The sequence below is a fragment of the Nocardioides sp. genome, from assembly GCA_037045645.1.
GTDB lineage: Bacteria > Actinomycetota > Actinomycetes > Propionibacteriales > Nocardioidaceae > Nocardioides.
On record JBAOIH010000011.1, the window covers coordinates 57,672 to 115,117 of the forward strand.

General features: G+C 66.2%; 55 protein-coding genes and 1 pseudogene (1 of these 56 only partly in view). 25 read left to right on the top strand and 31 right to left on the bottom strand.

Annotated features, from left to right (window positions below):
• On the bottom strand, window positions 1-865 hold the 5' portion of the coding sequence (gene gabT, locus V9G04_18280; GenBank protein MEI2715179.1) for a 4-aminobutyrate--2-oxoglutarate transaminase. The gene continues 470 nt to the left of window position 1, outside the view; the window shows 865 of its 1,335 coding nt (coding positions 1-865); its start codon is at window positions 863-865; the stop codon falls past the left edge of the window.
• A gap of 176 nt (window positions 866-1,041) precedes the next feature.
• Here gabT and V9G04_18285 point away from each other — a divergent pair, with 176 nt between their 5' ends.
• Window positions 1,042-2,454, top strand: coding sequence for a PucR family transcriptional regulator (locus V9G04_18285; GenBank protein MEI2715180.1), 1,413 nt, complete (start codon window positions 1,042-1,044; stop codon window positions 2,452-2,454).
• Between the two features lie 11 nt (window positions 2,455-2,465).
• Here V9G04_18285 and V9G04_18290 read toward each other — a convergent pair whose 3' ends face one another.
• Genes V9G04_18290 through V9G04_18310 form a run of 5 tightly spaced genes read right to left on the bottom strand, consistent with a single transcriptional unit; the run spans window position 2,466 to window position 7,100 of the window.
• Entirely contained in the window at window positions 2,466-3,161 is a 696-nt protein-coding gene (locus V9G04_18290) for a cache domain-containing protein (protein ID MEI2715181.1), read from the bottom strand.
• Window positions 3,161-3,943 carry a GntR family transcriptional regulator gene (locus V9G04_18295; GenBank protein ID MEI2715182.1) on the bottom strand — a complete coding sequence of 261 codons (783 nt, stop codon included), beginning with the start codon at window positions 3,941-3,943 and terminating at the stop codon, window positions 3,161-3,163. The genes V9G04_18290 and V9G04_18295 overlap by 1 nt, the downstream gene beginning before the upstream one ends.
• A gap of 15 nt (window positions 3,944-3,958) precedes the next feature.
• Complete coding sequence (locus V9G04_18300; GenBank protein MEI2715183.1) at window positions 3,959-4,294, bottom strand: hypothetical protein; 336 nt, start codon at window positions 4,292-4,294, stop codon at window positions 3,959-3,961.
• Between the two features lie 11 nt (window positions 4,295-4,305).
• Window positions 4,306-5,823 carry an FAD-binding oxidoreductase gene (locus tag V9G04_18305; protein MEI2715184.1) on the bottom strand — a complete coding sequence of 506 codons (1,518 nt, stop codon included), beginning with the start codon at window positions 5,821-5,823 and terminating at the stop codon, window positions 4,306-4,308.
• Complete coding sequence (locus V9G04_18310; GenBank protein ID MEI2715185.1) at window positions 5,820-7,100, bottom strand: (Fe-S)-binding protein; 1,281 nt, start codon at window positions 7,098-7,100, stop codon at window positions 5,820-5,822. The genes V9G04_18305 and V9G04_18310 overlap by 4 nt, the downstream gene beginning before the upstream one ends.
• A gap of 208 nt (window positions 7,101-7,308) precedes the next feature.
• Here V9G04_18310 and V9G04_18315 point away from each other — a divergent pair, with 208 nt between their 5' ends.
• The 4 genes from V9G04_18315 to V9G04_18330 all read left to right on the top strand — a co-directional run bounded on the left by V9G04_18315 (window position 7,309) and on the right by V9G04_18330 (window position 11,685).
• Window positions 7,309-7,836: a hypothetical protein gene (locus V9G04_18315; GenBank protein ID MEI2715186.1), complete on the top strand. Its 528-nt coding sequence runs from the start codon at window positions 7,309-7,311 to the stop codon at window positions 7,834-7,836.
• 189 nt (window positions 7,837-8,025) lie between these two features.
• The gene (locus tag V9G04_18320) at window positions 8,026-10,308 is read left to right on the top strand and encodes a cbb3-type cytochrome c oxidase subunit I (protein ID MEI2715187.1); all 2,283 of its coding nucleotides are present in this window, start codon (window positions 8,026-8,028) and stop codon (window positions 10,306-10,308) included.
• Entirely contained in the window at window positions 10,305-10,910 is a 606-nt protein-coding gene (locus tag V9G04_18325; GenBank protein MEI2715188.1) for a hypothetical protein, read from the top strand. Before V9G04_18320 ends, V9G04_18325 begins: the two co-directional genes overlap by 4 nt.
• 1 nt (window position 10,911) lies before the next feature.
• Window positions 10,912-11,685 carry a slipin family protein gene (locus V9G04_18330; GenBank protein ID MEI2715189.1) on the top strand — a complete coding sequence of 258 codons (774 nt, stop codon included), beginning with the start codon at window positions 10,912-10,914 and terminating at the stop codon, window positions 11,683-11,685.
• 83 nt (window positions 11,686-11,768) lie between these two features.
• On the opposite strand, the gene V9G04_18335 is transcribed toward V9G04_18330, so the two are convergent.
• Window positions 11,769-12,620 (bottom strand): SGNH/GDSL hydrolase family protein, encoded by an 852-nt coding sequence (locus tag V9G04_18335; protein MEI2715190.1) that lies wholly within the window; start codon window positions 12,618-12,620, stop codon window positions 11,769-11,771.
• A gap of 132 nt (window positions 12,621-12,752) precedes the next feature.
• Between V9G04_18335 and V9G04_18340 the strand changes: the two genes are divergently transcribed.
• The gene (locus tag V9G04_18340; protein ID MEI2715191.1) at window positions 12,753-14,471 is read left to right on the top strand and encodes an NAD-dependent malic enzyme; all 1,719 of its coding nucleotides are present in this window, start codon (window positions 12,753-12,755) and stop codon (window positions 14,469-14,471) included.
• Window positions 14,472-14,599: 128 nt separating this feature from the next.
• Here V9G04_18340 and treS read toward each other — a convergent pair whose 3' ends face one another.
• The 3 genes from treS to V9G04_18355 form a co-directional block, all read right to left on the bottom strand.
• Window positions 14,600-16,816, bottom strand: a complete 2,217-nt coding sequence (gene treS / locus V9G04_18345) for a maltose alpha-D-glucosyltransferase (GenBank protein MEI2715192.1) — start codon at window positions 16,814-16,816, stop codon at window positions 14,600-14,602.
• A 131-nt stretch (window positions 16,817-16,947) separates the two neighbouring features.
• On the bottom strand, window positions 16,948-18,336 hold the full coding sequence (locus V9G04_18350) for a phosphoenolpyruvate carboxykinase (GTP) (protein ID MEI2715193.1): 1,389 nt from the start codon (window positions 18,334-18,336) through the stop codon (window positions 16,948-16,950).
• Window positions 18,227-18,796 carry a hypothetical protein gene (locus V9G04_18355; GenBank protein ID MEI2715194.1) on the bottom strand — a complete coding sequence of 190 codons (570 nt, stop codon included), beginning with the start codon at window positions 18,794-18,796 and terminating at the stop codon, window positions 18,227-18,229. Before V9G04_18355 ends, V9G04_18350 begins: the two co-directional genes overlap by 110 nt.
• A gap of 369 nt (window positions 18,797-19,165) precedes the next feature.
• Here V9G04_18355 and V9G04_18360 point away from each other — a divergent pair, with 369 nt between their 5' ends.
• The 6 genes and pseudogenes from V9G04_18360 (at window position 19,166) to V9G04_18385 (ending at window position 26,942) form a co-directional block, all read left to right on the top strand.
• Window positions 19,166-20,383, top strand: coding sequence for a hypothetical protein (locus V9G04_18360; protein ID MEI2715195.1), 1,218 nt, complete (start codon window positions 19,166-19,168; stop codon window positions 20,381-20,383).
• A 32-nt stretch (window positions 20,384-20,415) separates the two neighbouring features.
• Entirely contained in the window at window positions 20,416-21,546 is a 1,131-nt protein-coding gene (locus V9G04_18365) for a hypothetical protein (protein MEI2715196.1), read from the top strand.
• 1 nt (window position 21,547) lies between these two features.
• Complete coding sequence (locus V9G04_18370; GenBank protein ID MEI2715197.1) at window positions 21,548-22,828, top strand: VWA-like domain-containing protein; 1,281 nt, start codon at window positions 21,548-21,550, stop codon at window positions 22,826-22,828.
• A gap of 109 nt (window positions 22,829-22,937) precedes the next feature.
• Window positions 22,938-24,623, top strand: a complete 1,686-nt coding sequence (locus V9G04_18375) for a formate--tetrahydrofolate ligase (GenBank protein MEI2715198.1) — start codon at window positions 22,938-22,940, stop codon at window positions 24,621-24,623.
• 70 nt (window positions 24,624-24,693) lie between these two features.
• On the top strand, window positions 24,694-25,299 hold the full coding sequence (locus tag V9G04_18380; protein ID MEI2715199.1) for an ACT domain-containing protein: 606 nt from the start codon (window positions 24,694-24,696) through the stop codon (window positions 25,297-25,299).
• A 166-nt stretch (window positions 25,300-25,465) separates the two neighbouring features.
• Window positions 25,466-26,942: pseudogene (locus V9G04_18385) on the top strand (cytosine permease).
• 82 nt (window positions 26,943-27,024) lie between these two features.
• Here the strand turns inward: V9G04_18385 and V9G04_18390 are convergent.
• Complete coding sequence (locus V9G04_18390) at window positions 27,025-28,326, bottom strand: MFS transporter (GenBank protein ID MEI2715200.1); 1,302 nt, start codon at window positions 28,324-28,326, stop codon at window positions 27,025-27,027.
• 543 nt (window positions 28,327-28,869) lie between these two features.
• Here V9G04_18390 and V9G04_18395 point away from each other — a divergent pair.
• Window positions 28,870-29,034 carry a hypothetical protein gene (locus V9G04_18395; protein MEI2715201.1) on the top strand — a complete coding sequence of 55 codons (165 nt, stop codon included), beginning with the start codon at window positions 28,870-28,872 and terminating at the stop codon, window positions 29,032-29,034.
• A 709-nt stretch (window positions 29,035-29,743) separates the two neighbouring features.
• On the opposite strand, the gene V9G04_18400 is transcribed toward V9G04_18395, so the two are convergent.
• The gene (locus V9G04_18400; GenBank protein MEI2715202.1) at window positions 29,744-30,184 is read right to left on the bottom strand and encodes a nitroreductase family deazaflavin-dependent oxidoreductase; all 441 of its coding nucleotides are present in this window, start codon (window positions 30,182-30,184) and stop codon (window positions 29,744-29,746) included.
• 378 nt (window positions 30,185-30,562) lie between these two features.
• Window positions 30,563-31,582 carry a 1-aminocyclopropane-1-carboxylate deaminase gene (locus V9G04_18405; GenBank protein MEI2715203.1) on the bottom strand — a complete coding sequence of 340 codons (1,020 nt, stop codon included), beginning with the start codon at window positions 31,580-31,582 and terminating at the stop codon, window positions 30,563-30,565.
• 68 nt (window positions 31,583-31,650) lie between these two features.
• Between V9G04_18405 and V9G04_18410 the strand changes: the two genes are divergently transcribed.
• Window positions 31,651-32,841 carry an acyl-CoA dehydrogenase family protein gene (locus V9G04_18410; GenBank protein MEI2715204.1) on the top strand — a complete coding sequence of 397 codons (1,191 nt, stop codon included), beginning with the start codon at window positions 31,651-31,653 and terminating at the stop codon, window positions 32,839-32,841.
• On the opposite strand, the gene V9G04_18415 is transcribed toward V9G04_18410, so the two are convergent.
• From V9G04_18415 to V9G04_18455, 9 genes are all read right to left on the bottom strand, one after another.
• Window positions 32,832-33,632 (bottom strand): gamma-glutamyl-gamma-aminobutyrate hydrolase family protein, encoded by an 801-nt coding sequence (locus V9G04_18415; protein MEI2715205.1) that lies wholly within the window; start codon window positions 33,630-33,632, stop codon window positions 32,832-32,834. The two genes, V9G04_18410 and V9G04_18415, sit on opposite strands and share 10 nt — an antisense overlap.
• Complete coding sequence (locus V9G04_18420; protein MEI2715206.1) at window positions 33,629-34,339, bottom strand: gamma-glutamyl-gamma-aminobutyrate hydrolase family protein; 711 nt, start codon at window positions 34,337-34,339, stop codon at window positions 33,629-33,631. The genes V9G04_18415 and V9G04_18420 overlap by 4 nt, the downstream gene beginning before the upstream one ends.
• A complete protein-coding gene (locus V9G04_18425) occupies window positions 34,339-35,058 on the bottom strand; it encodes a transporter substrate-binding domain-containing protein (GenBank protein MEI2715207.1) in 720 nt (239 codons plus the stop codon). Before V9G04_18425 ends, V9G04_18420 begins: the two co-directional genes overlap by 1 nt.
• Window positions 35,055-36,440: a glutamine synthetase family protein gene (locus V9G04_18430; protein MEI2715208.1), complete on the bottom strand. Its 1,386-nt coding sequence runs from the start codon at window positions 36,438-36,440 to the stop codon at window positions 35,055-35,057. The genes V9G04_18425 and V9G04_18430 overlap by 4 nt, the downstream gene beginning before the upstream one ends.
• Window positions 36,441-36,493: 53 nt before the next feature.
• The gene (locus V9G04_18435) at window positions 36,494-37,726 is read right to left on the bottom strand and encodes an FAD-dependent oxidoreductase (GenBank protein ID MEI2715209.1); all 1,233 of its coding nucleotides are present in this window, start codon (window positions 37,724-37,726) and stop codon (window positions 36,494-36,496) included.
• Window position 37,727: 1 nt separating this feature from the next.
• Window positions 37,728-37,916: a ferredoxin gene (locus V9G04_18440; protein MEI2715210.1), complete on the bottom strand. Its 189-nt coding sequence runs from the start codon at window positions 37,914-37,916 to the stop codon at window positions 37,728-37,730.
• 39 nt (window positions 37,917-37,955) lie between these two features.
• The gene (locus tag V9G04_18445; GenBank protein ID MEI2715211.1) at window positions 37,956-39,152 is read right to left on the bottom strand and encodes a cytochrome P450; all 1,197 of its coding nucleotides are present in this window, start codon (window positions 39,150-39,152) and stop codon (window positions 37,956-37,958) included.
• Between the two features lie 148 nt (window positions 39,153-39,300).
• Window positions 39,301-40,035 (bottom strand): cache domain-containing protein, encoded by a 735-nt coding sequence (locus V9G04_18450; protein ID MEI2715212.1) that lies wholly within the window; start codon window positions 40,033-40,035, stop codon window positions 39,301-39,303.
• A 3-nt stretch (window positions 40,036-40,038) separates the two neighbouring features.
• Window positions 40,039-40,770, bottom strand: coding sequence for an FCD domain-containing protein (locus tag V9G04_18455; protein ID MEI2715213.1), 732 nt, complete (start codon window positions 40,768-40,770; stop codon window positions 40,039-40,041).
• Between the two features lie 206 nt (window positions 40,771-40,976).
• Between V9G04_18455 and V9G04_18460 the strand changes: the two genes are divergently transcribed.
• Window positions 40,977-42,452, top strand: a complete 1,476-nt coding sequence (locus V9G04_18460) for an amino acid permease (protein ID MEI2715214.1) — start codon at window positions 40,977-40,979, stop codon at window positions 42,450-42,452.
• A gap of 121 nt (window positions 42,453-42,573) precedes the next feature.
• The gene (locus V9G04_18465) at window positions 42,574-43,827 is read left to right on the top strand and encodes a serine hydrolase (GenBank protein ID MEI2715215.1); all 1,254 of its coding nucleotides are present in this window, start codon (window positions 42,574-42,576) and stop codon (window positions 43,825-43,827) included.
• A 1-nt stretch (window position 43,828) separates the two neighbouring features.
• Here V9G04_18465 and V9G04_18470 read toward each other — a convergent pair whose 3' ends face one another.
• Both V9G04_18470 and V9G04_18475 read right to left on the bottom strand, forming a co-directional pair.
• Entirely contained in the window at window positions 43,829-45,373 is a 1,545-nt protein-coding gene (locus V9G04_18470; GenBank protein ID MEI2715216.1) for a biotin carboxylase, read from the bottom strand.
• A 41-nt stretch (window positions 45,374-45,414) separates the two neighbouring features.
• The gene (locus V9G04_18475) at window positions 45,415-46,491 is read right to left on the bottom strand and encodes a serine hydrolase (GenBank protein ID MEI2715217.1); all 1,077 of its coding nucleotides are present in this window, start codon (window positions 46,489-46,491) and stop codon (window positions 45,415-45,417) included.
• 161 nt (window positions 46,492-46,652) lie between these two features.
• On the opposite strand from V9G04_18475, the gene V9G04_18480 reads away from it, so the two are divergent.
• Complete coding sequence (locus tag V9G04_18480; GenBank protein MEI2715218.1) at window positions 46,653-48,461, top strand: putative nucleotidyltransferase substrate binding domain-containing protein; 1,809 nt, start codon at window positions 46,653-46,655, stop codon at window positions 48,459-48,461.
• Window positions 48,458-49,099, top strand: coding sequence for a 3'-5' exonuclease (locus tag V9G04_18485; GenBank protein ID MEI2715219.1), 642 nt, complete (start codon window positions 48,458-48,460; stop codon window positions 49,097-49,099). Before V9G04_18480 ends, V9G04_18485 begins: the two co-directional genes overlap by 4 nt.
• 24 nt (window positions 49,100-49,123) lie before the next feature.
• Here V9G04_18485 and V9G04_18490 read toward each other — a convergent pair whose 3' ends face one another.
• Window positions 49,124-49,516 carry a type II toxin-antitoxin system VapC family toxin gene (locus V9G04_18490; protein MEI2715220.1) on the bottom strand — a complete coding sequence of 131 codons (393 nt, stop codon included), beginning with the start codon at window positions 49,514-49,516 and terminating at the stop codon, window positions 49,124-49,126.
• The gene (locus V9G04_18495) at window positions 49,513-49,740 is read right to left on the bottom strand and encodes an antitoxin (GenBank protein MEI2715221.1); all 228 of its coding nucleotides are present in this window, start codon (window positions 49,738-49,740) and stop codon (window positions 49,513-49,515) included. Before V9G04_18495 ends, V9G04_18490 begins: the two co-directional genes overlap by 4 nt.
• A gap of 150 nt (window positions 49,741-49,890) precedes the next feature.
• Between V9G04_18495 and V9G04_18500 the strand changes: the two genes are divergently transcribed.
• The 5 genes from V9G04_18500 to V9G04_18520 all read left to right on the top strand — a co-directional run bounded on the left by V9G04_18500 (window position 49,891) and on the right by V9G04_18520 (window position 52,992).
• A complete protein-coding gene (locus tag V9G04_18500; protein MEI2715222.1) occupies window positions 49,891-50,409 on the top strand; it encodes a hypothetical protein in 519 nt (172 codons plus the stop codon).
• A gap of 175 nt (window positions 50,410-50,584) precedes the next feature.
• Window positions 50,585-50,806, top strand: coding sequence for a ribbon-helix-helix protein, CopG family (locus V9G04_18505; GenBank protein MEI2715223.1), 222 nt, complete (start codon window positions 50,585-50,587; stop codon window positions 50,804-50,806).
• Window positions 50,803-51,207 (top strand): PIN domain nuclease, encoded by a 405-nt coding sequence (locus V9G04_18510; GenBank protein MEI2715224.1) that lies wholly within the window; start codon window positions 50,803-50,805, stop codon window positions 51,205-51,207. The genes V9G04_18505 and V9G04_18510 overlap by 4 nt, the downstream gene beginning before the upstream one ends.
• A 1,126-nt stretch (window positions 51,208-52,333) precedes the next feature.
• Complete coding sequence (locus V9G04_18515; GenBank protein MEI2715225.1) at window positions 52,334-52,561, top strand: hypothetical protein; 228 nt, start codon at window positions 52,334-52,336, stop codon at window positions 52,559-52,561.
• A complete protein-coding gene (locus V9G04_18520) occupies window positions 52,558-52,992 on the top strand; it encodes a PIN domain-containing protein (GenBank protein MEI2715226.1) in 435 nt (144 codons plus the stop codon). Before V9G04_18515 ends, V9G04_18520 begins: the two co-directional genes overlap by 4 nt.
• Here V9G04_18520 and V9G04_18525 read toward each other — a convergent pair.
• From V9G04_18525 to V9G04_18540, 4 genes are all read right to left on the bottom strand, one after another.
• A complete protein-coding gene (locus tag V9G04_18525) occupies window positions 52,961-53,131 on the bottom strand; it encodes an addiction module protein (GenBank protein ID MEI2715227.1) in 171 nt (56 codons plus the stop codon). The genes V9G04_18520 and V9G04_18525 overlap by 32 nt on opposite strands.
• Window positions 53,132-53,334: 203 nt before the next feature.
• Window positions 53,335-53,769: a hypothetical protein gene (locus V9G04_18530; protein ID MEI2715228.1), complete on the bottom strand. Its 435-nt coding sequence runs from the start codon at window positions 53,767-53,769 to the stop codon at window positions 53,335-53,337.
• Between the two features lie 232 nt (window positions 53,770-54,001).
• Window positions 54,002-54,484: a hypothetical protein gene (locus V9G04_18535; GenBank protein MEI2715229.1), complete on the bottom strand. Its 483-nt coding sequence runs from the start codon at window positions 54,482-54,484 to the stop codon at window positions 54,002-54,004.
• A 34-nt stretch (window positions 54,485-54,518) separates the two neighbouring features.
• On the bottom strand, window positions 54,519-54,728 hold the full coding sequence (locus V9G04_18540; GenBank protein MEI2715230.1) for a hypothetical protein: 210 nt from the start codon (window positions 54,726-54,728) through the stop codon (window positions 54,519-54,521).
• 129 nt (window positions 54,729-54,857) lie between these two features.
• Here V9G04_18540 and V9G04_18545 point away from each other — a divergent pair, with 129 nt between their 5' ends.
• Window positions 54,858-55,340 (top strand): MFS transporter, encoded by a 483-nt coding sequence (locus V9G04_18545; GenBank protein ID MEI2715231.1) that lies wholly within the window; start codon window positions 54,858-54,860, stop codon window positions 55,338-55,340.
• A 265-nt stretch (window positions 55,341-55,605) separates the two neighbouring features.
• On the opposite strand, the gene V9G04_18550 is transcribed toward V9G04_18545, so the two are convergent.
• On the bottom strand, window positions 55,606-56,328 hold the full coding sequence (locus V9G04_18550; GenBank protein MEI2715232.1) for a hypothetical protein: 723 nt from the start codon (window positions 56,326-56,328) through the stop codon (window positions 55,606-55,608).
• Between the two features lie 195 nt (window positions 56,329-56,523).
• On the opposite strand from V9G04_18550, the gene V9G04_18555 reads away from it, so the two are divergent.
• Window positions 56,524-57,048, top strand: coding sequence for a TetR/AcrR family transcriptional regulator (locus V9G04_18555; GenBank protein ID MEI2715233.1), 525 nt, complete (start codon window positions 56,524-56,526; stop codon window positions 57,046-57,048).
• Window positions 57,049-57,446: the final 398 nt, after the last annotated feature.

A 57,446-nucleotide genomic window follows, 5' to 3' on the forward strand; every position in this document is an offset into this window, starting at 1 on the left:
CCTTCGCCGTCGTGATCAGGTCCGGAACGACGCCGTCGCGGTCGACCGCGAAAAGGTCACCGGTGCGACCAAAGCCGGTCTGGATCTCGTCGGCGATGAAGACGATGCCATGCTTGGTGGCGAGTTCGGCGACGCCTGCGAGGTAGCCCTCGGGGAGTTCGATGAAGCCGCCCTCACCCTGGATCGGCTCGGCGATGATCGCGGCCACGTTCCCGGCCCCGATCTGCGTGGTGATCAACTCCTCCAGCGCGGCCAGCGCCTCGGCGCCAGCGTTCTGCGGGCCGGTCGGCCAGCGCAACGGATAGGGAGAGGGAGCCCGGTAGACCTCAGGCGCGAACGGACCGAAGCCTTGCTTGTACGGGACGTTCTTGGCCGTCATCGTCATCGTCAGCAGCGTGCGGCCGTGGTAGGCGTGGCTGAGCGTGATCACGGCATCTCGCCCGGTGTGACTGCGCGCGATCTTGATCGCGTTCTCGACAGCCTCCGCACCGGTGGTGACCAGCAGCGACTTCTTGTGATGATCGCCGGGCGTGAGCCGGTTGAGAGCGGCACCGACCTCGACGTACCCGTCGTACTCGGTGACCATGAAGCAGGTGTGGGTGAAGCGCGCGAGTTGCTCGTTGACCCGGCGCGCGACATCGGGGTCGTTGGCGCCGACGCTGGTCACCGCGATGCCGCTGGCGAAGTCGATGAGGTGGTTGCCGTCGACGTCGACCAGGATGCCGCCGCCGGCGTGATCGATGAACACCGGGAGCGTGATGCCGAGCCCGTCGGTGAGTTCGTGTTGCCGGCGCTGGTGAAGTTTGCGCGATTGGGGGCCGGGGATCTCGGTGGCGAGAATCCGCTGCTGCTGAGGTTGGGTCATCAGGTCTCTTCCGTTCCGCGAGGGCCCACGACGGGTCTCTCACGAAGGCTAGAACCGGTCAATGCGCGCCAGTTCGCCGATTCGTCGGCTCGACCCTCAGTTTTCGCCGAAACGTCTGCGACGATGGTGCGGTGCGCACGCCGGGCCCCAGAACTCAGGGTGTGGGAGCTCCCACTTTGGGGGTCCTCGCATCGCATCTCGGCGACAACCTCATCCTCGCCGCCGGGTCGGGCTGGTCGGCACGCGACATCACGGCTGTCCATGTCAGCGAACTGCTCGATCCGACGGGATACCTCTCCGGCGGGGAACTGCTGATGACGACCGGGCTGCAACTCCCGACCAGTCAACTCGGCTGCGAGAGGTACGTCGCTCGCCTCGTCGAGGCCGACGTGAGTGCTCTCGCGCTCGGGCTCGGGCCGGTCCATGAGCATCTGCCCGCCCCTCTCGCGACGGCCTGCCGCAAGGCGGGTTTGCCGCTGTTCATCGTGCCGGCGCAGACTCCCTTCCTCGCGGTGAGCAAGGCCTATTGGGCGCAGGTCTCCCACTCGGCCACCCGAGATCTGCGCGATGTCGTCTCGGTGCAGCGCACGCTGGTCGATGCCGCGATCACCGGGGATCCGGTGCGTGCGGTGCTCCAGGTGTTAGTGCGCGCGCTGGGTGGCTGGGCGGCTGTCTTCTCGGCCAGCGGTGAGGTCAGCCGGATCGAGCCTCCCGCGGCTGCGGCCCAGGCCGTGGAGATCCGTGCCGACCTGCGTCGTCTCGCCGGTGTCCACACAGCGGCATCGCTGGCCACGCGCGATTCGACCGTCTTGGTCTATCCCCTGGCGGTCGAAGGTCGCGTCAACGGATATCTCGCGGTGGGATCAGCCACACCACCAGACAGCAGTGGCCGAGCCGTCGTCCTGACCGCGACGGGGATCCTCAGCATCGATGCCGCTCGGCGGGCCCGGATGCTCTCGGCCTCGGCAGAGGCGCAGCGCTGCGTCGGGGTGCTGTTGGACGAGGGTTTCGACGCCGCTGCCCGAGCCCTGGCCAGCAGCCTCGGCTCGCCCCTGCCCACGGTGCTGCGCCTTCTGGCCGTACGCTCGGCAAGCCTGCGTGCGGTCATCGACGCCGTCCGCCACGAGGCGCCGTCAGCTCTCGTCGTTCCCGAAGATCGTCGAGATGCCTGGGTCGTGCTCGCCGCCGCTGACGGGTGGCCGCGACGTGTGCTCGACGCCGTGCGGAGCGCGGATGCCTCGGCAACTCTGGCGCTCTCCGCACCCGTGACTCCCTCGGAGACTGCCCCCGCCCGCGCGAGACTGTTTGCCTTCCTGGCCGGCGCCGAGCCGGGGCAAGCACAGTTGCCCAGTGAGTCCGCGGTGGTCGACGCACCGGCGCTGCTCGACACTCTCTCCGTCGAGCAACGTCGGATCCTGTCGGCCTACCTGCGCCATCGCGGGCGGTGGGAGTTGGCCGCCAAGGAGGCCGCGCTGGCCCGCAACACCCTTCGTTATCGAGTCGATCAGATCGCCACCCATCTGGCTGTCGACCTCACCGACCCCGATGTGAGCGCCGAGTTGTGGCTGGCGCTGCGCAGTCGCGGATAGCTTGGTTCGTCTCAGCCCAGGCGTACGAGTTGCCAAGGCCAGCCTGGGACCGGCACGCGTTCGCGCACCGCATGCCCCCGCAGCACCGAGCCGGCCAACCAGCGAGCCGACTTGGAGCCCACCACCCGGTTGGCTTCGTTGACCAGCACCAGGTCACCATCCATTCCACGCAACGCCCGATAGAGCCGGCGCTCGACTTCGTCTACCCGCAGATCCGCGCCCGCGACCCCCACGAAACGACGCCCGACCAGCACCGGCGTGGTGAGCGTCAGGATGTAGTGGTTGACGCCCCAGAAGTCGACATAGGGCCCGACGATCGAGCGGTGGTCGGCCCGGTGTGGGATCAAGAACCAATCGGCGCGGGTGTAGTCGTAATAGTCCAGGCTTTCCGGATCGAGTTGGAACTCGGTCTGCTCGGGCCGATCGTGCTCCCAGCGCCACCATTCGATCCAGCGGGGTTGGTCGACGAACAGGCCCGGCACAGTGACGACGCCCATGCCTCGGACCAGCCCCAACTGTCCGGTGAGGCGTCGTTGGAGTCCCAGTCGAATCCCGCCGAGGTCGGCCGTACGCAGTGACTGCAGGGGGGCCTGCGCCACGAGCGAGGCCAACTCGTCACGCAAGGTGAGCACTTCGGCGAAGACTCCGTCAAGGTGCTCAGCGATGGCCTCGGCGACCTGCGTCGACGAGGGGACCTGCGCGGGCATCACAACTCGAGTGCCTGGATGTGCAACGCGAGCATCCGAGCCAGGTCCGCGTCGACGCGGGCCTCGGCGATGCTTTGCGCCTTGTTGTGTGCGTGTCGCCCGATCGCCTCCACGAGCGCACGGTGTGATGCCACGACCTCCCGGTGATACTCGGCCAAGGTGGCCACATCCTCACGGTGCGACTCGTCCAGTTCGGGAAGCCACCGCAGCGGGCCGGCCTCAGCCTGGAGTCGCATCTCCGCACGCGTCAGGCGTACGGACTGCGCTGTGGCCGCGACCTCGACCCGGAAGCGTCCATCGATGCGGCACTGCACGGGGGGCTCGGTGGCGGCCTCCAGCGCCGTGACGAGTTCACCAAGGCGGCTGACGAAATCCCACGAGTGGCGATCCGCCGCGAGGCGAGCGGCCTGCCCCGACACGGCGCGCTGCATGTCGAGCAGGTCCCCGATGTCATGGCTGCTCATCGCCTGCAACGCCGCCCTCCCCCGACTTGTCGAGGTCTGCTCGTCGACCTTGACGAAGCTTCCACCGCCGTGGCCGCGCCGGGTCTCGATCAACCCGCGTTCCTTCAGCAGCGCCAAGGCATCACGCAAGGTGATCAACGAAACGCCCAGGTGGCCTGCCAGATCCTGCTGGGCGGGCAACTGGTCGCCGTCGCGCAGCATGCCCAAGGAGATGGAGTCGCTGAGCCGGTTCGCGACGGCCTCCACCCGCCCGCCGCCGGGGTCGATCGGCGCGAACATGACGGAGCGGGCGAGTCCCGACAGCAGCAGCGACGGCACGCGGGCACGGCCTCCTTACCAGGGCAGGATCGGTTTGGGATGTCTGCCTGGATTCTCCGGGTAGTCCCATTCCTGCTGTTCACCGGGTCGGCCCGGACCCAGGTGAGTCTCGTCCTCCTCCCCGGCCACCAGCGTTTCGAACGAGAAGTGCTCGTGCATCCAGTCCAAGTGTTCTGTGCGCATGCTGACGATCCGCTCGACGTCCCACAGCGGCATGTTCTGCTGCCGGAAGTGGGTGCCCATCAGTTCGGGGTCCACCTCGTAGACGTGGTCGAGCCGCATGATCACGCCGTCACTGATCCGGCGCGCCTCGGGTCGTGCGTACTGCTCCTTGTAGACGAACTTGCGCATGACTTCTCCCTTCAGTCCTCGTAGGACTCGTCGAGCATCTGCTTTCCAGGATTCATGATGTTGTTGGGATCGAGGTTGCGCTTGAGCATCTTCATGACGTCCCAGCCGCCGCCCATCTCCTCGGGCACCAGCTCGGCGTCGCCGATGCGGGTGGTGCCGTGACAGTTGCTCATCGACCCGCCGTACTTCAGCGACACCTTCGCGATCTCGGTCTTGAACTGGATCCAGACATCCCACAAGGCGTCGTCCAGCTTCTCCTCCCAGATCCCGATGTCGATCTCGGCGAGGTAGTCACCCCATGGCTTGTAGGACGCGCTGGTGTAGCAATAGGTCCCCCAGTCGTCGAAGATGCCGTACTCCTTGATGTAGCGGTCGGCGATCTCGTGCCACTCCTTGCGGACCTGCGGCAGCACACTCCAGTTGAGCGCCGCGTCCTCGCAGTGCCACGACATCGGGGCAACCTTGCCGTCAGGCGTACGACCATGCAGCGGGTTGGCATAGCGGTCGTGACGCGAGGCCCAGTCGCCCAATGCCATCTCGTCGCCGGTGTAGCGACCGCCGTACGCACGCCCCTTCTCCATCACGATCTTCGACGCGGCCTCGACCTCGGCCCGGGTGCCGTAGAGCGCAGTGGCGAGCACCGAGTTGACCCATTCGGGCATCGGGATGAACGCCTCGTCGTCGCGGCGTAGGTATTCGACCTTCTTCTCGTCGAACAACACGTTGCCCGCCAACGTGGCCACGCCGGAGGTGACCATCCCGTAGAGCGTCTTGTGCGCCAACTCGTAGTCATCGAAGACGAAGAACGCCGCGAACTCGGCCTCGGGCTTGGGCACGATCTCCAGCGTCGCCTCGGTCACGATTCCCAACGTGCCCTGGTGACCCATGAAGAGGTGCTTGAGGTGGAACCCGGTGGAGGACTTGCGGATCTTCTTGCCGCCGCCGTCACCGACCTGGATGATCTCGCCGGTCGGCAGCACGATCTCCATCGACATGCACAGATCCCGGCTGTGACCGAAGCGGGTGCCCAGCAGCGAGAAGCCGCTGCACGCGATCCGACCGCCGACCAGCGAGCAGGGGTACGACGCCGGGGTGTCGGGGTGGAAGACACCGTACGGACGCAGTTCCTCGTTGAGCTTCATCATGCTGATGCCCGGACCCACGGTCACCGTCCTGTTCGCCAGGTCGATCTCGTGGATCTGGTTCATCCGCTTGACGTCGATGATGATGCCGCCGCGGTTGGGCACGGCACCATCGTTGAGGCCGGTACCGCCTGCTCGGGGCACCACCGGGATCTTGGTCCGGTTGGCCAGCTTGACGATCTCGGAGACCTGCTGCGCGGTGCGCGGAAGCACCACGGCGGCCGGAATGTGGTCAGACCAGCGGTGCACCGGGAAGGGTGCGGGGACCCGCGTCCGGTTGGCGCGACTGGAGATGTCGGTCAGCACCGCTCCGGGCTCGTTGCCCATGATTGCCTCAAGATCGGCGACGACGGCGGCGTCGATCTCGGTCACCTTTGTGATGGTCACAATTTCACCTCGTCCAGGTCTGAGGCACCGCGCTTGCCGCCCACATCGAGGCCGGCGCTTGCGGCGACGAGCTCGATGATGTCGGCGACCTCGATGCCGACCTTGTTGCCCGCCATGGCCAACGGCCGCTCCGACCAGACGCAGCCACTGACGAGCATCTCCACGTCGAGTTGATTGGCCCGAGCCAGCCGGTTCGCGGCGATCTGGCTGCTGATCTCGGGCTTTTCGATGGGCAGGCCACCTCCACCGCCGGAACAGTAGGACCACTGGGTCACGTGGTCGACGTCCTTGAAGGTCAGGCCCGGGATCGAGTTGAGGATGAACCTGGGCGCCTCGTGGATGTTCTTGCGCTTGTTGAGCCGACACGGGTCGTGATAGGTCACGGTCTTGTTGACCGGCACCTCCATCTTGAGCCGGCCCTCCTTGATCAGGTCGGCGACCAGTTCGATGATCTGAACGACCTCGAAGTCCATCTCCTCTCCGAAATAGGCCGGGTAGTCCTCGGTGAAGTGAACGTAGTCGTGCGGCTCGATCGCGATGATCTTCTTGACCCCCGAGGCCCGCCAGTCGTCGATGTTGTGCCGGGCGAACTCCATGGACTGCTTGACGTATCCCATCTCTCCGGCGGGACCGCCGCAGCACCACTGCTCGTTCATCAAACCGAACTCGACACCGGCCTTCTGGAGCACCATCGCGGTCGCGCGGGCGTTGGCGGTGCGATAGAACGCGGCCTCACAGTCGACGAACATGATCGTCTCGCCGCCGATGGGAATGTCGAGCCCTTCGGCCCAGTCGCGTACGTAGGGCTGGCCCTGGGGTTGGCCGGTGTCCCTGACTCCGAGCACCGGCTCGTTGGTGAGCTCGCGCGTACGCTCGTTCCACAGTTTCCAGCCGCCCCGGTCGAGGCCTTTGTCGACCATGAGTGCACGCGCCGCCTTGACGACCTTCACGGTCTCCGTGCGGGCTTGGTAGAAGTCACCCACGAACAAGGTGTTGGGGCAGCGCACCTCGCAGCCGCCGCACTGCACGCAGTGCACGTAGTCGTCGGCGACGTCCTCGATGTTCAACACACCCTTGTCCATCGCGATGATGTTGGCCATGAAGGCCGTGGGGGTGTGGTTTTCGTTGCGCGTCACCTGAGTGACCGGACACACCTCGCGGCAGAACTTGTGGCCCGAGGAATAGCAGTTGAAGCCGTTTTGGCGCCACCGGTCGACGAACTCGGCCTGCGCCCCATCCACCGCATCGCGGTGATCGCCATTCATCTCGTCCGTCATCTCAGCCCTCCAAAAGCTGTCCTGTGAAGTGCGCCACAGCGCCTTGTTCGACAACATATGGGCGGGTCAGGAGGCCGGTCAATCTTTCGGAACTGAAATTCTGAAAAGACTATTTCAGTGACCGAAAGGTGCCCTGAAATGGACCGCTGTTCGGGCCTACTCGGACTTCATAGGATGAGGCGAATCCGGCGAATGGAAGGCTTGCGTGATGGACCCCACGAGTTCGGTCGGTGCGCTTCTGGAGCGCGACCACGAGCGCATCGATCTCCTGCTCACCGACTTTGCAGGATCGCTCTCCAACGCAGCGCCTGACGTCGAGACCTTCACCGCCGCCGCGCACGCGTTGCGACACCACATCTACGTCGAGGAGGAATTCCACTTCCCGACAGTGCTGGAGCATGGGTTCGAGGTGCAGATGCTGATCTTGATCCGCGAGCACGGCCAGATCTGGGACGCGCTGGACAAGATCGAGACGATGCTCGCGGATCCCGCGGTGCCGCTTGAGCACACGATGTCCGCCTGGCGCGAACTTCGAGTTCATTCTCGCCGAACACAACCGCAAGGAGGAGTCGTTGGCCTACCCCGCCGGCGACGACCTGCTGCCCGGAGAATTGGCCGTACGCGCTGCCGAACGGCTGCTCAGCGGCGAAAGGCCCCCCGACTGGGCGTGTGCGATGAGTCAGGTCCGGACCCAGCGGACGGCGTCGACTTCGTCTCGGCATTTCTCCGACGATAAGTAGTAGAAACTGCCGTCAAACCCTGACTCTCAGCAACTTTTTAAGTTACGGTCAGTGCCGTTGATATTGCTGGCGGCTGGCGCCGCCTGAGTGATCGGGAGATCGCGATGAGCATCGTCGAGGACAGCCAAGCGCGGACGCAGACGTCCGGGGGCAACGGACCCTGGGACGACGGGCCCCGCAAACAGATGATGATCGGGAAGGGCTGGGTCCAAGGCGTCGCCCTGGTCATGCTCTTCAGCTTCTTCATCATGGGGATCTTGACCTACCGCACCTACACCGCCTCGATGCCCGAACCCGAGAAGGTCGTCGACGAGTCCGGTCAGGTGGTCTTCACCAAGGCCGACATCAAGGAGGGGCAGAAGCTCTTCCTCAAACGCGGACTGCAGCAGTACGGCTCGATCATGGGCCACGGCGCGTACCTCGGGCCCGACTGGACGGCCGACTATCTACGCCGTTCGACCGACCACACGCTCAAGGAGTTCCAGGACGAGGGTGTCGTCGACGCGACGGTGGCCGTACGCGACGAATACCGCACCAACCGCTATGACAAGTCGACCGAGACGTTGGTCTACACGCAGGCTCAACTCGCGGCCTTCGAGGATCTGCAGAAGCACTACGCGACGTACTTCGGCAAGGACGCTCCCAAGTACGGCCTGCTCGAGAACACCATCAAGACCCCCGAGGAGGCCCGCCAACTCACGGCGTTCTTCTCCTGGACCGCCTGGGCGTCTGCCGCCGAGCGACCGGGCCACAAATACAGCTACACCAACAACTGGCCCGCCGAGCCCGCGGTCGACAACGGCCCCACACCCGACCTGATCGTGTGGTCCGGCCTGTCGCTGGTCGTCCTGCTGGGCGGCACCGGCATCCTCTTCGCGATCTACGGCAAGTGGAGTCGCGAGATCGGCTGGCACTCGGAAGAAGCCCCGGCGCTGTCGTTCAAACAGCCTGGGGAGGTGTCACTCACGCCCGCGCAGCGCAGCACCGCGTGGTTCTTCTTCGTGATCGCGTTGCTCTTCTTGATGCAAGCGATGCTCGGCGCGCTGACCGAGCACTATCGAGCGGATACGTCGAGCTTCTTCGGACTCGACTTCATCGTCGAACTCCTGCCCTTCAACCTGGCGCGCACCTGGCACCTCCAACTCGCGCTCTTCTGGACCGCGGGCGCCTTCCTCGCCGCAGGCATCTTCTTGACCCCGTTGATCGCGCGGCGAGAACCGAAGGGCCAGGCGCTGCTGTCGTACGTCCTGCTCGGTGCGGTCGCCGTCGTGGTCTTCGGCTCGATGGCCGCCGAGGCGCTCAGCATCCATGGCGTCTCCTGGGCCAACGGCCCGCTCTTCGAGCAGCAATGGGAGTATCTCGACCTGCCACGGGTCTTCCAGATCCTGCTGACGACCGGTCTGTTCATCTGGATCTTCATCGTCTATCGCGGCATGCGCGCGCGGCTCAAGGGCGAATCCAAGGGCAACATGCCGTGGCTGTTCTTCTTCTCCGCCCTCGCGATCCCGGCGTTCTACGCAGTCGGCCTGCTTGCGCGTACGGAGACCCACATCTCGGTCGCGGAGTTCTGGCGCTTCTGGGTGGTCCACCTGTGGGTCGAGGACTTCCTGGAGCTCTTCACCACGGTGATGGTGGCCTACATCTTCGTGCTGCTCGGCGTCGTCCGAGAGCGGATCGCACTGGGCATCATCTTCCTCGACATCATCTTGTACTCGATGGGTGGCGTCATCGGCACGATGCACCACCTCTACTTCTCCGGTACGCCGGTGGAGCACATGGCTCTGGGTGCGATGTTCTCGGCCGCGGAGGTCATCCCGCTGACGTTCCTCACGGTCGAGGCGTGGACGTTCATGCAGCTCGGGGCGCGGCAGGAAGGCAAGAGCAGTACGCCGTTCCCGCACCGTTGGGCGGTGATGTTCCTGGTAGCGGTGGGTTTCTGGAACTTCCTGGGTGCCGGCGTCTTCGGCTTCCTGATCAACCTGCCGATCGTCAGCTACTACCAGATCGGCACCGCGCTGACCGCCAACCACGGTCACGCCGCGATGATGGGCGTGTACGGCATGCTCGCGGTCGGCCTGGCGATGTTCGCGCTGCGCTATCTGATCCCGGCCGAGAAGTGGCCGGACAAACTGGCCAAGATCAGTTTCTGGTCGCTCAATATCGGCCTGGCCTGGATGGTCTTCGCGACACTGCTGCCGCTGGGCGTACTCCAGCTCTACCACTCGGTCGGCGAGGGTTACTACGAGGCGCGGTCGCTGGGCTACATCACCTCGTCGAGCAACAAGCTGCTCGAGTGGGGACGACTGCCCGGTGACGTGCTGTTCATCGCCGGTGGTTGCCTGCCGTTCCTGTGGATCGCCTTCCAGGGGCTGCGCCACTTCCGCAGCGGCACGACCTCGCTCGAGCTCGGCTCCGATCCACTGTTCACCGAGCAGCAGCCGGTATCCACAGGGGCGACCGACAAGTGACCGCACCCTCGGTCGCGGTCGTCCTGGTCGCGGCGTACGCACTCTGCCTGCTCGCGGTGGCATGGGGTTTCGACCTCATGTCACGGCGGGTGGCCAAACGCTCCAACGAGTGGCGTACGGGCAACTTCGTCTATCACGAGGACCACGACGCCTGGCAGTGCCCGGAGGACCAGTGGCTGTGGCCGAAGTCCTTCGACCCGGAGAACCGCGTGATGCGCTATCGCGCGACTCCGTCGATCTGCAACGCCTGCCCGGTCAAGGACACGTGTACGACGTCCGGCCACGGTCGTGAGATCACCCGCGAGTACGACCCGTGGCCCTACTCGGAGGCGGGGCGATTCCACCGCGGCATCTCGGTGATGGTGGCGGTCGTGGCGCTCGTACTCCCTCTCGGGATGCTCTTCGGCGCCCACAGCATCACCGACCTGCTGGTGCTTTCGGCGACCGTGCTCGGCGTGGTCATCGCGTCGATCCCGCTCGCCAGACACTTGTGGCACACTCCGGCCGGATTCCCCGAGCACGTCTCGCAGGATCTGGTCTACCGCCCCGCTGCTCGTCCCGATCCTTATCGGACGACCTGGGGCACCAAGGGAAGGGTCTGACATGGTCTGGGCGGTCGTCGCCTTGGTGCTGCTCCTGCTGATCGGCGGGTTGTTGGCGTTGTCGCTGAAGGTGATCCCGGAGTACGAACGCGGCGTGATCTTCCGCTTCGGCCACCTGCGTCCAGTCGCGGGCGCGGGCCTGAAGCTGCTGCTGCCGGGTGCGGACAAGCTCGTACGCGTCGACATGCGCGTGGTCACGTTGACGATCCCGCCGCAAGAGATCATCACCCGCGACAACGTGCCGGCCCGGGTCAACGCGGTCGTGCTCTTCCAGGTGATCGACGCCGAGCGCGCGGTGATGTCGGTGGAGAACTATGCGGTCGCCACCAGTCAGATCGCCCAGACGACCCTGCGGTCGGTCCTCGGGCGCGCCGACCTCGACACCATCCTGGCGCACCGCGACGACCTCAACGAGGAACTCGCCAAGATCATCGACACCCAGACCGGCCCGTGGGGCGTCGAGGTGCGCGTGGTCGAGGTCAAGGACGTCGAGATCCCCGAACAGATGCAGCGCGCGATGGCGCGCGAGGCCGAGGCCGAGCGCGAACGCCGCGCGAAGGTGATCAGCGCGCGCGGTGAGTTGCAGGCCTCGACCGAGTTGCGCGACGCGGCGATCACGCTCAGCGAGAGCCCCGCGTCCTTGCAGTTGCGCTACCTCCAGACGCTGCTGGAGCTCGGCGCCGATCAGAACTCCACCGTCGTGTTCCCACTGCCGATGGATCTGATCGGGCCGCTGCTCCAGCGTTTCGGCACGGCTGACACCCCCACCAACTAGGCAAGAACTGCGGCCGCGGGGCCAGCCGCTTGCCTGGCTGACCCTCCCCCGGCCGCAGTTCTTCCGATCTCGGGGGCTGGGCCCTACAACCCCAGCTGAGCCTTGAACATCCGGGCGTACGCCTGACTGCCCGCCAGGTTGGGGTGCGCCGGTGCCGCTTCGAAACTGGTGATACTGGCGGTCCAGCGCTGACCCGCGGGCCGGCAGGCGTCGTGGGTCAGGGATTCGCTGACGTCGACGTAGGTGACCCCCGCGGCTGCAGCCGCCCGCTTCACCGTGGCGTTGATGTAGTTCTGGATGTCGAAGATGTACGGCACGTCGCCGCGTGCGATCCCGGAGTCCCAGCAGCCGGAGTTCCAGGTGGCCGGCAGGACGGTCAGGTAGCCCGCGATGCCGATCTTGGCGTTCGGAGCCTTCGCTTTCGTGGCCTGCAGGGCGCTCACCAGCGCCGGGTAGGTCTGGTTGGCGATCTTGTTCTTGAACGTGTTGCCGTAGATCGACTTGCACGGGCTGCCGAAGCCCCAGGTGAGGGCGCTCGCGGAGGCGCAGGCCATGATCATGCTGACGAAGACGTCGTTGTCGTTGCCGCCGATCGTCATCGTCACCACGTCGGTGTCGGCCGAGAGCGCATTGAGTTGCGGGGCGATGAAGCCGTACTGCTTGCCCGCGAAGTCCCCCGTCTTGGCGCCGCCGCAGGCCACGTCGGTGAGTTGGGCGCCGATCTGGGGCGCGAGGAGGTGGCCGATGTCGTTGGCCGAGCGCAGACACGCCGGGTTGGCCGACGAGTCGGACGGCCAGATGCCGGTGCCGGCCGAGAAACTGTCGCCCATCGCGACGTAGTTGACCGGGTCGGCCGATTGCGCAGGTGCGCCCACGAGCGCCGTGGCGGTGAGGGCGAGGGCAGCGGCGACTGCCAGATTTCGTACGACTCTCATGTGTTCCTCCGTCGGATGGCCGAGCTCGGTGTCGGCATTGGAGCAACTGTGCAAGGTCAGAGCCGTTTTGTAAACGACTGTCACAACATGGCCCGTTTGCCCTCGGGGGTAGTCGTTCGTCAAGGTGGTCCCATGGCCGAGCACGACTATGAGCAGGACACCAAGGTCGCCGACGCACCTCTTCGTGTCCGCGCGCGCGGACGCGCGGTGCTCTCCAACCCGATGACCAACCGCGGCACCGCGTTCACCCGCGAGGAGCGGGACGCGCTCGGTCTGCACGGCCTGGTGCCGCCCGGCTCGACCACCCTGGAGAACCAGACCCGGCGCACGTACGAACAGTTCCGCAGCACCTCCACGATGCTCGGCAAGTTCCTCACCCTCAACGCACTGCGTGATCGCAACGAGATCCTCTTCTACCACCTGCTGACCGCCAACCTGGAGGAGATGCTGCCGGTCATCTATACGCCGACGATCGGTGAGGCGATCGAGCGCTTCAGCCACACCTACAACCGCCCGCGTGGCGTCTTCCTCTCGATCGACCAGCCGGACCTGATCGAGGAGTCGCTGAGCAACTACGGCCTCGGTGCAGACGACGTCGACCTGGTCTGCGTCACCGACTCCGAAGGCATCCTCGGCATCGGCGACCAGGGCATCGGCGGCATCCAGATCGCGATCGGCAAACTCAGCGTCTACACCGCCGCAGCCGGGATCCACCCCCGTCGTACGATCCCCGTCGTCCTCGACGTCGGCACCGACAATCTTGGTCTGCTCAGCAACGACCTCTATCTCGGTGAGCGCCACAGCCGGGTGCGCGGTGAGCGGTACGACGAGTTCGTCGACCAGTTCGTCGAAGCGGTCAAGAAGCTCTTCCCGCGCGCGATGATCCACTGGGAGGACGTCGGCACCGGCAACGCGCACCGCATCCTGACGCGCTATCAGGACGAGGTCTGCACCTTCAACGACGACATCCAGGGCACCGCGGCCGTCGTACTCGCCGCCATCCTGGCTGCCGTCGACGTCACCGGCGTCGACCTGGACGACCACCGGATCGTGGTCTTCGGCGCGGGTTCGGCCGGCATCGGGATCGCGGACCTGATTCACGACACCATGCTGCGCACCGGTCGCGAGGAGACGCCCGAGGAGGCGTACGCCCGCTTCTGGCCCATCGGCATCCAGGGGCTCTATCTCGACGACGACACGACCCTGCTGGACTTCCAGAAGCCGTACGCTCGCACGCGCGCCGAGGTCGCCGACTGGGAGTTGGCGAAGCCCGGATACGTCGGCCTGCTCGATGTCATCAAGCATGTGAAGCCGACGATCCTGATCGGCACCTCGACCAAGGGCGGCGCCTTCAGCAAGGAGATCGTGGAGGAGATGGCACGGCACTGCTCGCGGCCCATCATCTTCCCGCTGTCCAACCCCACGAGCCGCGCGGAGGCGACGCCGTCGGACGTGTTGGAGTGGAGCGGCGGCAAGGCGCTGATCGCGACCGGATCACCGTTCGGTGCGGTGGACCACGGCGGCGTACGCCATGTCATCGCGCAGTCCAACAACGCCCTGATCTTCCCCGGGCTCGGCCTCGGCGTCGCGGTATGTCAGGCCACCCGCGTCACCAAGGGCATGATCGCGGCGGCGTCCGAGGCCTTGGCCGGTCTGGTGAACGCCTGGCGCCCGGGCGCGTCCCTGCTCCCGGGCATCTCCGACCTACGCCTGGTCTCGGCGACGGTGGCGATCGCAGTGGCCCAACAAGCCGAGCGCGAAGGCGTCGCCGAGGTGCCGCTGACCGACCCCATCCAGCAGGTGTACGAGCGGATGTGGCAGCCGGTCTATCCCGAGATCGAGGCGATCTAGCGGGGGGTCGGGTCAACCTTCCTTGCGCTGATCGTTGCGATGCAGCAGCCACATCATTCCGGCCAGCAGCACGATCATCAGCAGCGTGAAGACTCCCGCGAACAGCACCGGCAGCGAGGTCAAGGTGATCACGACTGGGGTGCCTCCAAGACGTACGCACGGCCCTCGTGCGCACCGAGCGTCAAGATGAAGGAGTTGAGGTCGTCGACCTCGCCCGCCTCCGCGCCGGACTCCAGATCGGTCAGAATCGCGCGCGGCTCGAACTCGTCGGAGCGGATGGAACCGGTGACTTCCTCCTGGCTGAAGTTCAACACCGTGACCTGCACCTGCTCTGACGGCAGCCGGTGCACCATCACCAACAAGCCGGGGTGCCCGACCGCGGGGACGTCCACCTGCTCGCCCGACGCGAGGCCGTACGCGTTGCGCAACTCGATGATCTTGCGCAGCCCGTGCGCGAAGGAGGACGGGTCGGCCAACTGCGCGGGCAGGTCGCCATAGAGCGCGCGCGCAGGCGGCATCCCCGCGAAGCCCGCGTGGTCGCCGTGACCCATCAGGTCGTACGCCCCGCGGTGAATCCAGCGGGTGTCCCCGTCTTTGATCAGAGCCTCGACCGCCGCGCGCGGCAGCGGCAACGCGCCGCACAGATCCCACCCAGACAAGGCGAAGACACCGGGTTGCCAGGCGTTGAACTTCGCCAGCAACAGGTGCGCCTGCTTGATCCGCTCGGCATCCTCGGCGGTGATCGAGTCGAGATCGGTGATCCCGAGCGAGGCCGCGATGATGCTGGCGGTGGTCGAGGCGATCCCGTTGGTCGTGAAGATCGCGTTGAAGGGACCGCCCTCGCCGGTGAGGTTGTCGATCAGGTCCGCGCGGACTGCCTCCGCCAGGTCACCACCCAGGATCGTCTCGCCGCGGAAGTCGTACTCCTCCTCCTTGTGGCGGGTGGCGAAGTGGACGAGCTCGTACGTCATCTCGTCGTGGTTCTGCAACGCATGCACGAGCGAGACCGGCAGGACCCCGACCTTGAGCGACTCGTTGAGCGTCAGCCGCAGGAACTCGGTGTCGCCCGTCGCCATGGCGTGCTGATAGGCGGGCCGGTTGACGAAGTCGTACGACAGGTCTGCCCCGCTCTGCGAGGTCTCGAAGATGTCGTCGATGGTGAGGTTGAGCTCCTGGAACGTGAAGCCGCCGACCTTGCGGACCATGCTGGCGATCACGTGGTTGGCAGCTTCGGAGAGGGGGTGTCCCTCCGACCACGCCGGGCCTTCGGCGCTCTTTTCCACGCCCAGGAAGCCGTTGGCGTCCAGGCGCAGCGCGCCCGAGCCGAGATCACCTAGGGAGTGCAGGGCATCACCGATGACCAACTTCATGCCCGCGAACGTCGGGTCGAGCCAGTTGATCGAGGGCTGGCCCTCCTTGAAGTAGTGCAGATACACCCAGCGCCTGGTCACCCCGTCGGCACCGAGCACGGGCGCGGTGGCCGACCAGTTGGTGTCCTTGATGCCGGGATCGTGGAAGATCACCCGCTGCAGCGCGCCGATGATGTAGCCGGCGTCGGCCAGCGCGGCCTCCTGCTCGGCGTCGAGGTTGCGCGAGTCGCGACCCGCAGCGACGTCGGGGAGCAGACCCCAGTCCTCCTCGTCGATCTCGACCATGTGATAGATCCCGGGGTATTCGCCGAACCCCATCTCCGCGAGCCTGAAGTCCGCGCCCTTGCCGGTGTGGCCGGGCACGATGTCGTCGATGATCGTGCCGCCGTGTTCACCGGCGACTTCGCACATCGTGCGGAACTCGTCCTCGGTGCCGAAGAGGCCGTCGATCTCGGTGCTGATCCGGTCGAAGTGCCCGTCGACCGACGGTGTCGGCTCCCAGCCGGTCAGGCCACCCGCGCGCTTGACCGGGCCGGTGTGCATCGCGTCGATTCCGATCGTCTCGAACGCGCGCCACAGCGCCTCGTCGGCCAGCGTGGCGAGGAACGACGAGCCGGGCTTGGTCACCAGCGAGAGGGGGTACGCCGTGAACCAGACCGCGGCCGTCTCGACTGCGTTCACCGGGTTGGGTTGGGCGTACGGGTTCTGCCACATGCTGCCCTTGCCGGAGAACTGCGCGGAGATCTTGACCGCGTCCTCCAGCATCGAGGCCTGCTTGAGCCACTCGATGTAGATCGGGTTCGAGCCGTCGGGCTCACCCGTACGCTCCTCGCCCATCGTCGGCGCGCCCTGGCGCAGCCGTGCCCGGGGTCGCAGCGCGCGGGGCCGAGCCGGATAGAACTGCTCGTCGTACGTGATGTCGCCCGCCTCGTGCTCTTCGGTGGGGGGCTCAACCGGCGTGTTGTCATCCGTCACAGCGGCCATTAAACCGGCCGCGACGGTCTGCGGTCAGCCGGGGATCCGCCGAGGGGTCACCAAAATCGCACGAGGGGTCATGAACGCATGTGAGTTCATGACCCCTCGCCGGGATTTTGTGACCCCTCGGCCTAGTTTTGTGACCCCTCGGCCTTGAGGTCGGCCTCGACCCGGCGGTGCGCCTCCCAGATCTCCTCGGGCAGCCGGTCGAACTGCTCCAGGTGCTCGGCGCGGAACTCGATCTCCTGCTGCCACCGCGCGTTGTCGATGGTGAGCAGCTTGTCGAGGTCGGCCTGGTCGATCTCGATGCCGTCGAGTTCGAGCTCCTCCTGGGTCGGGATCACGCCGACCGGAGTCTGGCGACCGGTGACCTCGCCGTCCTTGTAGCGCATCAGCCACAGCAGCGGGCGCAGGTTGTCGCGGTACCCGGGCCACAGGAAGTGGCCGTCCTCCGGGTCACGCTGGAACCAGTTGACGTGGGCGAAGATCGGCTGCTCCTTGGCGGCGCCGACGATCTTGAGCCAGTGCGCGGCGTAGTCGCCCTCGCCGTACGACATGAACGGCCGCATCGACATCGGGTCATAGCGCAACTGGCCCTCGACACCCTCGGCGGCAAACGTCGCCTCGGCGCCCAGGGTGAGGCCGTCGTACACGCCCTCGGCGAGGTCGGTGATCGCGCGGATCAGCGGTTCACGATCACGCGTACGCCCACCGAAGATGATGCCGTCGATCGGGACACCCTTGGGGTCCTCGAAGTCCGCCGCCACGTTGGGCACGTTGGCCAGCGTGGTGGTGAAGCGGCTGTTGGGGTGGGCCCACGGCGAGTCGTCGGTGGCCTCGCGATCGGAGATCCGCTCGCCCTTCCAGTCGATCCAGCCGGTGGTGTCGGCGGGCGGCGTCTTGGTCTTGCCCTCCCACCACACGTCGTGGGTGTCCTCGTTGTAGGCGATGTTGGTGAAGAGCACCTCGGTGCCCTCCTTGATGGAGTCCAGCGCCGTCGGGTTGGTGGTCTCGTTGGTGTCCTTGGCGACACCGAACGCGCCGTACTCCGGGTTCATCCCGTAGAGCTTGCCGTCCTCGGGGTTCACCCACAGCCAGGCGATGTCGTCGCCATAGAAGTCGACCTGATAGCGCTCGCCCATGCCCTCGGGCGGCAGCATCATCGCGAGGTTGGTCTTGCCCGACGCCGACGGGAAGCCGCCACAGATGTGGTAGCGCTTGCCCGTCTCCTTGTCGGTAATGCCGATCAGCATGAACTGCTCGGAGAGGAACTCCCCGCTGGCCCAGCCGTCGTACGCCGCCTGGCGCAGACCGTGGGCGATCTTGCCGAGCAGCGCGTTGCCGCCGTAGGACGACCCGAAGTGCAAGATCGTGCGCTCGTCGGCGACGGTCACGAAGTAGCGCTGGTCGTCAGGGGTGCCCTGGCCGAGGTTCTCCAGGTCGCCGGTGACGTGCACGGCGCGGACGAACATCTCGGGGTCGGCAAGGTTCTCGATCAGGTCGACGCCGACGCGTGCCATCCGGATCATGTGCATCACGACGGTGCGGTTGTCGGTGAGTTCGACACCGGCCGCGAAGCGCTCCAGCGGAGCTTCCGGGAGGCGACATCAGGTAGGGGATGACGTACATCGTCTTGCCCTTGTACGCCCCGCGCATCCGCTCGATCTGGATCTCTTTCATCTCAGACGCGGGACGCCAGTTGTTGTAGACACCGCGGTCCTTCTCGTCGTTCGTGGCGACGATGGTGCGCTCCTCGGAGCGCGCGGTGTCCTTGAAGTAGGAGCGGGAGTAGTAGCGTCCCTCGCCCGCGGGCAGGATCTCGCCGGCCTCCAGGCCTTCGGCGATCAGGCGCTGGTCGTCAGCCGCGCTGACGACCTCGACTCGCTCGGGCTGGAGGATCTCCGCCCACTCACGCACGTACGCGCGCACGGCCTGGTTGTTGAGGCCCGCCGCATCGAGTGCAGCATCCACGTCGACCATCTTGGTGTCCCTCAGTCCTCTCGATCGAGCAGGCATTTCCACCTGATATCGGCAAGTTATCGTGATCGCGCGAGGCCTGAGACTTCTGATCGGACTTGCACGTTCCAATCGGGCCGAGAGTGGCCAACCGCACACGCGGAAGCCCTCGCTGTCTCTGATGCTGAACAGTCTGACCGCTTCTTGGGATCGACGACATCCGGGCTCTGAGACGCACGGTAAAGAAGCTGACAGGCCGCACGCTGGAACGTTCCAGAACGCGCCGACCCCGCAGATTTCCTGAGGGAAATCAACCCTTGAGGGGGAGCAAAATCGAACGTACGTTTGGCCACTTGGCTCGGGTTGGCGGAACGGGTGTTCGAGGGGTGTGGGGTGTCGGCGGAGCAGACAGAAGAGTCCGAGTGTGCCCAGCCGTCGCTGCTGGAAATGGACCCGCAGGATCCCTGGTGGGAGCGTGACGAGTGGGGGTGGCCGCGCCATCCCCTGCGCCTGTCCGACGTTTCCTTCGCCGTGGATTGCCGTACGCAGCCGCGCCGCAGAGGCACGCCGCACATCGTCACCCTTACCGATGGCTGGGAACTGGAGACCGGTCACGACCTGGACGCCGAGCGCGTCGCCGTGGCGTTGGGCAGCTATTCGACCTGCGTGCAGTTGGCCGACCACCTCCTGCCGGCGGCTCGCGATCACTGGTTGCACGTGCACCGGCTGGTGCCGCCCGCGATCACGCGGCGCGGCAACGCCTGGGTCGTTGCGCAACCCGTCCCGGGCTGTAGTTGCCTGGTGGCATCGCCGACCAGTGCCGACCGCGCCGCCGATCACCTGCGTGGGATCTCGCACTGGGCCGCGGTACACGACGTCAAGCGCGTGGCGCTGAAGTCGGTCTGCGAGCAGATCGGCCGGGTCCTCGACGACGCCTTCTCGCCCGCCTCGTGGGCCGACCATCACTACGCGGGCCGCCGGCTCACCGACCCGGCCGGGGTCCGCACCCTGTGGGAGGCAGGCATCCCGCCGAAGGTGATCCTGGCGGTGACCGACATGATCGCCCCGCACGGCGAACCGATGGATGCCCGGCTCGTACGCGAGGTCGCACTGCACCGCATCGGCGCCCAGTGGCTGGCGCACTTCGAGGCCGGTGGCCCCGCGCTGCTCAACTGGGCACTGACCACCTATTGCCCGCGCGACGTCGAGGAACCTGCCTGCCGGTTCGACTGGCTCGCACTCGGTCTGCACCCCTTCGATGTCACCACGTTGATGAGCTCGACCTGGCGCCCCGAGGAGATCCACGAGATCGCGCATGACGCCGACGTACCGCCTCGCCGTGCAGGCGAAGCAGCAGCCGCATGGTGGCGCCTGGAGATCCAGCCCGAGGCGTACGACCTGATGCGACTGCTGCGCGCCGGGGTGCCGACGAAACCCAACTTCGGGCGCGAACACGTCATCCGGTTGCGCTCGGCCGTGTCCCATGTCCCAGATCCGCCCGAGTTCACCGCGACCGCGTTGATCCTGCAGGCGAGCGGCACGCTCACGACGGCCGAAACGCTGATCAACTTCGGCGTACGCACGGTCGACGCCGCCCTCGAACTGCTCTGAACCGCCCTGCAATCCGCACCATGAGGAGAGACATGTCCGCCATCCGTACCCGCGTCGACTACGAGAACACGTTGCAGGCATTGGGGCTGTGCATCAGCGCCCGCATTCCCGCCCTGATCTGGGGCGACCCCGGGCAGGGCAAGACGGCCGTCATCGAGTCGGTCCAGGACAAGGGCTGGCATGTCGAGACCCTGATCGTGAGCCACTACGAACCCAGCGACTTCGCCGGACTGCCGTTGCTCGACGGTCCGGCGGTGACACTGGCACCGCCCGCGTGGGCCAAGCGCCTGGCTGAGCACGAGGGCCCCTCGATCGCCTTCTTCGACGAGTTCTCGACTGCTTCGCCGGCACTCCAGGCTGCGGCGTTGCGGCCACTGACCCACTATGAGGTCGGCGCGCTGCAGTTGCCCGACACGGTGTCGATGGTCGCCGCCGCCAACCCTGCCGACGTGGCCGCGGCCGGCTGGGAACTCGCCGCGCCGACCGCGTCACGCTTCATCCACCTGCAATGGGGGATGCCGCTCGAGGTCTTCGCCGAGAGTGTGGTGACCGGCGACTGGCCCGAGTTGCCGGTGTATTCGGCGCCCGAGGATCTCCACTCCCACATCTCGATGGCACGCAGTTGCATGGTCGGATTCCTGAGCGCGCGTCAGTCCCAACTCAGCGCGATCCCCACGTCGGCCACGGATCGCGGCAAGGCGTTCCCGACCCCGCGGATGTGGGAGTACGCCGCGATCCTGCTCGGCTGGGCCGAGGCGGTCGGCGCGCCCAAGACCGTGCAGCGGCTGCTCGTCTCGGGGGCGGTCGGCGAGGCGGTCGCCCATGAGTTCCTGGCCTGGATCGCCGCACAGGAGTTGCCCAATCCGGAGGACGTGTTGGAGTTCGCGGACTCCTTCGAGTTCGGCGGGTTGCGCGCAGACCGCGTCTATGTCGTGCTCCAGAGCGTGCTGGCCGCCGTCAAGACCAAGCCTAGTGCCGATCGTTGGCGCGCTGCCGTCGTCGCCTGCTCCCGGGCCGCCGACACGGTGGGTGTGGACCCGGCGGTGCCGGTCGTACGCGCGCTGATGCGACCTGGGATGCGACCCTCCGACGCGCAACTGCCGCCGGAGATCAAGGTCTTCGCCGGAGTGCTCGCGCTCTCGGGTCTGCTGAAGGGTGCCTGACATGGACCCGCAGACGAAGGGGGTCGCCGACAAGATCGCGGCTGCGAAGCTCTGGTTGATCTCCGAAGGCAGCGGCGACGACGGGCCGCGCAACCTGCCCTATCTGGCGACGGCGCTCTATGCCTTGATCCTGGTCCCCAACGACGAGGTCGAGCGGGTGTCGGCCGACGAGCACTGGCGCCTGTACGCCAACCCGACCTGGGTGCTGGCCGCTGCGGTGAGCGAGGTCGCCGCGGAGGTCTTGCACTGCACCTGGCACCTGCTGCTCGAACACGCCGATCGTGCGCACGGAATGCAGGTCGGTACGGCGGGTGCGTCGGCCTGGCACGAAGCGACCGATCTGACCATCGACGACACCGCTCGCCATGACGGGCTCTCGGTCGGATCCGCGAGCACGCGAGCCAGGCAGTCTCGGACCAGGCGTGAGATCAACCGGCTCGGGCACGACCGGGCGGCGGAGGAGTACTTCACCGTGCTCTCCCTGCTGCCGGCCGACTCGGTCGGCCAGGACGGGCACACCGGGGCAACGCCACAGTCCGGCTGCGGCAGTGCGTGCGACGGGCAGCGTCGCTCGTACGAACTCCCAGCCGAGGCAGATGCCGGAGCCGTCGACCGCGTCGACGCCGACCGGATCAGGCACCAGGTCGCCATCGACTATCAGGGCCATTGCACCTCGCGCGGGACGATCCCCGGGGAGGCGCAGCGCTGGGCGAAGCGGATGACCGAGCCCGAGATCCCGTGGGAGCCGCTGCTGGCTCAGGCCGTACGAAGGGCGGTCGGCTGGGCCAACGGGCGTACGGACTACACGTGGAGTCGGCCGTCTCGGCGGCAGAGTGCCTCGCCGCATGTCTTCATGCCCGGCATGCGCCGGCCCGTGCCGCGCGTCGCGACCATCATCGACACCTCGGGCAGCGTCGACGACACCCTGCTGGGCAAGGCGATGGGTGAGGTCGAGGGTGCCCTGCGCGGGCTCGGAGTCGCGGGGGCAGCCGTCACCGTCTACGCCTGCGATGCCGACGTGGGTGCGGTGTCGCGCGTACGCAGTGCTCGGGATGCTTCGTTGGTCGGCGGTGGTGGCACCGACATGCGCGTGGGGATGGCCGCCGCAGCCGCAGATCGGCCCAGGCCGGACGTGATGATCGTGTTCACCGACGGCTACACCCCGTGGCCGGAGGTGCCCCCGCCCGGCATCGCCGTGGTCGCCGCCATGTTGGGGCGCAAGGGTGATCCGATGCCGGGAACGCCTGCTTGGGCCACTCGGATCGAGTGCGTGCTGGTCTAGCCGATGTGTCTCGCATCACGCAACCCGTTGCGCGATGCGCACCTTTGGGTCACACTCCGAAAAGGTGCACCGCGCAATGGGGCGCGGTGTGGTCAAGGAGGTCTGTCCTGTGTCGTTTCCGTCTGATGGTGAGATCGCGAACGCGGCCGAACTCTGGCCGATCACCAAGGTAGCCACCGAAAGACTCGGGATCGACGATCCGCAGGTGCTGGTGCCCTACGGCCACGACAAGGCCAAGCTCGACCTGGCGTACGTCTCCTCGCTGCGCGATCGACCCGACGGCAAACTCGTGCTGGTCACCGCCATCTCCCCTACCCCGGCGGGCGAGGGCAAGACGACCACCACCGTGGGCCTGACCGACGCCCTCCAGCGGATCGGGCAGCGCTCGTGCGCCGCACTGCGCGAGCCCTCGATGGGGCCGGTCTTCGGGATGAAGGGTGGAGCGGCCGGCGGCGGCTACGCCCAGGTCGTACCGATGACCGACATCAACCTGCACTTCACCGGCGACTTCGCCGCGATCGCCGCTGCCAACAACCTGCTGGCAGCCCTGATCGACAACCACATCCATCACGGCAACGCGTTGGGCATCGACATCCGCACCATCACCTGGAAGCGTGTCGTCGACCTCAACGACCGTGCACTGCGCGACATCGTGGTCGGGCTCGGCGGCACCGCGAACGGTTTCCCGCGCGAGGACGGCTTCGACATCGTCGTGGCGTCGGAGCTGATGGCGATCTTCTGTCTGGCCGAGTCGATCGCCGACCTCAAGGAACGCATCGGGCGCATCGTCGTGGCGCACACGCGCGACAAGAAGCCGATCCTCGCCAGCGACCTCGGCGCCCAGGGCGCGCTCGCCGTACTCCTGAAGAACGCGATCCAGCCCAACCTCGTGCAGACGTTGGAGCACGCGCCCGCCTTCGTCCACGGTGGTCCGTTCGCCAACATCGCGCACGGCTGCAACTCGGTGATGGCCACGCGTACGGCTCTCAAACTCGCCGACGTCGTCGTCACCGAGGCGGGCTTCGGCGCGGACCTGGGGGCGGAGAAGTTCCTCGACCTGAAGTGCCGGATGGCCGGTCTCAAGCCCGACTGTGTCGTGGTCGTGGCCACCGTACGCGCGTTGAAGTATCACGGTGGGGTCGCCGTCGCAGACCTGCAGAGCGAGGACCTCGACGCCGTACGCGGCGGTTTCCCCAACATGGAGCGCCACCTCACCAACCTGCGCGACATCTTCGGGCTGCCCGCAGTGGTGGCGATCAACAGGTTCCCCTCCGACACCGACGCGGAGGTCGCGCTGGTCCGTGAACTCGCCCAGGAGATCGGCTTCTCGGCGTTTGAGGCCACCCACTTCAGCGACGGCGGCGCCGGAGCCGAGGCGCTCGCCCGCGGCGTGGTGGAGCAGTTGGAGACCGGGGCGCCCGACTTCAAGCACGCGTACGAACTCGACGGCACGGTCGAGGACAAGATCACCACCCTCGCCACTCGGCTCTACGGCGCAGCCGAGGTCAACATCTCGGCGAAGGCGCGCCGGCAGTTGGCGCAGATCGCCGCGGACGGCTTCGCGAACCTGCCGATCTGTGTGGCCAAGACGCAGTACTCGTTCTCGACCGACCCCAAGGCGCTGGGCGCGCCCTCCGGGCACACGCTCGACGTCAGAGAGGTACGCCTGTCCGCGGGCGCCGGCTTCATCGTGCTGGTGACCGGCGACATCATGACGATGCCCGGCCTGCCCAAGGTGCCCGCGTCGGATCACATCGACGTGGACGACGACGGCGTCGTGACCGGTCTGAGCTGAGGCCTTTACTCGACCGTCCGGATGCCGGTGCGAAACACGCCGGATACACCCGCGCGTTAGCGTGGCTGACGTGACCTTCCTGCTTCGCGTCCAGTTGCCCGACGTGCCCGGTTCGCTGGGCCGCGTCGCCTCCGCGATCGGTGAGGCGGGGGGAGACATCGAGGCGATCGAGATCGTCGACAAGTCCGTCGACGGCACCGCGGTCGACGATGTCGTGCTGACGATGATGCCGGGCGCGATGCCCGACTCGGTCGTCTCGGCCTGCAACGCCCTCGACGGCGTGATCGTGTTGTGGATCAGCCGCTATGGCGCGGGCGGCAACCTCTTCTTGGACCTCGAAGCGGTCGAGGCGCTGACGGCCGAACCCGAGGACGCGATCGCGCGGCTGGTCGAACTGCTGCCGATGACCTTCCGGGTCGACTGGGCCGTACGACTGGCCGACGAGCAGATCGTGCAGACGACCGAAGGTGCCCCGGCGCAGATCGTCGTACGACGTCCTGCCCAGGCGACGCGGATCGCCGACGACGGTGACCTGGTGCGTTGTGCGGTGGCGGCCGGCGAGGAGACGATCGTGCTGGGGCGCACCGGTGGACCGGAGTTCCTCGACTCCGAACTTGCGCGGCTCGGCCATCTGGTCGGACTGGCGGGTTCGATGTCGGGTGCCCGGAGCGACTGAGACGCGGGTTCGGCGGGCAACCGTCCTTGCGGTTCTTGCAGGTGTCGCCAGGTGGCACCGATAAGCACCACAGGCCGGGCCGCGCGCGACTTCGACATTCACGTCGACGAGCACTCGTCGGCGGGGGTTGCGCCCTCTCGCCCGCTTATGGGTGCACTCTTCTCCTATGAGCGAAGCCTTGGAGGAGACCCGACGGCTCGGTGTGGAGACCACCGGCATCGAGATCATCGACGAGTCCGAACGCACCGCGAAGCCCTCCGACCTGTTCTGGCCGTGGTTCGCGGCCAACGTCTCGGTCTTCGGGATTTCGTACGGCTCCTATGTCCTGGGCTTCCAGATCAGCTTCTGGCAGTCGGTCTTCGTGACCATCGTCGGCGTCGTGCTGTCGTTCGTGCTGTGCGGGATCATCGCGATCGCCGGCAAGCGCGGCTCGGCGCCGACGATGATCTTGTCGCGGGCCGCGTTCGGGGTGGCCGGGCAGAAGGTGCCGGGCGTGTTGTCGTGGCTGGTCTCGATCGGCTGGGAGACCTTCTTGTCGATCATGGCGGTGCTGGCGACCGCGACGATCTTCGACCAACTGGGCTGGGGCGGCGGCACCATCACCAAGGTGGTCGCGACCATCGTGGTGGCGGCGTTGATCGTGACGGCCTCGGTGGCGGGCTATCACCTGATCATGAAGTTCCAGTCGATCCTGACCTGGATCACCGGCATCGCGACGATCGCGTACGTCGCCCTCACGCTGGGCGACGTCGACTGGGCGAGTGTGACTGCGATAGAGCCGGGCCCGATCCAGTCGGTGATCGGCGCGCTGGTGATGGTGATGACCGGGTTCGGCCTCGGGTGGATCAACATCGCCGCCGACTGGTCGCGCTATCAGCACCGCGATGCCTCGGCCGGCGCGATCGTCGGGTGGAACACCCTCGGCGGCGCGCTCGCGCCGACCCTGCTGGTGATCTATGGTCTCGCGCTCGCCGGCTCTGATCCCGAACTGGCCGACGGCATCGTCAACGACCCGATCGGCACGCTGGGCACGATCCTGCCGACCTGGTTCCTCGTACCGTTCCTGATCGCCGCCGTCCTCGCCCTGGTCTCAGGTGCCGTGCTCGGCATCTATTCGTCCGGCCTGACCCTGCTGTCATTGGGCGTACGCATTCCCCGCCCGTCGGCTGCCCTCATCGACGGCGTGATCTTGACGATCGGCACGATCTGGGTGGTGTTCTTCGCCGAGAACTTCCTCGGTCCGTTCACCTCGTTCCTGATCACGCTCGGCGTACCCCTGGCCGCGTGGGCCGGGATCATGATCGCCGACATCGCGCTGCGCAAGCGGGACTACGACGAGCAGGCGCTCTTCGACGCGCGCGGTCGCTATGGCGCCTTCGACTGGATCTCGCTCGGCGACGATGGCGCTCGCGACCGTGATCGGCTGGGGCATGGTGGTCAACACCGTCGAGGGCACGTCCTGGAACAACTGGCAGGGCTACTTCCTCAAGGCGTTCTTCGGCTCCAAGCACGTTGCTGGCGACCCCGGCTATTGGGAGGGCACCTGGTCGTACGCGAACCTCGGCGTCCTGATCGCGCTGGTGCTCGGGTTCGTGGTGACGTACGTAGCCCGCCGCGGCGTGGTGGCCCGTCAAGAGTCCTGACCGGGCGGGAACGCACGCGTAAATCACGCCGACCGGGCGCAAACGCACGCGTAAATCACGCCGACCGGGCGCAAGTGCGCGCCTAGGCGACGCTGCGGATCCGGGTGACGAAGATCGACCCGAGCAGGCAGACGCCGAACGCCGTCAGATAGACGATGCCGTAGCCCAGCGACCACGACTCACCCAACGTCGCGACCGAGCCGCCCGAGCGTCGTACGACCTCCAGGATGCCGCCCGCGATCGCCGGAGCCAGCACCTGCGGCAAGGCCGCGGCGATGTTGATGACGCCTAGGTCCTTGGCGCGTTCTTGGGCCTCGGGCAGGACCTGGGTGATCAGTGCGAAGTCGACGGCCTGATAGATGCCATAGCCACAGCCGAGAACGATCGCGGCCACCATCAGCGAGGTCCAGTTCTGTGACAGCGCCATGATCAGGGCGCTGATCCCGACAACGACACCCGACCAGATCACGAAGACCTTGCGCTTTCCGGCCCGGTCGCTCCACCAGCCGACGATCCCGGCAGTAAGCACGGTCGTGACTCCGTAGATCATCACCAGCAGCCCGAGCCGGCCATTGGCGTCGTCATCGGTGAACCCGAGGCCGTCGGTGAGGAAGTAGAACAGGTAGTTCAGCGCGATCCAGTTGCCCAGGTTGACCAGCAGTCGCGTGATCCAGGCCCACGCGAAGTCGGGGTAGTCGCGCGGCGAGACCCAGAAGGATCGCAACATCGCGGACAGCGAAAACGGCTCGCGCGGGTGATCTGCAGGCAGCGGCACGTCGCGCGAGCCGAAGACGTACGGCAGCGCCAGCACCACCATCACGATCGCGATCACCACATAGCCCTGCGCGATCGAGCCAGTGATGTCGGCAATGGTGATGCCCACCAGCACACCGACGGTGCCGGCGATCGCGATCAATCCTCCGATCAAACCGCGGCGCTCGACGGGCACCTGGTCGGGTACGGCCGCCGTCACGGCCGCCCACGCTGCGTTCAGGGTCAACTGCACCAGGCACCAGCCGACAACCAGCATCGGGGTGTTGCGGCACTGCGAGACGAGGAGGAGCGCGACAGCGCCGGTGAGTACGCCACCGATCACCCAGGGCACGCGCCGACCCAGCCGTGACATCGTCCGATCCGACAGCGCGCCCCAGACCGGGTTGCTGACCATCGACACGGCGGCGCCGGAGAAGAGCACGATCGCCAGGATGAGTTCCTTGCTCATCCCGCCCGGCTCGGCGGCAGCGATCTCTTTGGCCTGCTGAGCCAGCAGCACCTGGATCGGTCCGAACCAGCCCGCCGTCACCGCGAGGTTGAGCAGCACCAGCGATGCCGTCCAGCGTGCCGGTGGGGTGGTCGTGGGTTCGGCCAGCGCAGTGGTGGTCACCGGGTCATTGTGGGGTGTCAGAGTCGGTGTACCCGGGATCGCGGACGTTTCCGGCCCGAATTCCGGCCAGGAACGTCCCACTTACCCTGGAAACCCGCAGCGATCAGGCGCGTTCGAGCAGGTACAGCGCCATTGGGGGCCTGGCGGTCGAACCGGGATCTGGCCCAGCCGCGTGCCACGTCGACGCGCGATGCACTCTGTGCAACCTGTTGCGTTCGGATCGTTCTGGAGAGCATCATGTTCCCTGACGCAAGCCAGCGATTGTGCGAATTGCTCTACCGGGCCAGGGAGTCGAATGAATAGATATCCCATTGCCGCGACGATCGTCGCCACCCTGGGGAGAACGCTGCTCGGTAGCCCCACATACGCGAGCCCTGGCGCTGATTCAGTCGTGTCGGCTGGTGCATCTGCACCGAACGAAGTCGTGGAACCGGCAGGGGGAGGCGGCGCCCCTTGGTGCAGCCCGTCTGACATCTTCCAAGCTGCTGCCGTAAAGTACAGTCGGGCAGATCTAGTCATCAATCCAAAAGGCGCGTTACCGGCGTGAACTGGCGCCAGATAGGGCTGGGGCAATACATCAAGTCCTATCTGGGAAATGGCGCTTACGGTATGGCTCACGTGTTCATCGACGACATGGGCGGAACCGAGGACGCGGGGTGGTTCCCCTTGCCTTCCGACACCGCCAACGACAACCTCGATCCCACGTGAGATTAGTCAACGATAACCCCTCCGCCGATCTCCTACTGTCGGTTCACCCAAGGAACGGTTGGCTAACCATTCCGCCGGGATGCTCGGCTGGGATAACTGCGGAGCCTGGCAATTCGGTGTGGTGGTACGACATTGCCGTGGTAGCCCGCGGCGCGCACTTGCGCGTCCCCCCGCAAGTAAACCTGACCATCCTAATCTCGGACAGTTCCGGCCACTTGTTGGAGAGTTTCTTAACAGAATCCGATTTATCAACGCCCGTAATTCGCTATTTTCGCGAGGGCCCCATTCACGACTGGGCAGCCAATTTGCCCTCAGATTCTTGGCGGGCCATGCTATTCGTGGATGCGGATGTATCCCTGGAATGCCAGGATGTCGCCGACACTCCAAACAGCGACTGGATCCTGCTTTCCTCCAATCCCCAGATTGGGACGAGCCCAACCCTGCGGTTCACCACTGGACGCGTTGAACTGTCCAGCCAATCACCTCTCAATATTCAATGTCCCGATTGGGGGTGATCGCTGGCGGGTCCTTCCGCCTATTGAGGGCTCATCCCAATCACATGCCCGCAGCCGGTGCATCGATAGCGGCGCATGACCACCTCCAGCAGCGTGGGTCGCCGGCGCGGCCTGGTTCGAGTCGCTGAGAGACTGCTTCGAGGCCCAGTTCGTCTTGAGTTCAGGTGACGATCTAGTGACCTGGCCGAACTCGATCAGGCGCGTTCGAGCAGGAACAGCGGGATCTCGCGGTCGGTCTGCTCCTGGTACGACGCGTACGTCGGCCAGGTCTCGACCGCCCGCTGCCACCATTGGGCCCGCTCGTCACCGCTGAGTTCGCGCACGGCGTACGACGCCTTCTCGGCCTTGTCTTGCAAGTCGACGGTCGGGTGTGCACGGAAGTTGGCCGCCCACGACGGGTCCTCCGGCGCGCCACCCTTCGACGCGACGGCGAGGTAGCTGCCCTCGTACTCGACGCGCATCACTGGGTTCTTGCGCAGGCTGCCGCTGTGCGCACCGACAGAGGTGATCACCACGATCGGGTACTCGGTGCCGGGCAGCGTGCCGCCCAACTCTCCGTTGCTGGCCTCGTATTCGGCCACGTTGTTGCGCACCCACTCGGTGCTGCTCGGGACGTATTCACCTTGAAGAGTCATGGTGGGCATAACGACGAGGGACGATCAGGGATTCCGGGGCCGGGAAATGTGGTTTCGAGACGCGAGCTTCGCTCGCTCCTCAACCACCGGTTGGCGCCCTCGACCACCGGGGGTGCGTGGTTTCGAGACGCGCCTGCGGCGCTCCTCAACCACCGGATGGTCCTCCTCCACCACCGGGGGACGGTCCTCGACCACCGGTGGGGTGTGGTTTCGAGACGCGCCTGCGGCGCTCCTCAACCACCGGATGGCGCTCCTCGACCACCGGGGGACGGTCCTCGACCACCGGTGGGGTGTGGTTTCGAGACGCGCCTGCGGCGCTCCTCAACCACCGGTTGGCGCCCTCGACCACCGGGGGACGCTCCTCGACCACCGGTGCGGTCAGGGCCAGAGCGAGTGGTAGGCGTTGATCGCGGGCTGGCCACCCAGGTGCGCGTAGAGAACGTGGGAGTCCGCCGGGATCTCGCGCGACTTCACCAGGTCGATCAACCCCGCTAGCGACTTTCCCTCATAGACCGGGTCGGTGATCATCGCCTCCAACTGTGCGCCCATCGCCATCGCCGCCATCGTGGAGTCGACCGGCAACCCATAGAGATCGCCGGCCCAGCCCTCCAGCACCGTGATCTCGTCGTCGCGCAGATCGCGGCCGAGTTCGATCAAGGACGCCGTGTGTCGGGCGATCCGCGCGACCTGGTCCGTCGTTTGTGACAGCGTCGCCGAGGCATCGATACCGAGCACCCGACGGCGTACGCCGGTCAGTTCCTCCAAGGCCGCGAACCCCGCGATCATCCCGGCGTGCGTCGAGCCGGTGACCGTGCAGACGATGATCGTGTCGAAGAAGACGCCCAGCGCCTTCTCCTGCTCGGCCACCTCGAAGGCCCAGTTCGCGAACCCAAGACCGCCCAGCGGATGCTCCGACGCACCGGCCGGGATGGCGTACGGCACTCCACCTGCCTCCTCGACCTCCCGCAGCGCGTCCTTCCACGAGTCGCGGATGCCGATGTCGAAACCCGCCGGGTCGAGCCGCGAGTCGGCGCCCATCATCCGCGAAAGCAAGATGTTGCCGACCTGCGTGTTGGTCGGGTCGTCCCACGGCACCCACTTCTCCTGCACCAGTCGGCACTTCAAGCCCAGGTGCGCGGCGACGGCCGCGACCTGACGCGTGTGATTGGACTGGTATCCGCCAATCGACACGAGCGTGTCGGCACCGGACGACAAGACATCCGGGACGATGTATTCGAGTTTGCGGACCTTGTTGCCGCCGTACGCCAGGCCGCTCGACACGTCCTCGCGTTTGGCCCAGACCTGCGCACCGCCGAGCGCCTCGGTGAGCCGTTTGAGGTGGTGCACCGGGCTCGGGCCGAAGGTGAGCGGATAGCGCGGGAAGTCGGCGAGTTTCATAACCCCAATCCGACCCTAGGGTGGGGGCGAGGGCAATACCCTCGGGACAACTGAGAAGGAGATCTTTGATGAGCACCTCGACCAAACTTCCCCCTCTGGACCCGCGTGATCCGGCGGCGCTCAATGATCTCTTCAGTCCTGACGAGTTGGCGGTGGCGGAGTCGGTGCGGCAGTTGTGTGCTGATCATGTCGATCCTTATGTGGCCGATTGGTTCGAGCGTGGCGAGATCGACGACATTCGTGGGCTGGCGCGGGAGTTCGGCAAGCTCGGGCTGTTGGGCATGCATTTGGAGGGGTACGGCTGTGCGGGGATGACCGCGACCGAGTACGGCATCGCGTGTCTGGAACTCGAAGCGGCTGACTCGGGGATCCGGTCGTTGGTGTCGGTGCAGGGGTCGTTGGCGATGTTCGCGATCTGGCGGTGGGGTTCGGAGGAGCAGAAACAGGAGTGGCTGCCCCGGATGGCTACTGGTGAGGCGATCGGCTGTTTCGGTCTGACCGAGCCTGACCATGGTTCGGACCCGGGGTCGATGCGCACCAGGGCACGCCGCGATGGTGTGGACTGGGTTCTGGATGGCCGCAAGATGTGGATCACCAACGGTTCGGTCGCCGATGTGGCGGTGGTGTGGGCCCAGACCGACGAAGGGATCCGAGGTTTCGTGGTCCCGACCGACACGCCTGGGTTCTCGGCGCCGTTGATCAAGCACAAGCTGTCGTTGCGGGCCTCGGTGACCAGTGAACTGGTGCTGGATGGGGTACGGCTGCCCGACAGTGCGGTGCTGCCCGAGGTGCGCGGGTTGAAGGGTCCACTGTCGTGTTTGAACGAGGCCCGGTACGGGATCGTGTGGGGTGCGATGGGGGCGGCGCGGTCGTCGTTGATGGCGGCGCAGACGTATGCCAAGGAACGCACCCAGTTCGGTCGCCCGCTCGGCGGTTTCCAGTTGACTCAGGCCAAGTTGGCCGACATGCACCTGGAATACATCAAGGGTGTCCTGCTCGCGATCCACCTCGGCCGGCGCAAGGACGCCGGCGTGCTGCGTCCCGAACAGGTGAGCATCGGCAAGCTCAACAATGTGCGTGAGGCGTTGGAGATCTGTCGTACCTCACGCACCATTCTTGGTGCGAACGGGATCTCGTTGGAGTTCCCGGTGATCCGGCACATGAACAACCTGGAGTCCGTACTCACCTACGAAGGCACCGTCGAGATGCACACCCTGGTCCTCGGCCAAGCCGTCACCGGCGAAACCGCCTACCGCTGAGTCAGAGCCCGACGCGCCACGCACGCTTCGACAAAACCGGCGAAGAGTCGGCGACGGTCCTCGGCCGAGCCGCGGTCGTCTTCGGGATGCCACTGAACTCCGACCAACCAGCGATCCGGATCTTCGAACCCTTCCACGATGCCATCGTGGGCACGCGCGGTGATCACCAGCCCGCGACCGATGCGGTCCACCGCCTGGTGATGGCCCGAACGCACCGTGATGCGCTCGTTGCCGAGTAGGCGCGCGATCCGCGAACTCGGTTCGAGAAGGATCTCCTCGTCGAGGAACATCTCCTCACCAGGCCCGCCGCGGTGAAGCCCGAAGTCGTCGATATCGGGGATGATCGTGCCCCCGCGCGCGACATTGAGCAGTTGCGATCCGCGGCAGATGCCCAGCACCGGGAGGTCGTCGGCGACAGCCGCCTCGGCGGCGGCGATGCCGTCGTGATCGGCGCGCAGGTCGACGCCGTACGAGTTCGGCACATCGCCATCCGGGGCGCCGTACAACGACCCGTCGACATCCCCTCCGCCCAGCATCAACAAGCCATCGCACCGGGCGACGAGCGCCGGGTCGGCAAGCGGTTCGGAGGTGTCGAAGAGTTCGTACGACACCCCCTGCTCCACAAGTTCCTGCAACGCAACGGCTGTGAAACGGCGTACGAGCGCCGCAGTCTCGGCGTTCATGTCGGGGAAGTTCAGCGACACGAGCACGGCCACGTGCGCCACCGGATCTGCCGACGGTGACTGCTTTGGAGTGACTGACTCGACGGTGACGAAGGCTGAGTCCGTCACGTCTGCGACCGCCAGCGTTCGGCGCGCTCGGCGAGGTCGGCAAAGAGCGCGAGGTCGGTGGCGTTGGTGCCGAACAGGTCCTCGGGATGCCACTGCACCCCGATCAGGTCGGCACTCTCGTGCTCGATCGCTTCGATCACGCCGTCAGCTGCGGCGGCGCTCACCACCAGGCCTGCGCCGAGGCGCCCGATGGCCTGATGGTGGTAAGAGGACACCTCGATCGCGTCTTGACCCACGACCTCCCGCAGCCGGGTCCCCGCCGTGACGCTGACCTGATGGGGCGCGCTGCGATGCGGCACGGTCGTCTCGACGAGATCCTGGACCAGGTCACCGCCACACACGACGTTGAGCACCTGGAGGCCGCGGCAGATCGCGAGCGCGGGTTGCCCGCTGGCCAGGTACGCCTGGGTCACGGCGATGTCGAAACTGTCCTGCCACGGCACCACCTCGACAGTCGTCGGGTGCGGCTCCTGGCCATACCGCTCCGGCCCGAGGTCGGCGCCACCAGGCATCAGCAGCGCGTCGAAACGTGCCAGCCGACCTGCGAGTTCACTGCCCGGCCCGGCGCCGAGGCCGTGGAAGACGACCGGCTCACCGCCACCGGCATAGACGGCCTCGCACATCGCCTCGGCCGCCAGGGTCGCGGTGAACCGCAGGATCGGCACACTCGCCGCACGTCGACCGATCACACCGATCAGTGGTCTCATCAGTCGGAGGCCTCCACCTGGTCCTCGAACGGGTAGTCCAGTGTCGGCAGCCACTCGCGCCAGGCCGCCTTGTGTCTCCCGTCCGCGATAACGCGTCCGAGCGCATCGTCGAGTTCGGCGAGGGTGTCGCCATGGCCCTTGGGAACCGAGATCCCCCAGCGGTTGCCCGTGCGCACCACGAAGGCGAGTTCGTAGTCGGGGTGGGTCTCCCCCAGCGGCACGAACACCACGTCGTCGTCGACCACGGCGTCCACTTCGCCGGACAGCAGTGCGGCGAGCATGTCGGCGTACACGTCGTCGGATCCACTGCCGAAAGGCACGCAGATCGCACCGTCGAAGGACTCGGCCAGCGTCATGTTGGTGCTGTTCTCGATCGCCGCGACCCGCTTGCCCGCTAGATCGGCCGCAGTCGAGATCGGCTCGCCACGGCGAATCAGCACCCCTTCGTGGAAGACGGCGTACGGCCGGGTGAAGTCGCTGGCCTCACGGCGCAGATCGGTCATCCCCTGTCCGCACAAGACAGCGTCCGCGTCGCCGCGTTGGCTGGCCGGGACCATGTCGGTCCACGGCACCAACACCCACTGGACCTCCCGGCCGAGTTCGGCGGCGACCAACTCTGCTACCGCCGGCTCGAAGCCCTGACGACCACCCGGCGCCGACGCCAGCCCGAACAACGGCGGCGCATCGGCGTCGAGACACGCCAGTCGAAGCGCGCTCACGGGGCGTCATCCCAGTACATCATCCGCTCCCACTCCGACACCTGGCCGCAATAGCGCGCCCATTCGTCCTCGTGGTAGGCCAACAGCAGGTCGGTGAGTGGGTCGCCGAAGGTCTCCCGGATCACCGTGTCGGCGCGGAACGCCTCGATCGCATCACCCATGGTCAACGGCAGCGTGGGGAACGCCTCGTTCTGTGGCTGGTCATAACTGGAGCCGACGGTCGGCTCGCCTGGGTCGATCTGGTTGTTGAGGCCGTCCTCGCACGCTGCGATCAAGATCGCGTGGGAGAGGTACGGGTTCACGGCCGCGTCGGGGAGCTTGAACTCCAACCGGCCGTTGGCCGAGAGCCGCACCGTGCAGGTCTTGTTGTCCATGCCCCAGTTGATCTTCGAGGGGGCGAACTGCCCGGCATCCCAATAGCGCTTGTAGGAGTTGACCGTGCGGCCCATCACCAGCATCGAGCCGGCCGCGTGCAGCAGCACTCCCCCGAGTGCATGCTTGCCCTGGTCGGTGAGGTGCAGTTCGCGTACGCCCTTCTCCTCCAAGACGTTCTGATCACCTCGCCACAGGCTGAAATTGTGGTGGCAGCCATTGCCCATCTGGCCGGTGTACGGCTTGGGCATGAAGCTGGCCTGGATTCCCAACTCGCGCGCGACCTGCTTGCAGATCTGGCGGTAGGTGACGAGCCGGTCGGCGGTGAGGTTCGCGTGGTCGTACATCCAGTTGAGTTCGACTTGGCCCTCGTCCTCGTAGTCGCCCTCGATCATGTCCAAGCCCATGGCCTGGGCGTACTGGATCACCTTTTGATAGATCGGCCGGGCGCGTTCGAGGTGTTCGATGTGGTACGCCGGGCTCGAGTCGGGTCGGAAGGTGGCCTCCAGCCCGGGGCCTTCCCAGGACATCTCGGGTTCGGTGCCCGTACGCATCTCCAAGCCGGTGCGTTCGGTGAAGCCGGCGTGCACTCGCTGCAGCAGCCCGCGAGAGTCCGCGGCGTACGGCTCACCACCGATCTCGAGCACGTGGTCCGGCTCGTACAACCGACAGAACACCCGCGCCGTGGTGGTGTCCCACGGCAGCACGGAGAAGGTGTCCAGGTCAGGGACCGCGGTGTATTCGGCCGCGTTGACGCCGCCGCCCAGCAGCACACCGGCGCGCGTGGACTGAAGGTTGGCTGCGGCCGTGCGGTGCTGCTGGATGCCGTGCCCGGCGACCCGCTCCAGATGTCGCGCAGGCATCACTTTGCCGAGCACCCGGCCGGTGATGGTGACGGCCTGGTAATAGATGGTCTCCACACCGTGCTGCTCGATGGCGGCCCTCGCGGCGGCGAGAGCGTCGCTGCTGCTGTTGCCTTCGCGGTGTTGATCCAGGGGGGTTGTGGCCATGGCGTTCCTGCTCTCGAATCGTGCGGGCGAGTGGTGCTAGGTGGTGCGGTGAATCAGGCCGGGGCCATGGCGACGAACTCATTGCGCAGATCGCGTTGCCGAGCCCCGGACAGATTGAGCGCAACCGATCCGACGAGTCGGCCGGCGCGGGTATAGCGGGTCAGCAGCCCGGAAGTGAGGTCGCCCAGGTCGCCTTCGACGACCTCGACAGTGTCCGCGAGCCCGGGTGAGCCATAGCTTTGGAAACGCAGGTCGAACTGGTCGCTCCAGAAGGCAGGCACCGGAGCGAACGGCGCGAGGGCGTGCGGGGTGCCGGTGAGTTGGGCAACCAGGGTGGCCGCCGCCCGTTTGGCGGTGTCGGTGGGGATGTTCCAGTGCTCGACACGTCGGGGGACCTCGTCGAAGAGCGGGTTGGGAAAGCGAGCGATGTCGCCAACCGCGACGGCCCGCTCGGCTCCGACAATGGCGAGGTCGTTGTCGACCAAGACGCCGTCCGTCAGGTCGAGAGAAGCGTTGCCACCGAGCCACTCGGTGTTGCAGAGGGACCCGACCGACTCCACCACCAGGTCCGCGGGAAGCGTCTGGCCGGTGTCGAGGGTGACTCCAGTGACGCGCTCGTCACCGGTGAAGCCCGCCACGCCTGGACCGATGACGAAACTGATGCCCTGTCGGGTGTGATAGTCCTGCACGGCGGCGGCCAGTTCGACACCCAGCACCCGGTTCATCGGCGCTCCGGTCGGCTCCACGATGGTCACGCGGTGGCCGAGTTTGTGCAGGGTGCAGGCAGTCTCGCAGCCGATGAAGCCGGCGCCGATGACCACCACGTCGCGGGGGTCGCCCAAGGAACGTTTGAGGTTGAGGCAGTCGTCGATGGTGCGTAACCAGTGGCGTCCGGCGGTGGGTCCCTCCGTACGCAGCACGCGAGGTCGCAGGCCGCTTGCCGCGACGAGTCCTGCGTACGTCTCGACGCTGCCGTCAGCCAGGGTGAGCGTGCCAGCGGCCAAGTCGGCCGAGTCGACGCGCGCACCGAGCCGGAAGTCGACGTCTGCGGTCGAACTGCGTCGGCGAAACGCCAGGCGCTCGAACATCGAGTCGGCGCTGTCGCGCTCGGGATCGGCCAGCACCTCCTTCGACAGCGGGGGCCGGTTGTAAGGCAGGTGCGACTCCTCGCCGTAGACCGTGATCGGTCCGCCGTGGCCGGCCGCGCGCAACTGCTCGGCTGCGCGCAGACCGGCAAGCGAGCCACCCACGACGGCGATCCGCTCGGGGGAGTCGTGCTCGCCCACCTCAGTCGCCGATCAGGATCGCCTGGACCGGGCAGACGTCGGCTGCTTCCTCAACGTTGCTCATCTCGCTGTCGTCGGGGTTGGGGTCGTACTCCAACTTGCCTTCGTCGTTGATGCGGAAGACGTTGGGCGCGGCGATCGCGCACTGGCCGTGGTCCTCGCACAGATTCATGTCGACGGTGACGTTCATGGGTGTCCTTTCGTGGGGTGAGAACGGGCGGGAGAGGCGTCAGGTGCCGGGCGTGAAACCGATCGGCTGGCGCACCGGGCCGGTGTTGCCGGAGTCGGGAAGCCAGGTGCCGCCCTCCATGGGGTACGGGTCGCGCAGCCGCCGTGCCAGCAGTGGCAACGCCTCGCTCATGTCGGAGCGAGCGACGAAGTGGCCCAGGCAGTGGTGGGCGCCGCCGCCGAAGCCGTAGTGCGGCTTGCGGGTCGCCTCGATGTCGAACGAAGGTTCACCGAAGACCCGAGGGTCGGTGCCGGCGGACTGGCTGATCATGTGGACGGTCGTCCCGGCCGGGACGGTGAGGTCTTCGTACGTGAAGGTCTCCAGGGCCTCGCGCGTCACCCAGCGAACGGTGGGGTTGACGCGCATGACTTCCTCCACGGCGGCCTTGCCGAGGTCGGGGCGTTCGGCCAGCAGCCGCCACTGGTCGGGGTGCGCCATGAAGGTCTGCATCGCCAGCCCAAGTTGGTTTCGAGTGGTGTCGTACCCGCCGAAGATCAACAGCACGAGACCGTCGCGCAGCTCGGTGTCGCTCAGGCGCCCGTCCTCGTCTCGGCTGGCGTTGACCAGCGTGGTGACGAAGTCGTCCTGGGGGTTGGCTCGACGGTCGGCGATGAGTTCGTCGGCATAGTCGTAGAGCCGTCCCAGCGCGGCCTCGATCCGTGGCAGTTCCTCCCGGATGGTCACGCCGAGGGCCAGGCCGATGGTCGCGGCCTCCTTGGCGATGATCGGCCATTCCTCTTCGGGAATGCCGAGCATGATCGCGATGACGCGCGCGGCGTACGGCTCGGCGAACTCACTGATGAACTCGCAGTGGTCGTCGTGGTGGAAGTTGTCGATGAGTTCGTTGCCCAGTGCCTGGAAGCGGGGCACCAGGCTGCCGATGAGCTTGGGCGAGAAGGCGGGGTTCATCAGGCGGCGCAGTCGGTGGTGCTCCTCGCCCTCCTTGTTGAGGATCCAGCTCTTCCACCAGGTGGCCAGGGGACCTTCCACGATGCCGTTGTGGGCAGGCCAGGCGATGCTGCCTTGCCGCAGCTTGGGGTGCTTCATCAAACGACTGAGTTGTTCGTAGCGCAAGATCGCGAAGCCGTACGGAGTCGTGGCATACCAGTGCTGCTCGCGGGCGGCGAGCACCGCGGCAGAAGTGATCGAGAAGGCCGGGTCGGCGAGGTTCAGATGCGGGACTGCGGTGGTGGTCATGTCGCTCTCCGGTGGCGGGTGAAAGGCTGACCTTCGAATACTCTAGAAACGTAGGATTGTTTGTCAACCAGTGATCCACGCCACAGCCCACCGGTGGGCTCAAGGCGCGCCTCAGCACCCGAGAACGCGCGCGGGATTCGTCAGACGCCTACCCGTCGGTGACCGCGACCGCGACCTGCCAGCCGAAGCCACCGGGCACGTCGGCGACCTCCGCGATCTCGGCCTCGCCAGCCACGGGAAGGCGCTTGAGCCGCTCCGCCACCAACCAGCGGGCCGAGTTGACGGCAATCACGCGACGGTCGCTGTCGACCACACACACGTGCGCGGTCGACTTGCGCAACTGCCCCAGCAGTCGGCGTTCCAAGTCACGAAAATGCAGGTCCGCTCCAGCAATACCCAAGAACCGGTCGCCATCGAAGATCGGCACGGTCACCGTGGTCGCAAAGAGTTCGGAGCCGGAGTAGTCGACGTACGGCCCCACGATGACTCGCCGCCGCTCGTCGCGGGCCGTGGTGAACCACTCCATGCGGGCGTAGTCGTACAGATCCAGGCTTGCCAACTCGGAGTTCAGGCGCAGGCGAGTCGCCCTAGCGCCACGCATCTGCCACCACATCATGAAGTGGGATTCGGTGTTGCGCACCAGCCCGATGTCGGCAACGTAGCCGTGGCCTTCCAGCAGGGGGTCGGCCGGCAACAGCGCGGTCACATGTTCGGCGACCGGAGCCAGGTCCTCCTCGCGGATCACACCTCCGGCCTCGCGCCAACAGTCGAGAACCAGGCCCGAGAGCACATCGAGATGCTCGAAGACCGGCGTGAGTACGGCACCCACCGCCGAGGCGAGTTCGGCCGCCGAGGGCTGGCCCCAGGACGTGACGTCAGGCATCGGTCAGCTCTCGCGCGTGGCAATCAGGTGTAGATCGACCAGCCTGGCCATGGCCGAGCGTGAATGCTGCTCAGCCAAGTCGCGAGCAAGGTCTTCTTCGCCTGCGGCGACCGCTTCGGCGATGGCGCGGTGCGCCCCAGCGACGAGTTTCACGTCAGGACCCTCGCACAAATCCAGCCAGAGCATGCTGCTGAGTTCGGCCTGGATGCGTACGGCAGCTCGCGTAAGCCGCTCGGAGTGGGCGGCTACGGCCAGTTCGATGTGGAATCTGCTGTCTGCGCGGACTCGGTCGGCGACGTTGTCGGCGTTGATCAGCGAGTCGACGAGATCGCGCAGGCGGGCCAGGTTGGCCGACGACGCGCGCCGCGCCGCCAATCGTGCGGACTGACCATCCACGGCTTCGGCCTCGTCCATGAGGTCGCGCAGTTGCGAGATCGACAGTTCCTGGAGGTGCGCCAGCGACTCGTCAGTCATCAGTTGGGCCTGGCGGCGTACGAACGAGCCACCCGTACGCCCGCGCCTTGTCTCGACCAGACCCATGTCGCGCAAGGCCGAGAGCGCCTCGCGGATCGTCATCGGAGCAACGCCGAACTGCCGAGCCAGATCCACCTCGGTCGGGAGTTGTTCTCCGGGGCTCACGATGCCGAGGAACATGGCCTCTTTGAGCCGCGCCACGACTTCGGCCGCACGCGTACCACCAGCCGAAGCCGGGGTGAGCACGGACAACTTCGGCACGTGGGCGAGGTCCTCTCAAGAATGCATCGAGCAGTACGCACGAGGCTACCCGACAGTAGCCGGCGCAATTGCTTGCGGCTAATCCCCCAAGATTGTAGTTTTCGTTTTCGGCCGATGCCGAGGCCCATCTCGGACCCCAACATCTCGACCTGTTTTCACGCCAGCGCCGGCGCCCCCGGGGCGCCACTCCAGATGGGATCAGACCAATGACAACCGTTCCGCACGACGAGCACGACGAGGATGCCGCGCACCTGGCGTCTCTCGGCTACTCCACGGAGTTCAAGCGGGACATGAGCCCGTGGGCGAACTTCTCGCTCGGTTTTACCTACCTCTCCCCTGTCGCCGGCGTCTACACGGTCTTCGCGTTCGCGCTCGCGATGGCGGGCCCGCCGATGATCTGGACCCTTGTCATCGCCGGCGTCGGTCAGTTCTTCGTCGCCCTCGTCTTCGCCGAGGTGGTCGCGCAATACCCCGTGGCTGGCGGCGTCTACCCCTGGGCACGGCGTCTGTGGGGCAAGAAATGGGCCTGGATGACCGGCTGGGTCTATATGTGTGCGCTCTTCGCAACCATCGCATCGGTGTCGTACGGCTCGGCGCCCTATGTCGCCGCGGCATTCGAAGTCACCCCGACGGTCAACGCCACCATCATGTGTGCGATCGCGATTCTCACCCTGGCCACCATCATCAACTTCCTCGGCACGAAGGCGCTCTCCGTCGCCGCGATGCTGGGCTTCATCGCCGAACTCAGTGGCGCCCTGGTCGTCGGCCTCTGGCTGCTCATCGCCCACCGAGAGCACGGCGTAGGCATCATCTTCGACTCGATGGGCGCAGCCGACGGCCAGAGCTACTTCTGGGCGTTCGCGGCCGCCGCCCTCCTCGGCATCTACCAGTACTACGGCTTCGAGGCCTGCGGCGACGTCGCGGAAGAGGTCCCCAATCCGGGCAAACTCATCCCCAAGGCCATGCGTCGCACCATCTATATCGGCGGCGCGGCCGCCATCTGGGTGACGTTGGCGCTCGTGCTCGCCGTGACCGACATTCCAGCCGTCATCTCCGGCGAGAACACCACCCCCGTCGAGACCGTGCTTGAGGAAGCCTTCGGCCACACCGGCGCCCGCATCGTCCTCTTCGTGGTGCTGCTGTCCTTCCTCTCCTGTGTGATCAGCCTTCAGGCCGCCGCCTCACGACTCGCGTTCTCCTACGGTCGCGACGACATGATCATGGGCTCCTCGCTGCTCAAGCAGTTCTGGCAGGCCCGCCACATTCCGCCGTACGCCCTGGCTCTCGCGGCCCTCGTGCCTACCCTGATCATCCTGGGCTCGAAGGTCTCCACCAACGCGACGGCCAAGATCGTGGGCTTCGCCGCCCTGGGCATCTACATCGGGTTCCAGATGGTCGTCCTGGCCGCGCTGCGCGCTCGTCTGAGGGGCTGGCAGCCCAGCGGCAAGTTCACGCTCGGGGGCTGGGGCCTGCCCGTGAACGTGCTCGCCCTTACCTGGGGGATCATGGGCATCATCTGCCTGATCCGCCCGCTGGGCGGGGACGGCGTCGCGTGGTACGACAACTGGTCCGTGCTGATCTCGGGACTCATCGTCTTGGCGGTGGGCCTGATCTACCAGGCGGTGCACCCCACTGCTGGGCGCAGTACCGCGCCGTTCGACACCGCCATTCCCAAGGAGTAGCCCGACCGGGACCGGTCCTTCGGTGGGACGGTAGGCGGGCTAGCCTGCCTACCGTCCCATCTTCCGCGCGTCCGCACGGTGCGGGCGCCTCTCCACACACAGATTCGGGTGCACGAGGTTCATGACCCAACCATCACTGTCCACCGGCAACGCACACTATGCGCCGGACCCCGGGACAGCGTGGGCCGAGGTGGACGCAGCGCGCGCGTTGCTCCCCCAGGGCCAACCGCTGGTCACGCTGGCCAACTGGCAGTCACCGGTCTACTTGCGGTGGGCGTTCCAGCACATGCGCGAGGTGATGCCCAGCCAGGTCATCCACGGCACCGACACCCCCCGTCCCATGCCCGAGCGGCCACTGGATCTGGGAAGCGTGCAGGTCGGCGGGCTGGCCATGCCCGGGACCGTCGACGACGTGATCGCGCGTACGGACACCGACGGATTCCTCGTGCTGCACCAAGGCGAGTTGGTCTTCGAGCGCTACTTCGGCGACATGGTCCGCCGCAGCCGCCACCTGGTGATGTCGGTGTCGAAGTCGATCTTGTCGTGCGTGGCCGGAAGCCTGGCCGGCGACGGGATCTTGGACCCCACCGCGCCGGTGGAGACGTACGTGCCGGAGATGGCGGGCTCGGGCTATGCCGGGGCATCGGTGCAGACGTTGCTCGACATGCGCACCGGGATCCGCTTCCACGAGACCTATCTCGACCCGCACTCGGAAGTCCGCGTGATGGAGCGGTCGATGGGCTGGGCCCCACGCAATCACGGCGACCCGCTCGGCATGTATCCCTACATCCTCACCATCGAGGGCGAGGGCGACCACGACGGGATCTTCACCTACCGCTCCATCGACACCGATGCACTCGGCTGGATCTGCGAGCGGGCAGCCGGGGAGCGGATGTCGAAGCTCACCTCACAGCGATTGTGGCAGCCGATGGGCGCCTTCCACGACGCCGAGGTGACGGCGGACCCCCTGGGCAGCGCCATCCACGACGGCGGCATCTCGGCGACCCTGCGCGACCTTGGCCGACTCGGCCTGATGCTGCTCGACTACGGCCGCGTCGGGCAGCACCAGATCGTCCCGGCGCAGTGGATCGAGACCGCGGCCCACCCGCCGGCTGACGTACGCCAAGCCTTCGCCGACTCAGAGAACGAGGCCTACCTGCCCGGAGGCTGGTATCGCAACCAGTTCTGGTTCGTGCCCGGTGACAACGGGCCGATCCTGCTGTGCCTGGGCATCCACGGCCAGATGGTGTTCGTCGAATGGTCGACGGGCACGGTGGGCGTGAAGCTCTCCTCGTGGCCGGCCCCGCAGGATCTCGATCGCCTCACCTCCACGATCGCGGCCTTCCGCGCGATCGCCCGCGAGCTGTCGAGCTGACCTACTTCAGGTAGGCCAGATAGTTGGCGCCGACCGGGATCTCGTCCACGGGGGTCGCCTCGTACCCCTCCTTGATGCCGTCGATGAAGTGCAGGCACTTCTCGGTCAGCCCGTTGTCGATCTGCATGCGCGCCTTGGTCACCAAGATGCCGAGGTCCGCGCCCTTGAACAGGTAGCCACCCTCGCCGTACACGCGCAGGAAGAACGCCTCGTCGGTGTCGTTGAGGTAATGCCAGTCGAGAGTGTTGCGTTCGTACTCCAAGGTGCCATCGGGCTGGAGGCGATAGATGCCGGTCTTGGGCGCCTTCTCGATCAGTTTCACCCGCTCGTCGGAGGTCTTCATGATCAGTTGGCTCCACACGTCGACCGCCGCCAGTTCGCGCCAACGCTGGTTGATCTCGTCCACGTCGAGGTCGTAGTCGACGTCGAGATATTCGAGCAGGTGGAAGAGGAACAGCGGCACATCGGCGTACGCCCCCGCGGTCACGTTGGTCATCGAGCTCGCACCCGAGATGCGCGGGTTCAGCTCGCCCAGATAGACCTCGTCGGTGTCGGTATCCACCAGCACGTCCACCTCGAAGAAGCCGTGGTAGCCCTCGTCGCGCAGCCGGTCACCAAGCCGGGACACGTGCTCGATCGCGCGGCTGCGCTGGGCATCGGTGAGCGCCTCCGGATAGAGGTCGTTGCCGCACCAGCCACCGCGATAGGGGGTGAGCTCGGTGTAGCCGGTCAGGTCGGTCATGAACGGTCCGACGACCGTGCCGTGGCGGGTGTTGACCGCCTCGACGGCCGCCGCGAGGTTGTTGATCCGCTTCATCACCTTCAACAGCTCACCGGTGACATCGGCCGCGCACTTGTTCCAGTCCTCGCGAGAAGCGACGAAGAAGGTCGTCTTGCCCGAGTCACCGTACGCCGTCTGCAACACCAGGTCGGTGCCGAGCCCGGCGGCCGTGGACTGCTCGTTGAGGTCGTCGTACGACTCCACCGTGGTCAAGATGTTCGGCACCGAAGGCGCACCCGCCTCGTTGCCGAGTCGGGTGGTGGTGATCTTCGAATCGAGGCGATTGCGCAACTCGAACGAAGGCAGGATCAGGTCGTAGCCGAGCTCCTCGCAGATCGCCTCGGTCTCCTCGTCGAAGAAGACCATCGCAACCTTCGGGCGATCGCCGGTGCGCTTGACGGCCTTCGCGATCCGTTCGCGTACGGCCGGGTGCCGCAGCAGGTAGTTGTTGATGTCCTCACCGGACGTGAAGTCCTCGTGCTCGATCTCCGCCGGCGAGAACACGCGTGGGTGGTAGCCGTCCCAGGAGTCGTAATAGGAGATGAACGACAAGTTGCGCACCCAGCGGTCGATCCCCAGGAGGTTGAACGCAGTGGGGCCGACGAAGAAGATCGGGACCTCGTTGGTGCGAAAGAACGTACGGATCTCCGACATGTTGCGAAGGTGGCGCCGTTCGGGTGCCCCCGACTCTGGCCTTGCCTGTGGGTTGGACTCCGGCTGCTGCTGCTCCGGCGGCTGGTTCTGCGGGCGACGGGTGGTGCTCATCAGGAACTCCTTCAGTAGCGAGATGGCGGTGCGCAACATGGTCAGGCGATCAGGTGAGGGCGGTCGGGGCGATGTCCACCGAGCGTCTCCGCGACGGTGGCGGCACAGGTCAGGCCGAGGCTGAAGAGGTCGGGGTCACGGGCATCAGGCCAGCTGGAGAGCTTCACGATCACCGCTTCGTTGTCAGGATCGACCAGCAGCAACTGCCCGTGGATGCCCAGGCACAACAGCCGTCGCCCGCGCTGGGCCGGCACCCAGAACTGGTTGCGATAGATGGTCGCCACGTTGGCTGGCGCGTCGATCTCGCGACGCGAGAGACTCTCGCGGAAAGCCGCCACGGAGTCGTCTGCACCGGCGCGTACGTCCTGGAGAAAGCGCACGGGCACCACTTGTGTCATCCCCACCGCACCCCCGTTGAGCAGCATCAGCCCAAACCTGGCGAGATCGCGCGCGGTCATGGCCAGGCCGCCGCCGTAGTGCGGCACGCCGAGTCGATCCACGCTGATCGAGCACTCCGATTCCAGGCCCAGGGGCGTAAGCAGATCCGCCAGCAACGAGACGAGCGGACGCCCTGCAGCGACCTCCAAGACCCAGGCGAGCGCCTCGGTATCGAGAGTGCGATAGGCGAAGGGTCCGCCGCTGATGCCTAGGCGAGGGGAGTACGCAACCAAGCCGCGCAACGTCGGCCGAGACTCGTCGACACCCAACAGTGCGTTGCCGATCAGGGCAACCTCGCCATCGGGATCGTCATGATCCTCGCGGTAGTCACCACCGGTGCGCTGGTCGAGCAGGTCGCGTACGGTCACGTCGGCGTAACCGCCGTTCGCCAGATCGGGTACGTAGGCCACGGCGGGCGCGGCCACGTCGAGCAACCCCTGCTCCACCAGGACACCGGCCGCGCAGCCGATCATGGACTTGGTAATCGACATCAACGCCTGAGGCGCGGTCTCCAGGGACCGCTCGGCGTACCACTGCTCCACCACTTCGCCTCGATGCAGTGCCACGAACGCGTCGGTGTGCGAGCGTTCGAGAGCAGTACGCAGGGATTCTGGCCGGGATTCGCCGTAGACCAGCTCCCGATCAAGCAACTCACCAGCCCCCAGTGGGAGCGCCCGCACCTGGCCCAGTCCGTGTCCGACCGGCAGGCGGACACCCACTGGCAACACAGGTCAGACCGCCTCGGGCGCGGGGTGCATGACTTAAACATATAGGACTAGATCATTGTTTCGGTACCCTTAGTCTGGCCACGCGTTGCCCCGACTCGCAGGGAGAGTTCCGGATGCAGGAGTTCGTCGATTTCCTGGGTCGCCACGCCCCGTACGACGGCCTCGAAACCGCGGAGTTGAAGCGGTTGGGCCGCCGCGTGAAGGTGGCCTTCTATCGCGCCGGGGAGACGATCGTCGAGAGCGGGAAGGGGCACTTCGAGCATCTGGCGATCGTCCGAACTGGGCTGGTCCAGATGCTCGACCGTTCCCAGGTCGTCGACGAACTCGGTCCGGGCGACACCTTCGGGCAGTACTGGCTGCTCGGACGCCAGAGTGCCACCGTGGCCGTCCGCGCCGCGACCGACACCTTGCTCTATCTACTGCCCGATCCGGCCACGGTGCTGGAGCACCCCGAGGCTTTGCGATTCGAGAGTCTGGGGCGCGGCGAAACCCGGCGGACATTGCTGACCAGCGCGGCGATCGACTCGACGATGCGCCCGGTGACCGACCACATGTCACCCCCGCTGTGGTGTGACAGTCGAGTCACGATCCGCGAAGCGGCGCGGGTGATGACGCAGGCTCGGGGCTCGTGCGTGCTGATCCGGCTGGGCCGCGAGTTGGGCATCATGACCGACAGCGACTGCCGCAAGCGAGTTGCGACCGGCGAGATGTCGGTGCACTCGCCCCTGTCGTCGATCGTGTCGGCACCGGCGATGACGATTCGCTCAGACGCGACCGCGGCCTCGGCCTTCACCACGATGGTGCACCACGGCGTACACCACCTGGTCGTGCTCGACCCTCGCGGTGAGGTCGTCGGCGTGTGTCGAGCCATCGATCTGGCTGCGGCTGAAATCCGCGACCCGTTGACGATCCGCGCCTCGATCGACCAGGCGACGTCCCTGGAGGAACTCAGCGCTGCGGCGGGACTGCTGCGCCCGACGTGCGTGGATCTCTACGACGCCGGTGTGCCACCGCTGCGGATCGGCGCGATCCTGAGCGCGATGATCGACGCCGTCTTGGAGAAGGTGGTGCGCTGGACGCCACCCTTCGACGAGGCCGGGGATGCGTACGCCTGGTCAGTACTCGGCTCGGTGGCCCGCCGCGAGCCATTGCCGACCTCCGATGTGGACACCGCGCTGATCTGGGCGAACCCGACCGACAAGTCGCAAACCCAGATCATCTTGCAGCAGGCCGACGAGGTGATCCAGGGGCTGGAGCGATGCGGACTCGAGCGATGCCCTGACGGCGCGAACGCCTCCAACCCACTTTTCGGCCGGCCCTATGAGCAGTGGGTGCAGCGGGCCAGCAAGTGGTACGCCAATCCCGACGCGGAAGGCGCGTTGCTGCTGGGGGCCATGCTCGCCGACAGCCGGGCGGTGACCGGTCTGGTCCTCGGGCGGAGCCTGGACGAGGCGGTCCACGCCTTGCCCGGCAGCGATGACTTCGCCCGTCGTACCCTTGCCAACGCACTCACCCACCGGCCACCGCTGGGGTTCGTGAAGGACTTCGTGGTCGACCACGACGGCGAGCACCGCGGCAAACTCAACCTCAAGCAGGGCGGCCTCAGCCCGATCGTGGGCCTGGGGCGTTGGGTGGCGGTGAAGACTCGTTCGCCGATCGCCTCGACACAGGACCGCTTGCAGCAGGGTTTGGAGGCGGGCCTGCTGACCGCTGACGAGTGCGCGCAGCTTCAGCATGCGCACCGCGAGATCTTCGAGATGATCTTCGTCAATCAGATCGAGGCGATTCGTGAGGGCGTACGCCCCAGCACCTGGATCGATCCCCGCGAGATCGACACGCTGCGCCGACGACACCTGCGGTCTTCGTTCAAGGCGATCCACCGGGTGCAGAGCCGACTCGAAGCCGAGCGGGGTGGGCCATGAGGTTGTGGCGCCGCGTCAGCACGTGGAGCGCCCCGCTCGAAGGCCCTTGGCGAGATGCGCGCTTCACGGTCATCGACGTGGAGACCACGGGCCTGGACCTGGACTCTGACGAGATCGTGTCGATCGGCGCGGTGGATGTCGTGCAGGGACGCGTGGACAACGCCACCTCGTGGTACCAGCCCGTACGCCCGTCTTGCCCGATCGCCACCGAGGCGTTGAAGATCCACTCCCTGACCCGAGACGAACTCGCCTCCGCACCGACGATGCCCCAGGTGATCGACGCACTCCACGCACGGCTGCACGGCTCGGTGCTCGTGGCGCACGCGGCCTGGATCGAGCGGGCATTCTTGAACCGGGCGCTGGCGCCGCTGCGCCAACGCGTACCCGAGGGGCTGGTCGACACCGCCGCCCTGGCGCGAGCGTGCGGGCGTGGCGTGGAGGTCGAGGGCCACGAACCCAGCCTCGAGCTGCTTGCCCGACAACTGGATCTGCCTGTTTTCACTCCACACCACGCACTCGGGGACGCGCTCACCACGGCGGTCTTGTTCATCGTGTTGATGGGCCATCTCGAACGTGATCGAGAGCCCCTTCAGGTTGCCGACGTGGTGCGGCTCAGCCGCAAGCACGCGCAGGGGTAAGTAGTCGGCACGCTGTCAGCCAGATCAGCGGCTTCTTCCATGAACGCGAACCGCGGCCTTGTGGCCTCCACCGTCGAGTTTGACATCGCACGTGTGCAGCGGAGCTCCCAGCGCCTCCGCCAGGGCAAGGTAGCTGGCGTCATAACTCGTGAACTGGTGACGCAGGTCCCACACGCGCCCGACCAGTGGCGCCATTTCGCGTCTGTCGATCGACAAATCGAAGTAGTGGCTCAGTGCAGCCTCGGCCGAGGGCTGCGGCAGCTTGTGACCGAGAACGAGTCCACGCAGCACTGACACCACCTCGATGTCCAGCAGGTGCGGTGCGGCCACATCGCCGGCAAGCGCATCGAGCAAGCTCGCCTCCACATCGCGACCAACCAAGGCCTCCACCATGGCGGAGGCGTCGATGACGATCACCTGCGCGACTGCGCGAGCGTGTCGACGATGTCAGTGCTCGTGGGCCCAAGGCTTCGGTCCAACTGCCGCAGGCGCTCCACGATCTCGGCGTTGGTGGGACGCGATGCGATGCGTCCGAGCTCGGCGACAACATACGCAGAGACCGACTTACCTTCCGCAGCGGCGCGCGCCTTCAAAGTGGCCGCTACCTCGTCCGGAACGTCACGCACGTACAGGGTTGTCATGAACTGGATGCTAGCAACGTGCAAGCGTCCGATCCATCGGGCTGCGTCAGCGCGCGACGGGTCTCAGACTGCTCAGGCTCTGTTGGTCTGGCGCGACCGCATGCCTCTGCCTCAGCCGCCGCGTACAGCGCTCGGCCCGGACTTGAACGGTTGCTGACGATCCAGGAGTTGTCCGACTACCTCGGCATCCCGGCGGTCAGCACCCTCGACCGCTTCCTCAACACCGAGGCCCAGCGGGGTGTTTCGCGTGGCCGCCATGGCCGCGTCGTACTCGGTCAGGTCCTCGACCTCGCAGTCCGCCACGATGCGCTCCCGCGCAAACCGGTCCGCGGGACAGCGCCGCTGCGACGTTCGCGTTCGGAGATCCGCTCGCTGTCCCTGAACGACTTGGCTGAGGTACGCCGCATCCTCCGCGACCACCGCACTGGCCCTGGCATTCCGCGACCTCCTCCGGACGGTCAGCTCGCCCAGATCTTCGAGGTGATGCTCGGAACCTCGGCCCGCCTCGGTGAAGCGCTGGCCGTCCGGCGACAGATGTCGACCTTGATCACGAGCCGCCTCTGGTCACGATCACCGGCACGATCGTCTACATCCGCGGGCAGGGCCTCACCTGCCAGCCGCACCCCAAGCACTCCAAGTACCGCGGATCATGTCGACGACACCCGATGACTCGGCGTGGTCCCTGTATGAGGACCGCGAAGTCGACTGCCGTGTCGTTGTAGGTCGCGACGTAGGTCTCGGTGCCGGCGCTCAGGCAGTTGGTTCGAACTGCTGTCGCTTGGGAGGTGCGCCAGTCCGCGGCAGATCCGGAGGTTGCTATCATGCGATATCAGGGAGGTGGAAGATGCCTGACGTGTTGATCAGAGACGTGCCGGGGGAGGACCTGGCTGCTCTTGACGAGCATGCCAAGAAGATGGGGCTGACTCGGAGTGAGTACTTGCGTCGGCGGCTGCACGCTGAGGCGCGCCGCACCACCTCGTCCGTGACGGTGCAGGACTTCAGCACCCTCGCCGCCACGATTGCGGATCTGACCGATCCCGACGTGATGCGTGATGCCTGGTCATGACGGTCTGGCTCGTCGACAAGTCCGCGCTGGTGAGGCTGGCATCGACACCCCAGGCCGATGAGTGGGCCACGCGCATCGAACGCGGTCTGGTTGCGATCTCGACGGTGACCCGACTCGAGGTGGGCTACTCCGCGCGCTCGGCCTCCGACCTCACGCGCGTCTTGGGGGACCCTCCGTTGGGTTCCATGCCGGTGGAGTACCTGACGCCGGCCATGGAGGATCGCGCCGTCCAGATTCAGCACCTCCTCGCCCGACGAGGACAGCACCGAACTCCCTCGATCCCGGATCTGCTCATCGCCGCCACGGCCGAGCTCAGCGGTAGAACGGTCTTGCACCTCGATAAGGACTTCGACCTCATCGCCGAGATCACTGGCCAACCGACCGAGCGCCTCCGCCACTAGTTGCCACTAGTTGCCACTAGTTGTCGGTTCCCAAAGTGGTTGACAAGCGTGTCGTCAGTCCTCGCACTCTCGCCCTGGCCCCGCGGGTGCAGGCGGGGTGGCAAGAAGTGGGCCCGCGACGAACGCCAGAAGCCCGATCACGACGCCGGCGAGTTGAAGCGCGCAGTTTGCAGCAGATTCGGCAATCCCGTGCCTCTCCTGGCTACCCCATCGATTCCAAGCCGAGGCCAACAGGACCGCGCTCAGCGAGCCATCGAGTGCACCGCGCGCCGTAGTCCCCATCTGGAGGTTGCGGGACGAATGCTGATTCACCTGACGCAATACGCCTCGAACCTACTGGACACTCTGCGTGTCAAGGGTGGTCGTATTCATAGGAGAAGTGGGCCGCCCCAGCCGTGCGCCGCGAATCCGATGCCCCGCCTTCGACTGACACCCGTGACGACTGCTGTCCGTCCGACAAGAGGCAATGACGGCATGAACGAAAGCGTAACGACGCAGTAGGACATCTCCTCTCATCGAGCCATGAGCGGACGCTCACGACCACGATGGACAACCTGAATCGCCTCGGCCATGAGGGGCGGGTGGTGAGGGTTCCTCACCACCGTGCTGGGTGGATCTAGTAGCAGTTAGCACCCTCGGTGGGGGCGATTCGCCACCACCGCAGGTCAACCCCTCAGACCGGTCGGATTCTCGGACTCCGCACCACTCGGTGACAGTCGACAATGACCCGAACTCACCCAACTCCGCCCGTGGAGAACTTCCAAAATGAGGAGTAAATGACGAATCAATCGAATCCTCGACCCCCGCACGACAACAGCCCCGGCAAACCTGCAGGTCGACCGGGGTCACAGTGTCGAGATTTGCGCGCCTGTAGGGATTCGAACCCCAAACCTTCTGATGCCGAAATGGCACTTCCTGTCGACTCATCACGCGACCTCAAAACCCTGTCTGACCTGGGCAAACACTGGATTCCGCCGGTTTGATGTTGGGTCGTTCTGGAGTGGTTTGGAGGGGGGTTTATGACGAGTAAATGACAACTCGCGTGTGCCACCGCCTCGGCGGGGCCTGTCCACAGCGCCGCCTCAGCATCGCTCCAGAAGCAGGCGATCCACGTAGACTGGGCCCCATGACCGCGGACCGACACGAGTTGCACGAACTCGTCGAAGCGCTGCCCGACGACCAGGTGGCGCTGGCGATTGCGGATGTTCGCCGGCGGATGGAACGCCCTGCGGCCGACAGCACGTGGCCTCCGGAGTTCTTCGGGATCATCGATGGTGAGGATGCGCCGGCCAACGTGGCGCGCGATGTAGACGGGTTCCTCGCTGGTGCAGGCTTCGGTCGCGATTCGCTGTGATCCTGGTCGACACCGGCCCGTTGGTGGCGGCCGCGATCGTCAAGCAGCCTGATCACCGCGCATGCGTCGATCTATTCACTGGCCTTCAACTTGCGGGTCGGCCCCTGCTGGTGCCCGCCACGGTCGTGGCGGAGACGGGCTTCATGCTGGAGAAACTCGGCGGCGTCCATGCCGAGGCAGCCTTCATTCGGTCGCTTGCGCAAGGGGATCTCGAAGGGATCGATCTCACTGTTTCCGACTACGCGCGGATGGCCGAGTTGATCACGCACTACGACGACCTTCCGCTTGGCACGACAGACGCTTCAGTCATTGCCCTGGCTGAGCGATTGGGCGTCACCGAGGTTGCCACCCTGGATCGCCGTCACTTCACGGTGGTACGCCCACGGCACGTCGGTGCGCTCACCCTGATCCCTGAGGGCGGGCCTGCTTAGCCTCGCGCGCCGCCAACCGGGCCTCGATCGCAGCAAAGACCTCCTCGCCAGGAATCGTCTCGACACGGCCGCTCAGGATGTCGTCGACCCGATTCGAGATCTCGTCGGCCCACATCGTGTCGACGTGCTGTTGGTCCATGTCACCAATGTAGAAGCCTCACGCTCCACAGCGTGAGTGCACTGTCCCGACTTCTCCGTGGTGATCCATGCACACCTGATGGCCATGACCACCACACCGACCCCACCCGGACTCGAACGGTTGCTGACGATCCAGGGGTCACTGCCAGCGGCGCGACGCCCACCGCGGCGACGCATGCGCTGAAGGAGAAGATCGCCGCCGGTCTACCAAGTGCGCCAGGTCCAGTCGGTGGCCCGATCCAGCCACGGATGGGTCACGCCCAACTGGTGCAGTCGCCCGGCCAGCCCGGCGGTTGGGTTCAACCCGGGGACGTAGGTCCAGTCCGACCAGTGCGCGGCTCGGGGATAATACTCGATGATCGGGAAGGCCAGAGACACCGCCCCGTCTTGTGCGGCGTCCGAGGCCAGCCAGTCACATGCGCCCCGAACGAGCTCGTCAACAGCGAGGTTGCCGGAGTCCTCCACTCCACCGCCCCGCCTGACCTCCAAGAGGATGTCGAGAGCACGCTCCACGTCGATGGGAAGGCTTGCCGGGCACCGCTTGTCGGGTTCGACGCCATGACCGAATCCCCCGTCTGCGTTGCGGTAAGCCCGGACGGCGTCGACTACCCCGGAAGGGTCGTCGCCGTCGAACAACACTACGGCGAGGCGGCGCTCGATGAGCCTTCCCTCGCGTCAAGGAACGACCGAGCGGCACCCAGGAGGTCTTCGGTCACGAACGGCAGTCCGTCACGAGCAGCCGCGACGTTCGGTCGCTCAATGTTGTGTGCTATTGCTGCGGCCTCGCGACTCACATAGGCAGATCCGCGCACCCTCGGCGACAGATGAGTGCGATGAGTCGGAGCGGATTTTCGTCAAGGTTCGGACGTGGCTACTGCACCCTGGGAGATCCCGGGGGGAACGCGGCCTCGATCCAGTTGGAGAACTCGCATGCGAGGTGCCAGCGGTGACCTCGGACCATGGTGGGCAGGGTGGGCAAGGGGAACTCGACGGTCAGTCGTGCCTCGAAGCCCTGTTTGGTCGTGCGGAATTGATGGCGCACGCCGCCGATGGCGGTGCCTTCAGCCGCGCGGGCAACTCCGGCGACCTGCACGGGCCAGGCTGGATCGGGTGGGGTGACCAAAGAGGAGACGTCGTCGTAGTCGATGACGAATCGGGCGGCCAGGGGGCTGCCACCAGTGGTCTCGAGGACTTCTTGGCCGTCCGGTCCCATCCGGATGGCGTAGTGGTCGGGGCAGGCTCGCAGCATGGCCGCTTCGTCCGTGGCGGCGGCGGAAAAGAATTCCTCGAACTCTTCGGCCGTGCCTGTCGGTGCGACGAGGTCGATGGTGGAGAGTCTCCGCCGGGCGCTCATCTTTGCCTGGATGAGCGCAATCCGGTCACTCCACTCAGTGTCGCGTCTGAGCCGCCTGGCGATCTCCGTGGCGCCGAGGTCGAAGCTTCTGCTCAAGGAAGGTTTCGCGGCGTAGGTGGACGGCGCCGTCCGGCACGTGGGTGCCGAGCCTCTTCGATGCGGCGTCGATGCAGTGGTTCTCCCAGGCGAGGAACGCTTCTCGGGTGACGGGTCGGCCGGCGAAGTGTGTCTGGATGGGGAACATTCCCCTACTATAGCAACTCTAGTTGCTATAGGTGAGAGTTGGGTCATCTTCGAGACCGAGGGCCGTGGCAACGCGTTCTTGGATCGGCTGCGTGCTCGTCGAGGATTCGTCACAGTCACTGGGACCTTCGTGTTCGTGATGGCCTTCGCGACTGTCCCGACACCGCTCTACGGGCTCTATCAGGCGCGAAACGGTTTTGCCGAGTTCACCGTCACGCTGGCGTTCGGTGCTTACGCGGTCGGTGTCGTCGTCGGTCTGCTTCTGGTGGGGCACGTTTCCGATCGCATTGGTCGGCGTCAGGCGTTGCTGGGCGGCGTGGCGCTGGAGGTGGCGTGCGCGGGGATGTTCATGTTCCTGGCAGACACGGGCTCTTTGCTCTTCCTCCGCTTCCTGTCGGGTCTGGGCGTCGCGGCATTTTCGACCACTGCCGCTGCAGCTCTTCCGGAGTTGCATGCGCGGTGGCGCCCACAGGGAGATCCGGCGGTGGCCCACGCGGCCGCGAATGTGGGCAACCTGGGCGGGCTCGCCGTGGGGCCGGCCGTCGCTGGCGTTCTTCCAACGCGCCGATTCCACTCGTCTTTCCGTACGCCTTCTTTGGCGGCGTGCTGCTGATCGGACTGGCGCTGACCGTGGGCGGGTTTCTTGCCAGTGCCGGCAACGGCGCAGTGTTCGGGGCCGCCTGGCGACTGTCGCAAACCTTGCCCCACCAGATCGACGGGGAGAAACGCTTGCGGCACTGTTCGTGGCCGCGTACGTCGGCACCACGGTCCCGGTTGTCGCTATCCGAGCGTTACTCCTGATCGTCGATGTCGTGCCGGCAGTCGTGGCCTTCGCTGTCCTCGCAGCCGCAGTCGTCCCACTGGGTGTGGCGCTGCTGCTACGGCATGCTGATGCCTGACTCGCGCGCAGCTGCATAGATCGGGGGAACAACCTGCTCCGTTCGTCCGGTCTCTTCGATGTTGTGGCGGATCCACTGATGAGCAGTCCTGCGCGAGTAGAGGAAGGGACGCAGCAGCCAGTTGAGCACCGGCCCGAGCAGTGGGACCTGTAGGTCGATGAGCGTCTCGCAATGGAAGCTCACACCCCCGGGCACGGGTGCATACCGGTGCGTGATGCGTCCCCCGACGAGACCCCCGATCGTCAAGATCTCGAAGGTGAACTCCTCGTCGTCGAGACGAACCGTACGCATCACTTGGTGCACGCGATAGCCGAAATCGTTGAACTGTTCGTCAATGCGACTCAGCGCTCCCACCTGGAAGCCCTTGTTCGGGGGGCCGCTCGGTGCCGATGTGAGAGGCGTGACCGCAATGTGGTCGCGATGGTGCCACAGGTGATAGAACGAGATCTCGGGGCCGGTGAAGTCCACGCCGTTCCACGTGGTCGTCCCTGCCATGTTCTCAAACCACCACCGCATCATCTGCGGAGTTGCTCCCGCAATGTCGTCATGCTCGATCTGAACCCTCATCGCGCCGCGTGGCGAAATGGAGATGTTGGTCCACTTCGCCGAGGAGACCGGTTTGAAGGCCAGATCGCCGGATCTGGCAAGCGCTTCACGCGCTGCCAGCCGCTGATCCCGGACCTTCTGACTGAATCTGCGCATGGTGTCTCTCTTCCTGGATCAACGCGCCTAGTGCAACTGGAGTTGCACTAGCGCCGTTAAACTAGGGTGTAGAAGTCCTACGACACAATCTCGCCTCCCGGAGTCTCCACGCCGTGCCGCCAGCCAGCAACCAGAACCGCGAGGCCCGCCGTCGCCCTGGGGGGCGCGCCGCGGTCGTGCGAGCGGCGGTTCGCCATGCAACGTTCACGCTGCTCGAGGAAGTGGGCTACGACCGATTTCAGCTTCCCCGACGTCGCGGCCCGAGCGGGAGTGAACAAGACGACCGTCTACCGCCGGTGGCCCACCAAGCTCGATCTGCTGGCGGAGCTGTTCACCGACCTGACCGCCTCGGAGGCCCCCACGCCGGACACGGGTTCCCTGACTCAGGACATGGAGATCCTTCTACGCGAGATCTCTGACCTGCTCGATCTCCCAGCAGTACGTGCAGTGCTCGGTGCGTCAATCTCAGGGGCGCGCGATGACGAGTCGATGCGTGCCACGCTCAGGACCTTCTGGGACCACCGTTTCAAGCGAGCGTCCGTGATCGTGGAACGGGCCATCGGTCGAGATGAACTACCAGCCGGGACCAACGCGCGGGGGCTCCTCGAAGCCATCTTCGGACCGCTCTACCTGCGCAAGCTGATCGTGGGCCAAGTCGTGGACGAGGCTTACCTGAAGCAGTTGGCGGCGCTCCGCGTCGGACCGACTCCGTCTCCCTGAACTCCAGCAACACCATTGAGCGCACCACCTCCAAAGGGTCTGTTCTTCCCAACTCCCTCATCGAGCGGACGCTCACGACCGCGGTGGACAACCTGAACCGTCGAGGCCGCGAGGGGCGCGTGGTGAGGGTTCCTCACCACCGTTCTGGGTGGATCCGACATCAGCGGGGCCTACGGTGGGGCCGATTCGCCACCACCGCTGGTCTCACGGTTCCGGCGATTCGCCGGGACCATCAGGCTTCCCTAGAGCACCGGACTGATCCTTGTTGGTCATGCCGGTGCCGCCGATTCGGCGGGGCCGCCAGGTGGGAGCTGTTGCCGCTGTTGTCCCTCCACCATCCGCCACGGCCGCGGGGCGGTCAACCCCTCAGCCCGTTCGGATTCTCGGGCTCCGCACCA

Coding starts and splice junctions, on each gene's coding strand:
- V9G04_18470 (MEI2715216.1), bottom strand. CDS start 45,373: ATGAGCACCACCCGTCGCCCGCAGAACCAGCCGCCGGAGCAGCAGCAG.
- V9G04_18330 (MEI2715189.1), top strand. CDS start 10,912: ATGGTCTGGGCGGTCGTCGCCTTGGTGCTGCTCCTGCTGATCGGCGGG.
- V9G04_18335 (MEI2715190.1), bottom strand. CDS start 12,620: ATGAGAGTCGTACGAAATCTGGCAGTCGCCGCTGCCCTCGCCCTCACC.
- V9G04_18355 (MEI2715194.1), bottom strand. CDS start 18,796: ATGGTCGACGTGGATGCTGCACTCGATGCGGCGGGCCTCAACAACCAG.
- V9G04_18290 (MEI2715181.1), bottom strand. CDS start 3,161: ATGCCCGCGCAGGTCCCCTCGTCGACGCAGGTCGCCGAGGCCATCGCT.
- V9G04_18445 (MEI2715211.1), bottom strand. CDS start 39,152: ATGACCACCACCGCAGTCCCGCATCTGAACCTCGCCGACCCGGCCTTC.
- V9G04_18405 (MEI2715203.1), bottom strand. CDS start 31,582: ATGAAACTCGCCGACTTCCCGCGCTATCCGCTCACCTTCGGCCCGAGC.
- V9G04_18300 (MEI2715183.1), bottom strand. CDS start 4,294: ATGCGCAAGTTCGTCTACAAGGAGCAGTACGCACGACCCGAGGCGCGC.
- V9G04_18365 (MEI2715196.1), top strand. CDS start 20,416: ATGTCCGCCATCCGTACCCGCGTCGACTACGAGAACACGTTGCAGGCA.
- V9G04_18450 (MEI2715212.1), bottom strand. CDS start 40,035: ATGCCTGACGTCACGTCCTGGGGCCAGCCCTCGGCGGCCGAACTCGCC.
- V9G04_18525 (MEI2715227.1), bottom strand. CDS start 53,131: ATGGACCAACAGCACGTCGACACGATGTGGGCCGACGAGATCTCGAAT.
- V9G04_18505 (MEI2715223.1), top strand. CDS start 50,585: ATGCCTGACGTGTTGATCAGAGACGTGCCGGGGGAGGACCTGGCTGCT.
- V9G04_18555 (MEI2715233.1), top strand. CDS start 56,524: ATGCAACGTTCACGCTGCTCGAGGAAGTGGGCTACGACCGATTTCAGC.
- V9G04_18440 (MEI2715210.1), bottom strand. CDS start 37,916: ATGAACGTCACCGTCGACATGAATCTGTGCGAGGACCACGGCCAGTGC.
- V9G04_18535 (MEI2715229.1), bottom strand. CDS start 54,484: ATGAGCGCCCGGCGGAGACTCTCCACCATCGACCTCGTCGCACCGACA.
- V9G04_18320 (MEI2715187.1), top strand. CDS start 8,026: ATGATGATCGGGAAGGGCTGGGTCCAAGGCGTCGCCCTGGTCATGCTC.
- V9G04_18350 (MEI2715193.1), bottom strand. CDS start 18,336: ATGGCACGCGTCGGCGTCGACCTGATCGAGAACCTTGCCGACCCCGAG.
- V9G04_18315 (MEI2715186.1), top strand. CDS start 7,309: ATGGACCCCACGAGTTCGGTCGGTGCGCTTCTGGAGCGCGACCACGAG.
- V9G04_18515 (MEI2715225.1), top strand. CDS start 52,334: ATGACCGCGGACCGACACGAGTTGCACGAACTCGTCGAAGCGCTGCCC.
- V9G04_18540 (MEI2715230.1), bottom strand. CDS start 54,728: ATGTTCCCCATCCAGACACACTTCGCCGGCCGACCCGTCACCCGAGAA.
- V9G04_18430 (MEI2715208.1), bottom strand. CDS start 36,440: ATGGCCACAACCCCCCTGGATCAACACCGCGAAGGCAACAGCAGCAGC.
- V9G04_18495 (MEI2715221.1), bottom strand. CDS start 49,740: ATGACAACCCTGTACGTGCGTGACGTTCCGGACGAGGTAGCGGCCACT.
- V9G04_18340 (MEI2715191.1), top strand. CDS start 12,753: ATGGCCGAGCACGACTATGAGCAGGACACCAAGGTCGCCGACGCACCT.
- V9G04_18410 (MEI2715204.1), top strand. CDS start 31,651: ATGAGCACCTCGACCAAACTTCCCCCTCTGGACCCGCGTGATCCGGCG.
- V9G04_18400 (MEI2715202.1), bottom strand. CDS start 30,184: ATGACTCTTCAAGGTGAATACGTCCCGAGCAGCACCGAGTGGGTGCGC.
- V9G04_18510 (MEI2715224.1), top strand. CDS start 50,803: ATGACGGTCTGGCTCGTCGACAAGTCCGCGCTGGTGAGGCTGGCATCG.
- V9G04_18310 (MEI2715185.1), bottom strand. CDS start 7,100: ATGACGGACGAGATGAATGGCGATCACCGCGATGCGGTGGATGGGGCG.
- V9G04_18460 (MEI2715214.1), top strand. CDS start 40,977: ATGACAACCGTTCCGCACGACGAGCACGACGAGGATGCCGCGCACCTG.
- V9G04_18480 (MEI2715218.1), top strand. CDS start 46,653: ATGCAGGAGTTCGTCGATTTCCTGGGTCGCCACGCCCCGTACGACGGC.
- V9G04_18465 (MEI2715215.1), top strand. CDS start 42,574: ATGACCCAACCATCACTGTCCACCGGCAACGCACACTATGCGCCGGAC.
- V9G04_18550 (MEI2715232.1), bottom strand. CDS start 56,328: ATGCGCAGATTCAGTCAGAAGGTCCGGGATCAGCGGCTGGCAGCGCGT.
- V9G04_18370 (MEI2715197.1), top strand. CDS start 21,548: ATGGACCCGCAGACGAAGGGGGTCGCCGACAAGATCGCGGCTGCGAAG.
- V9G04_18420 (MEI2715206.1), bottom strand. CDS start 34,339: ATGAGACCACTGATCGGTGTGATCGGTCGACGTGCGGCGAGTGTGCCG.
- V9G04_18485 (MEI2715219.1), top strand. CDS start 48,458: ATGAGGTTGTGGCGCCGCGTCAGCACGTGGAGCGCCCCGCTCGAAGGC.